Here is a 41,667-nt window from a genome sequence, read left to right as displayed (position 1 = left end):
GTTTAGTTCTGAGAATATTTTTAATTTTGAAATAACTAATAAATTTAAATTAACTAATTTAAAAATAGACTCTGACATAAATTTTAAAAAAGTTATTTATGACAATAATTTAATTCCAAATTATTTTTCAAATCAAAATAGTGAAATCTTATTAGATAATCATAAATTAAAACTAATTTATGAAAACAAAGCTCTTATAGCTAATGGTGTAGGAGAATTTAAGTTAGATAATAAAACAAATAAAATTGAATATACTTTTAAAAGAGATCAAAATGATATTGAATTTGAAACTAATTTAAATGTTAAAAAAGGAACATTAAAAAATCAAAAAATTATCCAAGAATATTTTCCACTTATTAAGGATCAAATTAATATTGAAAATCATAAAATAAATTTAAAGTATAAAAACAAAGATTTTACACTCAAAGGTGAAGGTAAAGTAAAACTTAATAAAGATTTTGATTATATTGAATATTTTTACAACAAAAATGATAAGGATTTTGAATTCATATCTGAGATTAATCTAAAAAGTGTTGATTTAAAAAATCAAGAATTCTTAAAACAATTTTTCCCATCTACTAAAAAATTTCTCAACCTTCAAAATCATAAACTCAATATTAAATATAAAAATGGTTCATTAACTCTTTCAGGTAACGGAAATATAAAAATTGATAAAAACTATGATGAAATAAATTATTTTGTTCTTAATGATAAAGAAAAAACCAATTTTGATTTAAAATTAGTTTTAAATCAAACAGATTTTGAAATTAAAAATTTAAATTATAAAAAAAATATAAATAAAAAAACAAATTTAGCAGTCGCTGGAATATTAAGAAATTCAAAAAATTTAAATTTTGAAAATATAAACATCACAGATAATGCAAATAAAATTAAGATTAATAATTTAATATTGGATAAAGATTATTTAATAGACAGGTTTGATAAAATTGATTTTGATTATATTGATACTGAAAATAAAGAAAATCAGTTTATTATTCAAAGACAAAATGAAAATCATTATAAATTAAATGGATTGTTCTTAAACGCTAATTCAATTGTAACAAATTTACTTGAGAGTAAAAAAGAAAAAGAAAATAAAATTTTTAAGAATAATTTTAAATTGAACTTAAATCTGAATAAAATTTATATAGATGAAATTAATTTTGTTAAAAATTTACAAGGGTCAATTTTGATTAAAGATAACAAAGTTGTTGATGCAAATTTATCTGCAAATTTTGAAAATAATAAAAATATAATTTTTTCTATTGAAACAAAGAATAACAGTGAAAAAATAACTAAACTTTATTCATCTAGAGCAAAACCATTGGTGAAAAGATATAAATTTATAAAAGGATTTGATGAAGGCAACTTGGATTTCATATCAACAAAAAAAAATGAAAAATCAGTATCAAATCTTAAAATTTATGACTTTAAGTTAAAAGAGGTACCAGCATTAACAAAAATTTTAACACTAGCTTCCCTACAAGGAATTGCTGATATTTTAACTGGAGAAGGAATAAGATTTGATGAGTTTGAGATGAAATTCAATAACCATAAAAATCTAATGACAATAGATGAACTTTATGCAATTGGCCCAGCTATTTCAATATTAATGAGTGGTTATGTAGAAGAAGAAAAATTGATAAGTCTAAGGGGGACTTTGGTACCAGCAACAACTATAAATAAAACAATAAGTAAAATTCCATTATTAGGTAAAATTTTAGTTGGTGATAAAACAGGAGAGGGTGTTTTTGGAGTAAGTTTTAAAATAAAAGGACCACCAAAAGATCTTGAAACATCAGTAAACCCAATAAAAACATTAACTCCAAGGTTTATAACTAGAACTCTTGAAAAAATTAAAAGAAACTAACTTAATTCAATTTTAATATGCCTTTTTTTACCTATAGAAAGCTTTAAATAATTCTCTGTGAATAGTTCCTGATTAATAATAAATTTTTCATCTGAAACTACAGCATCATTAATCTTAATAGCTTTACCTTTAATTAATCTTCTTATCTCACTTTTTGAATTTTCTGCTTTAGATAAAATTATTAAATCAATTATATTGACATTATTTTCTAATTGTTTTGTTTCAATTTTAACACTTGGTAAGTTAGAGCCCAAAGAATTTCCAGAAAATGCTTCTTTTGCAGCTTGTGCAGAATTTTGAGCAGCATCTTCTCCATGCAACATAGCTGTGGCTTTGTTTGCTAACAATATTTTTAACTCATTAATATTTTTTTCCTCTAAAGCATTGATTTCGCTTATATCAATATCAGTAAACATTTTTAAAAATTTAATTACATCCCGATCATCAACATTTCTCCAAAATTGCCAGTAGTCATAAGCTGATAAATATTTTTCGTCTAACCAAATAGCACCATTTTCAGTCTTTCCCATTTTTGCACCTGTGGCTAGAGTAATTAATGGTGTTGTTAATCCATATGTTTGGTTATTAGAATATCTCTTAATAAGTTCAACACCATTTACAATGTTTCCCCATTGATCAGAACCACCTATTTGTAGAACACAATTTTCTTTTTTATTTAATTCTAAAAAATCATAGGCTTGGAGTATCATATAATTAAATTCCATATAACTAAGTGATTGTTCTCTTTCTAATCTTAGCTTTACACTATCAAATGTAAGCATTCTATTAATGGTAAAATGTTTTCCTATATCTCTTAGAAAAGAAATATAATTTAAATCTTTAAGCCAGGTATAATTATTGACATAAATAGGTGAAGTTTTTGGATCGTCACTGTCTAGAAATTTTTTTAAGATATTTTGAATATTTTTAATATTTTTTTCAATTTCATTTTCATCTAAAATTTTTCTTGTTTTATCTTTTCCTGAGGGATCACCTATTCTTGTTGTTCCACCTCCTAACAATACTATTGGCCGGTGACCATTTTTTTGTAACAATCTCAAACACATGATTTGCAACAAACTACCAACATGCAAACTTTCAGCGGTACAATCAAATCCTATATAAGCTTTAATTTTTTCTTTATCTAATAAATTAGATAAGTCAGCTTCACTAGTACATTGATAGAAATATCTTCTATCTTTAAATTCTTTTAAAAATTTATTCATAAGACTATAGTTACTATATACAAATTTTTTTTAAAAATAATATCAATGAAAAAAAAATTATTTTCAGCTATGGGCTTAATGAGTGGCACATCTATGGATGGAGTCGATGTTTCAATAATTAAATCTGACGGATATGATGAGGTAGAACTAATTTTTGATCAATACTTTGAGTACGATATTGATCTCTATAGGCAATTATCAACTTTAAGAGACAAAATTAAAAGTAGTGAAGATTTGACAAAATATTCTAAGGAATTGAGTGATTTGGAGAGAGCTTTAACTATTTTTCATGCTGAAAAGATCAGCAAAATAGCATTTAAAAATGGAATAGAAATTGATCTTATAGGTTTCCATGGTCAAACGATTTTTCATAACCCTCAAATTAAAATTACTAAACAGCTAGGTGATGGCAATTTGTTATCTCAATTATTAAAAAAACAAGTAATTTACGATTTTAGACAAGCAGATATTGATAACAATGGCCAAGGAGCACCTCTAACACCAATTTACCACAGATTGTTAGTTAATAATTTTTTAAATAAAGAAAAAGATAATTCAGCTCAACCTATTTGCATTGTTAACATTGGAGGAATATCCAATGCTACAATAATAAATGATATTTCCAATAATATAGAAAATGATTTAATTGCTTATGATATTGGCCCAGGTAATTGTTTGATAGATGAATGGATCAGGAATAATTCAAATTTAACCTTTGATGAAGATGGTAAGATTGCAAAATCTGGAAAAATTGATCAATTAATTCTAAATCAAGTAATAGATAATTTCAAAATTGAGACTTATTCAAAATCACTTGATGTAAAAGAATTTGATATATCTTTTGCAAGAGGTTTATCTTTAGAAGACGGGTGTTCAACAATTACAGAATTCTCAGCATATTTGATTGCAGAAGGAATAAAATTTTTAAATAAAAATAATTCTAACAAATATTTATTTTGTGGTGGAGGTCGAAAGAACAAATTTTTGATTGAATCAATTATTAGAAATTCAAATTTAAATAAGAATAATTTTGATGTGATAGATAATTTTCAACTGAATGGAGATTATATCGAGTCCCAAGCATTTGCTTATTTAGCAATCAGATCTAAATTAAATTTACCAATTTCTTTTCCAAGTACGACAAGATGTAATGCCCCAGTCATTGGAGGTAAACTAGTAAATAATTATTAATATAAAGCTGTTTCTTTTTTTATATATTTATCCAAAGTTTTTGTTAAAGCGTCATCAGTTTTAGAAAAGAAATGATTTGCTTCTGTTATAGTTTGAAATTCAACCTTGATACCTTTTTGAGCGCTTAATCTTTTATCCAATTCAGTAATATATTCTACTGGCACCAACTCATCTTTTTTTCCATAAACAACCATCCCAGATGTTGGACATGGAGATAAAAAAGAAAAATCATAGACATTAGGTTGTGGAGATATGGCTATAAATCTATTTATTTCTGGTCTTCTCATAAGCAGCTGCATTGCAATCAAAGAACCAAAAGAAAATCCTGAAACCCAACATTGCGAATTATCAAAATTTTCTCTTTCCAACCAATCTAATGCTGCTGCAGCATCTGCCAGTTCACCTTGACCATTATCAAATTCTCCATCACTTTTTCCAACTCCTCTGAAGTTTACTCTGCAAACTGAAAAATCATTTTCCATGAATGTATGAAATGTATCTACAACTACTTTATTGTTCATGGTTCCCCCATACTGTGGATGAGGCTGTAGGACTAATGCAATAGGAGAAGTATTTTTTTTACTTTTATAATATTTAGCTTCTAATCTACCAGCAGGTCCAGGTATGAAAATTTCTAAAATTTTATTATCCATATATGCAATTGATTATTGTTCTCAAAAAAAATGTACGTTTATCACAACTGAGCGACAAAATGGTAGTCTTTTTTTACTTTATAAACTTGACCATTTTAGTCGGGTATGTATAAAAACCCATATTTTAAGGGTAAAAATGAAACTAACATCAAAAGGAAGATATGCCGTAATGGCATTAGTTGATCTAGCAAGGTTTGATAATATCAACCCTGTATCATTAAGAGACATTTCTTTAAGACAAGGAATTTCATTAGATTTTTTAGAACAAATATTTTCAAAACTTAAAAAAAATCAAATTGTGAAAAGTATTAGAGGTAATCAAGGAGGTTACATTTTATCAAAAGACCCTAGTGAAATAAAACTTACAAATATTTTCAATGCAGTAGATGAGAAAGTTAAGACTGTTCAGTGTAAAAAAGAATCTAAAAAAGGTTGTAACGGTAAAGCTACGAAATGTATTACACACAATCTATGGGATGAACTTGAGGTTCATATTAATACTTTTTTTGAAAATAAAAGCTTAAACGACTTATTAAAAAATAATAAAGAGAACAGAGTATAGTATGGATAGTAGGCAGAAAGAAATAGATAGTTTGAAAGATTACAAATATGGTTTTTCAACAGATATAGAAAATACAAAAGCACCCAAGGGTTTAAATGAGGATGTAATAAAATTTATCTCCAATATTAAAAAAGAACCTCAATGGATGTTAGATTTTAGATTAAAAGCTTTTGAAAGATTTAAACAATTAAAAGAGCCTGATTGGCAGAAACCGAAATATCCTAAAATAGATTATCAGGATCTTTACTACTACTCAGCTCCCAAAAGTATGAAAGATAAACCAAAAAGTTTAGATGATCTTGATCCTAAATTATTAGAGACATATAAAAAATTAGGAATTCCTCTTCAAGAGCAAGCAAGATTAAATGGTATTGCTGTGGATGCAGTTTTCGACTCTGTTTCTGTTGCAACAACTTTTAAAGAAGAACTTACCAAGCAAGGAATTATATTTTGCTCGATGTCTGAAGCTATTCAAAAACATCCTGAGTTAGTTAAAAAATATCTTGGATCAGTTATCCCTACAACTGATCATTTTTTTGCAACTCTTAATTCTGCAGTCTTTACTGATGGCTCATTTGTATACATTCCAGAAAATATTAAATGTCCTATGGAATTGTCTACTTACTTTAGGATCAATGCATCAGAAACAGGACAATTTGAAAGAACATTAATCATAGCTGATAAAGGAAGTTATGTAAGCTACCTAGAAGGATGTACAGCTCCAATGAGAGATGAAAATCAATTGCATGCAGCTAATGTTGAATTAATTGCTCTTGATGATGCAGAAATAAAATATTCAACAGTTCAAAATTGGTATCCAGGAGATAAGGATGGAAAAGGTGGAATATATAATTTTGTTACTAAAAGAGGATTATGCAAAGGTAAAAATTCTAAAATTTCTTGGACTCAAGTAGAAACTGGTTCGGCAATCACTTGGAAATATCCAAGTTGTATTTTGAAAGGTGATAATTCTGTAGGTGAGTTTTATTCTATAGCAATTACAAACAATCATCAAAAAGCTGACACTGGAACTAAAATGATACACTTAGGAAAAAACACAAAAAGTAAAATAATTTCAAAAGGAATTTCAGCAGGTAAATCAGATATGATGTACAGAGGATTAGTAGATATATCTTCAAAAGCTGATAATTCTAGAAACTTTACTCAATGTGACTCTTTATTAATGGGTAATAAATGTGGAGCTCACACAATTCCTTATATCAAGAACAAAAATCTTAAATCAAATATAGAACATGAAGCAACAACATCAAAAATTAGTGATGAACAACTATATTACTGTAATCAAAGAGGATTAAATCAAGAAGAAGCAGTTAGTTTAATTGTAAACGGTTTTTGCAAAGAAGTTCTGCAGCAGTTACCAATGGAATTTGCAGTAGAAGCACAAAAACTTGTTGGTATTAGTTTAGAGGGGAGCGTTGGATAGATGTTGTCAATAGAAAATCTCAAAGCAAAGATTGATGAAAAAGAAATATTAAAAGGATTAAATTTAGATATTAAACCTGGAGAAGTTCATGCAATTATGGGTCCAAACGGATCTGGAAAAAGCACATTATCAAATATTTTGTCAGGTAAAAAAGGTTACGAAATAAATGGTAAAGTTACATTTGATGGAGAAAACTTATTAGAATTAGAAACAGAAGAAAGAGCTCATAAAGGAATTTTTTTAGCCTTCCAATATCCAATGGAAATACCAGGTGTTAATACAAACACTTTTTTAAAAACATCAATAAATGCAATTAAAAAAGCTAGAGGCGAAAAAGAGCTAGATGCAATTGAATTTTTAAAATTAATAAAAGAAAAATCTGCAGAACTAAAATTTGATGAAAAAATTTTAAACCGACAACTTAATGTTGGATTTTCAGGTGGAGAAAAGAAAAAAAATGAAATTTTACAAATGTCTATCTTAAATCCAAAATTATCAATTCTAGATGAAACAGATTCAGGATTAGATATAGATGCTTTAAGGATAGTTTCAGAAGGAGTTAATTCACTAAGAAATAAAAATAATTCTTTTTTAATAATAACTCATTATCAAAGATTGTTAGATTATATCAAACCTGATTTTGTTCATGTTCTTAAAAATGGACAAATTATTAAATCAGGTGATTTTGAATTAGCAAAAGAATTAGAAAAAGTAGGTTATGAGGATTTCAATTAATGCAAAATGAATTTAAATTAAATTTTGATAAAATTATTAGTCTAAATAATTTTTCTGATAGTCAGAAAAAAATTAAACAAGAAAATTTTAATAATTATTTTGAAAAAGGCTTACCAAATAAAAGAAATGAGGATTGGAAATTTTCAGATATAAATCAAATTATTTCAAAAAATTTTGACAATTTAAACTTTATTGTTGATCAAAAAAAAATTTTTGAAAAAAAAGATTTTCCACTAGATTTTGAACATAATAAAATAACTTTTGTTGATGGAAAATTATATGATTTTGATTTTAAACACGAAGACAAAGATAAAATCTTAGTTGATGAGAATTTAGACTTAGATGATACTATTTATCAAAATACTCTTTTAAATTTGAATTCAGCCTTTCTTACAAGTGTTTCGAAAATTACTATTAAAAAAGGTTACAATGTTAAAAAACCATTGATTTTATTTAATTATTTGAGTGATGGTTTAAAGTCTTCTGCAATTAATTCTAGAGTAGATATTAATTTAGAAGATGACAGTTCATTGTGTGTAGTTAATTTTTTAAATGAAAATTCTGAAAAAAATTTCATTAATTTCAGACAAAAAATTAAGATTGGAGTGAATTCAATTTTAAAAAATTATAGTCTAGACTCAAATACTTCGGAAAATATAAAGTATTTCAACAAAGATATTAATCTATCTAAAAATAGTCATTTAGAATATTTTATCTTATCAGAAGGTTCTAAATTTATAAAACAAGATATCAATTGCAATCTAGATGATGAATATGGTTCTATTGCATTAAATGGAATTATTAATTTAGAAAATGAAAAACATCATGAAATAAAAACTGTAATTAATCATAAAAAAGAAAATTGTAAAAGTTATCAATTAATTAAAAGCGTATTGAATGATAAATCAAAAGGTATTTATCAAGGTAAAATTTTTGTAAGTCCAGAAGCACAAAAAACAGATGGATACCAATTAAGTAGAGCTTTATTGTTAAATGAAAGCGTTGAATTTAATGCGAAACCAGAATTAGAAATATATGCAGACGATGTTAAATGTTCACATGGATCTACATCAGGAAATATTGATGAAAATTCAATTTTTTATTTAATGTCTAGAGGTCTCAGTTATTCAGAGTCAAAAAAATTATTAACAAATGGTTTTCTTAACGAGGTAATTGAAAAAATTTCTAATGAAGATGTAAAAAAATTAGTTAAAAAATTATCAGGTATAAATGTATGAACATAGATCAAGTTAAAAAAGAATTTCCAATATTTGATGAGAAAATCCAAAATAATGATTTGGTTTATTTGGATAGTGCAAATTCATCACAAAAACCAAAAGTAGTGGTTGATAGAATTAATGAATTTTATACCAAACAATTTTCTAATGTTGGTAGAAGTGTTCACTACCTTGCAGTTGCTGCAACAAATTTATATGAAAATACTAGAACATCAGTTCAAAAATATATTAATGCTGAAGATAAAAATGAAATAGTATTTACTAAAGGTGCTACCGAAGCATTAAACCTTGTTGCAAATACATTAGGTCAAAATCATTTAAACGAAGGTGATGAAATATTAATTACCGAACTAGAACATCATTCGAATTATGTACCTTGGCATTTTTTAAGAAAATCTAAAAATATAAAAATTAATTTTGCAGAAATAAATGAAGAGGGAGAAATTACACTAGAAGAAATTGAAAAGAAAATTACTCCTAATACAAAAGTAATTTCAATTACTCATCTATCAAATGTGACTGGAGCAATATTACCAGTAAAAGAAATTACTGATTTAGCACATTCAAAAGGAATAATAGTTGTTGTAGATGGTTGCCAAGGAGCTCCTCATTTAAAATTAGATATGCAAGACTTAGATTGTGATTTTTATGCAATTTCTTGTCATAAAATGTACGGTCCCACAGGATTAGGGGTTCTTTATGGTAAGAAAAAGTGGTTGGATGAACTTCCTCCTTATCAAGGTGGTGGCGGAATGATTAGAGAGGTTAAAAAAGATAGAATTACCTATGGTGATTTACCTAATAAATATGAAGCTGGAACTATGGCTACAGCGCAAGTTATTGCTTTTGATCAATCAATTAAATTTCTGGAGAGCGTAGGTATTGAAAATGTTATGAAACATGAAGCAGAATTAGTTGAGTATGGCCAGGAATTATTAAAAAAAAATAATTCAGTAAAATTAATTGGAAATCCAAAAAATAAAGGTGGAGTTTTGTCTTTCACTTTAGAAGGTGTTCATCCTCATGACATCGCAACAATTTTAGATGAAGACGGAGTTGCAATAAGAGCTGGTCATCATTGCTGTCAAATTTTACATGACAAACTTAATATACCAGCAAGCGCACGAGCTTCTGTTGGAATATATAATACCAAAGAAGATTTAGATAAACTTAATGATGCAATAAATAACTGTAAGAAAATATTTAACTTAAAATGAATTTAAAAGAATTATATCAAGAAATAATTTTAGAGCATGGAAAAAATCCAAGAAATCTTCGTAAGACAGAAGATTTTAATAAAGATGCCAAAGGCAACAATCCACTGTGTGGTGATAACGTTCATGTCTATTTAAAATTAAATGGACAAAGAATTGTAGAAGATATTTCATTTGAAGGAAGTGGTTGTGCAATTTCTATGGCTTCTGCATCAATAATGACTGATTTAATTAAAGGCAAAAATGAAAATGAAGCAAAAGAGATTGTTGAAGATTTTTTGGGTATGATTAAAGAAAATCCTGAGCTTAAATCAGAAAATCTTGAAGAAGATGAAAAAACAAAACTAATGTGCTTATCTGGAGTAAAACAATATCCAATGAGAGTAAAGTGTGCCACACTATCTTGGCATACGCTAGTCTCAGCTTTTGATAATAAAACTGATGAGGTTAAAACAGAAAATTAATTATGTCGAAAAAAGATCAAATTATTGAAGAAATTAGAAAAATTTATGATCCTGAGTTACCAGTGAATATTTATGAACTAGGTTTGATTTATGATATTAAAGTTGAGGATGATAAATTTGCAAAAATTAAAATGACTTTGACTACTCCTAATTGTCCAGTTGCTGAAAGTTTACCTAAAGAAGTTAAAGATGGCGCAATGCAAGTTGAGGGTATTGAGGACGTTGATCTTGAATTAGTTTGGGACCCACCTTGGAATAAGGACATGATGTCAGAAGCTGCAAAATTGGAGTTAAATTTATAATGAATCCAATTATTAAATTAAGTGATAATGCTGCAGAAAGAATTAAAGAAATTATGTCTAATGCAGAAAAAGATTCTTTAGGTGTAAGAGTTTCAGTTAAATCAGGAGGATGTGCTGGTATGTCTTACGTCATGGAGTATACGAAAGAAGTAAATCCAAATGATGAAGTCATTGAAGAAAAAGGTGTAAAAGTATTTGTCGATTCTGCAGCTATTATGTATTTGCTAGGAACAGAAATGGATTACAAAAAAGAGGAGCTATCTTCCTCATTTGTATTCAATAATCCTAACGAAACTGAGAGATGTGGATGCGGAGAATCCTTTAAAATCTAGCAAAAGTTGATTATTCCCATTTAACGCATATCAGTATTGCACTATACGCATACCTAGTGTATATAAATAGGTATGAATAAATTTGAATTTAAAAATCTTGTTAAAAACCTAAAAGACACAATTAAAGAAAGAACTTTCTTTAAAGATTTACGTAAAGAAGTTGAGACCGGCGCAAACGGTACTCAAGATTACGTTGTTAAAAAAGGTATTAACAAAGATACAATTGCAACAACCAGACAGTAATTAAATACTAACTACTGTAATACATCTCAAACTCTACAGGGTGAGGTGCATGTTCAAATTTATGAATTTCCTCAAACTTAAGAGCTATATAAGCATCGATTTGGTCGTCAGTAAATACACCACCTTGAGTTAAAAACTCTCTATCTTTATCTAAACTTTCCATTGCTTCTCTTAAGGATCCACAAACAGTTGGTATAGCTTTTACTTCTTCTGGTGGTAATTCATATAAATCTTTATCAAAAGATTCACCTGGATGTATTTTATTTTTAATTCCATCGATACCAGCCATTAACATTGCTGCAAAGGTTAGGTAAGGATTACCTGCTGCATCTGGAAATCTAATTTCACATCTTGCACCTTTTTTACTTAAAGTAATTGGAATTCTACATGATGCTGATCTGTTTCTCGCAGAGTATGCTAATAATACTGGTGCTTCAAATCCAGGAATTAATCTTTTGTAACTGTTTGTAGTAGAGTTAGCAAAAGCATTAATCGCTTTAGCATGTTTTAAAATTCCACCAATATAATGTAATGCAGTTTCTGAAAGTCCTGCATATGCTTCACCTGAAAATACAGGAGTATCACCTTTCCAAATAGATTGGTGAATATGCATACCTGAACCATTATCACCTGCAACTGGTTTTGGCATGAAGGTTGCAGTTTTTCCAAATGAATGTGTTACCATTTGAACAACATACTTATAAAGCTGAACATTATCTGCTTGGTCAACTAAAGTTCCAAAATACATACCAAGTTCGTGTTGACTTGGAGCAACTTCATGGTGATGTTTTTCAACTTTAATACCAACTTCTTTTAAATTTTTTAAATATTCACCACGCATATCTTGCTCACTATCAACAGGTGGCACAGGGAAATAACCTCCTTTGATTTGAGGTCTATGACCCATATTTCCATTTTCATATTCTTTACCTGAATTATATGGACCTTCTTTACTATCTATTTTAAATCCACTTTCATTCATATCATTTTTAATTCTTACATCATCGAAAACAAAAAATTCTGGCTCAGGTCCAAAAAACGCTTTATCACCAATACCTGAAGCTTTTAAATATTCCTCTGCTTTTTTTGCAACTCCTCTTGGATCTCTTTCGTAAGGATCTTTTTTAATTGCATCTAAAATATCACAGAACAAAACTACAGTATTATGAGACGTGAAAGGATCCATGAACATTCTTGCAGCATCTGGTTTTAAAATCATGTCAGATTCGTTAATTGCTTTCCATCCAGCAATAGATGAGCCATCAAAAAACACTCCTTCATTGAGCATGTCAGCATCCACTATTGATGCATCCATAGTTAAATGTTGAAGTTTTCCTCTTGGATCAGTAAATCTTAGATCTACAAATTCTGCTTCTTTTTCTTTAATAAATTTTAAAACGTTTTCTGCACTCATTTTGTCTCCTATGTAATTTTGATGGAGCCTAATTAGCAAAAAAAAGTTAAAAAATAATGCTTATTTAATAAATAACACCTATGCATTTTTTACATAAGTAGTGTATCTACTCAATCAAATTAGGGAATTTTATAAATTCAATGGAATCAATACTAAATAAAGAACCGGTAAAAAGGGCAGAAAAAGCTCTTAAAACATTCGATCAAAATTTAAATGTTATCGTCTTAGAAAAAACAGCAAGAACAGCCAATGATGCTGCTACAGCTTTGGGTTGCAATGTTGGTGCCATTGTTAAAAGTTTACTTTTTAGGGCAGGTGACAATTATATATTAAGTTTAGTATCTGGAGACAAACGTTGCTCATTAAATAAATTAAAAAAAATTCTCAATGAAAAAGACGTGTCTATGGCATCTCCTGAAGCCGTTAAAGAAAATACTGGATATACAATTGGTGGAGTGTCTCCAGTAGGGCACTTGAAGCGATGTAGAATCTTTATTGATAAAAGTCTTGAGAGATTCCCTGATATATTTGGAGCAGCTGGACATCCAAATGCTGTTTTCAAAATAAATTATAATAAGTTAATTGAAATAACAAACGGAACACCAGAAGATATTATTGAATGAGAGAACCAAAACTAATTGATTATAGTTTATTAACGTTGCTAGCATTAATTTGGGCATCTGCTTTTTTTAATATTAAAATTGCAACCTATTCATTTGGACCTGTTACGATTGCATTTCTAAGAGTTTTTTTTGGTTCAATTCCAGTTCTACTACTTTGCTTTTACAAAAAAATTAAAATCGAGGCATTTTCAAAAGATTGGTATTGGTTTGCAATGATTGGATTTATAAATTTAGTAGCTCCATTTTTTTTAATAGCATATGGAGTTAAATCTGTTCAAAGTAACTTGGCAGCAATTTTAATGTCATCAACTTCACTTAGCTCAGTAGTATTAGGACATTTTTACACCAAAAATGAAAAATTTAATTTAATTAGAACAACAGGAGTTCTAATTGGATTTTCAGGAATAGTTTATTTATTTTCAGATAATTTATTAATTAATGAAAATAACTTTACTTCAGCATTATTAATTTTGTTGGGTGCTACCTGTTATGTAATTGGAGGTCTTTTAACATTAAAAATAAGTAAGAAAAAAAATGAAAATGTAACCAGTTCAATTTTGATTTGGGCTACTATTATATTATTACCTTTAGTATGTTTAATTGAACAACCTTGGAAAACTGTTCCAAGATTAGATTCTACTTTTTCAGTTATTTATCTTGGGTTGGTATCTACTGGAATTGCTTGGTTATTGAGATTTAGAATTTTAATTAACAATGGTTTAATTTTTCAATCTCAAGTATCTTATTTAATTCCAATATTTGGTACCATTTTAAGTTATATCTTTTTAAAAGAATTAATAACAACGAAAATTATAATTTCATTGGTAGCAGTTGCTACAGGTATCTATTTTGTAAGAAAAGGTACAAAATTTAAATAGTGTTTTTTTATTGCCTCTATATGTGATGGCCGAGTTTCACAACATCCTCCAAGAATTGTGGCACCATTTTCTCTAAATTTTTTTGCAAAAATTGATATTTTTTCAGGATCTAAATCTTTTCTTTGACCTAAAAAACTATTGGGGTTCGATCCATCATTTTCTTTATACTGAGAAGTATAACCACCTTTTGGTTTAGTTGTGATAAATCCGTTTAATTTGAAACCAAATGGAACTTTAAGTTTTTGAATTTCATCTAAATTATTCTCATAATTTTCAGGTGAAACACATGCTAGAATTACTCCTAGGCAATTTTCAGTAATTATTGAATTAATTGCAGAAATTTTTTCTCCACTTGGTAAAGAGTTTCCTTCAGAAATATGAGCCCCAACTAAGTATGGTTTATTAAATTTTTTAATAGCTTCTATTCCACATCTAATTTCTTTGATACTACTCCAAACATCAAAATAGAAAAAATCTACTGAAGGGTTTAGTATTTCTGCTAATTCCAAATGATCTTTTGTGATTTCTTTTTCACTTCTCTTGTCTTCTTCATATGTCAAATCTTGAGGTGGGAGTCCTCCTGCAATCTTAATGTGAGGATTATTTAATTTAGCTTTTTGTGCAATTTCACACGCTTTCTGATTTAAGGATTTAAATTGATCTTCTATTCCATTTTCTCTCAATCTTTTTCTTCTCGTTGTAAAAGTTGTAGTTACAATTACATCAGCTCCAGATTTAATAAAATCATTATGAATATTAAGTATTAAGTCGTGGTATTTTTCCTCAATTAAAGCATTTGCACTCCACAAAGTTCCTTTGGGTTCCATACCTCTAGCCAATAATTCTTGACCCATTCCACCATCTAAAATTTTTGTTGTTTTAAAAAAATCTTTATTCATTTTATCCTCACTTTTTTAGTGCTTAAGCTACATGCAGGTGCACAATATAGTTCAACTACCTTGCTAATTAGATCTATTGGGAATTTCCATTTTAGCAGTTTATGCCCGCAATAGGATCAAATCGGCAAATTGATTTATATAATATTATTTAAATTTGTAAATTATTTATTAAAAATTATTTTAGCATTGAAAGAAAATGATCTTCTTTCTTCCTCAATATTAAATGGGTAGGCTGTATGCATTAAGTAATTGGGAAATATTAAAAGATCACCTGTTTTTGGTATCAAATTAAAAATACTTTTTGAAAGAAAAGCTTTTTGTCCATTAATAAAATCAATTGTTCCATTGGTTTTTATTTTTTTATTTTTAACATTTTTATTTTTTGTCATACGTTTTGGAATTTTTAAATAACCAACACCTGACAAGTCTCCTTCATGATAATGTATAGGATTATACTCATTTTTGTATTGGCTAACGACCCACAGGTTTAAAATTTTAATTTCTTTAATTTTTTTAATATTTTCTTTAGCTAGAAAAATTTTAATATTTTTTATTAATTCTTTTTCTAAATTTATTTTTATAAAATTTTTAGAAATTTGAACTTCTTTTCTAATTTGACTTGCTAATTTTGGACTATAATCATTGGATTTTGAGAAGATTTTTGTATCAACTTCCTTGTTAAGTTTTTCTAAAAATTTTTTAGAAATTTTAGATTTTCCTATTGAAGGCCCAAATGGTTTAAAATTTTTCATGAGAGATTAAATATATCAAAAAATAATTAATTCAACTTATGCAATAAGTGTTATGCCCATTCTTATAGCAACAAAAATTACTAGACATGCAGTCATTAGAGCTAATATTTTATTAGACAGGAATTTTATATTTAAAAAACTTCCAATTTGGCCACCAATTAAGACAGCAATAAATAGTGGCCAGTAATTTAAAAATTCGTTAAAGACTATATCCTTTGTTAATTGTCCTCCTATGCCAAAAATTGAATTTACTAAAATAAATAAGGATGCAGTACTTGTTATATGTTTTGGAAGCCCTGCTTTCATCAAAAATAAAATAGGACTTAAAAATATCCCACCACCAATACCAACCAAACCAGACATTAAACCAATTATTGATCCTATTAATATTGATAAAACTAGGGGTGTTTTTTTAATTTCAATTTTTTGTTTGTTAAAGGATTTGCTTTCAATAAGTAAAAAAACTCCAGCTGATATTAAAATAAAGAAAAGTAAAATTTCAAATAAATTTTTTTCAATAGAGATCGATGCTCCTATAAAAGCAAGAGGTATAGAACCAATTAAATAAGGATAAAGTAAATTAAAATTAATATTCTTTGATTTTAAAAAATTTATAGAATTTCCAGAAACTACAATAATATTACAAATTAAAGCTAAAATTGGAAAAATATAGTAAGGGACATCCCAAATTAAAAGTAATGCAAGATAAGTAGAGCCACCACCAAATCCTATGCTTGAATATAATACTGCAGTTATAAAAAAAAATATTGTAAGTATAATCATTAAAAAAATTTATTTATGATTGTAAATATAGCTTTACTAACTGTAACAGATACAAGAACAATTGATAACGATAAATCTGGTGCGATCTTGGTTGAAAAAATTAAAGAGGCAAATCATCAATTAATTGACAGAAAAATTTGTAAAGATAATAAAGAAGATATAGTTAAAATTCTAAAAGACTGGACTAATCATAAAGATATTGATGTTATAATTACAACTGGTGGCACAGGTTTAACTGGAAGAGATATTACACCCGAAGCTGTTGATGAAATAGCAGATAAACATATTCCAGGATTTGGCGAAGTTTTTAGGACTATTAGTTTAAAAACAGTTGGTACGTCTTCAATTCAATCTAGAGCTTGTGCAGTTCTGTCAAATGGTAAATACATATTTGCCTTACCAGGATCCTCAGGTGGAGTAACAGATGCTTGGGACGGTATCCTTAAACATCAATTAGATATTAATCATAAACCTTGTAATTTTGTTGAATTGTTTCCTAGACTAAAAGAGAAATAAAAAAATATCTCATTATTTTTCCAAAACTCACAAGCAATAAAAAAATTAAAAATTTAATTCTCATCGTTCCAGCAATAAAAGTAATAGGGTCACCAATAATTGGTACCCACGCAAATAACAAAGACCATTTACCATACTTTATAAACCACCTGGATGATCTATCAATTTGTGTGTTAGTAAAAGGAAACCATTTTTTATCTTGAAATTTTAAGAAATAAATTCCTAGAAACCAATTGAAAATAGATCCTAAAATATTTCCAAAACTTGCAAAAAATATTAACAAAAATTTGTTATAAGTTTCTGATAACAGATAAGTTGCTAATATAGCCTCAGATGAAAAAGGAAGTATTGTTGCAGCTAAAAATGAAACAATAAATAGACTTAAATAGGCAAACATTAACTAGAATTGAATAGAAAGTTACTTCTGGTATTTTTCTTTCCATTCAGAGTAGGGCATTCCATAAATATGCTGCCTTGCATCAGGATCTGGTATTTCTACTCCTTTTTTTTCAGCTTCTTCTCTATACCATCTAGACAAACAATTTCTGCAAAATCCAGCTAAATTCATTAAATCAATGTTTTGAACATCTTTTCTTTCATCTAAATGTTTCATTAATCTTTCAAGTGTAGCTGATTGAATTTCTTTTTTTAGATTATCATCCATAATTTACGTTCCTATTTTTAATTTTAATTCTTAAAGCAAGTAAAACAAGTATTATTACCAAATATACTAGTGGTCTAAAAAAAATTGTTTTAGATAACCATATATAATGAAGAGCTCCAAATATCGCTATTACGTAAATTAATCTGTGTAATTTTTTCCAATTGTTTTTAAGCAACTTTATCATCATTTGAGAAGATGTAATTGCCAATGGAAGTAGTAATACCCATGCTGCAAATCCAATAAAGATGTATTTTTTTTTCAGAACATCATCAATTATTGGCTGTAAATTAAATCTATAATCTATACCTACGTAAGTAAGGAGATGAAGAGATGCATAAAAAAAAACAAACAATCCCAACATTCTTCTAAAACTTATCCAAATATTTAAATTAGTTAGCCTTTTAAGTGGCGTCATACTTAATGTTAGACAGATAAATATTAAAGTCCACTCTCCAGTAAAATGAGTAATTTCTTTTACAGGTTCTGGCCCAAGTTTATTGAAGTATATTTTGTAAAAAATTAATAAAAAAGGAATTGTACTTAAAATAAATACACCTGGTTTAAAATATTTTCTCATTAAAAATATTTTTTTAGATCCATCCCTGTATATAAATTTGCAACTTCATCTCCATAACCATTAAACATGAGCGTTTTTACTCTTGGCACCCAAATATCTTTACCAATTATTCTTTCTGTTGCTTGAGACCATCTAGGATGATCTACATTAGGATTAACATTAGAGTAAAATCCATATTCTCGTGGAGATGCCCACATCCATGATGAAGTCGGCATTTTTTCTACAAATTTTATCTTAACAATTGCTTTTGCACTTTTGAAACCATACTTCCAAGGGATAAATATTCTCAGAGGCGCCCCATTTTGATTTGGAAGCTTTTTACCATACAAACCTGTTACAACTGTAGTTAAAGGGTGCATTGCTTCATCTATTCTTAATCCTTCTTTATAAGGCCAGTTCAAAACTGGATATCTTTGACCTTTCATTTGTTCAGGATCATAAACACTTTCAAATTCAACATACTTTGCTTTGCTAGTTGGATTTACTTTTGACAATAATTTACTTAGCGAAAAACCCATCCATGGAATAACCATTGACCATCCTTCCACACATCTTAATCTGTATATTCTTTCTTCAGAGACAAATGTTTCGGTTATTTCTTCCATAGAAATTTTGATAGGTTTTTCAACTTCTCCTTCAATATTTAGTGTCCATGGTGATGTTTTAAAATTTTGTGAATTAACATAAGGATCACTCTTTGAAGTACCAAACTCATAATAATTATTATAAGTTGTTATATCTTTAAAACTTGTAAGTTCATTTCTATCATCAGCTTGAGATTGACTTGCAAAAGGAATTGTGGCTAAAGCTAAAGAACTTGCTCCATACCCAAGAGATTTAACAAAAGATCTTCTATTTTTATAAATTTTCTCTGGTGTTATTTCTGAATACTTAATTTTTTTCATGAATAATAGGATTTCCTTTTAACCAATCACTTTGATTATTTGTGTAATGTTCTTTTTTCCATATAGGAGACCTTTTTTTAATTTCTTCAATTATATATCTTGATAGTACATAAGCCTCATCTCTATGCTTGCACGCAACTGCTATAATAATACTAATTTCGCCTAAGTTTAAGTAACCTTTGGCATGTTCAATAAAAACACTCTTATTCTTTATGTTTAGTTTTTCTTCTGCCTCACTATAAATTTCTTCAAAACTTTTTATTACCAAAGCATCATGGCTATCATATGTAATACCTAAAACACTTTTATTATTATTTTGATTACGAACTGTGCCACTAAAAATTAATGAAGCTCCAAAATCATTGGATGCTATAAATTTTTCAGCATCAATTAATGATAATTTTTTAACTTTACTATCTACAATGTCAGTATGAAGCATTAACCTCCTCCAATTGGAGGTATGATACCAATTTTTTCATTATTTGTGATTTTATAATTGTCGCTAACAATATTATTTTTTTCCGAACAAAAAGCTGAAGAGTTAATGATTTTTATATAATTTTCATTTCCATTAAATTTCTGATCTACATATTGAATTATTTTATTCCTTATATCCTTGATTGTTGTTTTTTGACCTAGATCTAGTTCTAATAAATTTTGGTCATTAAAATCTCTTGTGGCTCCAAACAACTCAATTTTAACTTTCATAAATTTTAGAAAAAATCTTTTAAAAAATTCGGAAGTCCATCTGGATTTTTCCATAATCCAGTTTTTCCACCTTCTTTAATTAATAATTTTACATTATCTATTTTTAGATGAGGATTTACAATTTTGCTTAAATCGTAAATTGTAATCAGAGCTGCATTTACACCCATTATTGCTTCCATCTCCACACCTGTTTTGGCATAAGCGGAAACCACACAGTATACTTCTAGTGAACTATCTTCTTCATTCATTATGATTTTAGTAGCCGTATGATCTATTGGAAGAGGATGACACAAAGGTATTAATTCACTTGTTTTTTTAACACCTAATACTGCAGAAACTTCTGCTAAGGTAATTGGATCACCCTTAGGCATCTTTTTATTTTTAATAAGTTCGAATACCTCTTTACCAACATAAATTTTTCCTGATGCCAAAGCTCTACGGAATGTTTCTTTTTTTTCAGAAACATCAATCATTTTAAATGAATTTTTTTCAAAAATTTCCTTTGCCCAGTTTTTTAAATCGTTATTAGTTACAATCTTTAAATTTTTCATTTTATCCACCTGTTGTTGATAGATTTTTTGTTAATCCTGTATCTCCTATTTCAAGATAGTGAGATTCTTTTTTATAATTTAATTGTTTCAAAATTAAATCTTTCAGTTCTTCAGTTTGGTCATCTCTTTGCATCAAGTGTCTAATATTTATTCCAGTATTTCCAAATAAACACAATCTTAAATCACCTTTGGCAGTTATTCTTAGTCTGTTACAACTCTTGCAAAAATCTTTTGAGTAGGGTGCAATAACACCAAATTTTCCTTTGTATTCAGGATTTATATAATTCTTGGAAGGACCAGCATCTTTACCAAATGTTTGAATTACCCAATTATTATTATTTAAATAATCTGTAAATTTATTTGCAGACACATGATACTGATTAAAATAATCTAAATTATCTCCAGTTTGCATTAATTCTATATATCTAAAATCAATTTGATTATTTTTTATAAAATTAGCCCAACTTTTAAAATCTTCTTCTTTATCATTAACGCCTCTAAGAAGGACTGCATTAACTTTAATATTTTTAAAATTTAGTTTTTGTAATTTTTTAATTCCTTCTAAAATTTCATTTAATCTATCATGTCCAGTAATTTTTCTAAAAGTCTTTGGATCAAGACTATCAATACTTATATTTATACCATCAAGAACACTTTTATTTAAATCATCTGCAATTCTATTTAAGTGATATCCATTAGTAGTAATTACAGTTTTTTTAATACCTGAATTTTTTTTAATTATTTTAATTATATCCAAAAAATCTTTTCTAACTGTAGGTTCTCCTCCAGTTAATCTTATTTTAGATACACCTAATTCTGATAAAGCTTTTGCAAGTCTTCCAATTTCTTCTTTAGTGATAAAGGTTCTGTTATCACTTTTATCAATTTTATAACCATTAGGTAAACAGTAGCCGCATTTAAAATTACACACATCAGATATTGACAATCTTATGTATGGAAACCTCCGCCCAAAACTATCTTTGAGAATATTCATATGATATATTGAGTATTATTTCTTAAATAATCTATGAGTCAAATTTTAAATGATAATGAGATCAAACTATTTAAAAGAGATGGAGCGGTATTTTTAAGAAATAAATTTGATATAAAATGGATTGAGCTTTTAAGATCTGGAATAAATAAAGCAAAAAATAATCCAAGCCCTAGGTTTACTAATCATACCACAGATCCAAATTTACCTTGTTATTTAGAGGATTTCTGGACATGGAACTTACATAAAGAATTTGAGAATTTTGTTTTTAATTCACCTACAGCTAAAATTGCCTCTGAATTACTAGATGCTAAGCAGATTAATTTAGTAATGGATAATTGGTTTTTTAGAGAAGCTGGCTCTAAATCTAAGCCACCATTTCATCATGATATTTCTTACTTTGATTTTGAAGGTTCAATGTGTGTTTTGTGGATACCTCTTGAACGAGTAAGAAAAGAAGACTCTATTGCTTGGATAAAAGGCTCTCATTTGTGGGATAAATTATTTCTAAGAACTCGTTTTAAAGACGGTCATAAAGTTGATGGAGCAGAAGGAGTTGTTAATGGTATTAAGTATGAATTAACCCCAGATATAATTTCTAATAAAGAAAATTATGAATTTTTAGAATGGGATTTAGAAGTAGGAGATTGTGTATATTTTGATATTAGGACTTTGCATGGAGCTTTACACGAAACTACTCCAAAATCAGATGTAAATAGATTTACACTTAGAATGGCGAAAGAAAATTCAAAAATAATTTATAGAGGTGATTGGGCTAGAGAAGAAAGATCAATTATGGAAGCTAATGGATATAAAAACGGTGATGATTTAAGTGGTAAAATGTTTCCAACCCTTTATGAAATTAATTCAAATTAATTATAAAATCTATTTGTCTTAAATTTTTTTAAAATTTAACCTGGAGTATATGTCCTCTCAGACTCTGGATCTTTCGTTGAGTAAGGTAATTTTAAAACTTCATTCCAAAATTCTTCTGGTATATCTGTTTCAGCCCAAGAAATATTTTTTTCAATACTCTGAACACTAGTAACACCACAAATGGTAGATGTTATTCTTTTATCTTTCATTGAAAACTTTAAAGCTGCAGCACCCATTTCAACATTATATTTCTTACAAACTTTTTCTATTTCTCTAGCAGGTGCAAGTTTTTCTTCAGTAGCATCCTGGTAAGTTATTTTTTTAAAATTACTTGGACCTTTTGCCAAAACACCACCCGCGTAAGGGGCAGCGTTGAAAATAGATATATTTTTACTATGAGCATAGCTGTACATTTCATCTGCTTCTCTATTTAACAAAGTATATCTGTTGTGATTTATTATGACATCAAAGTCCCACTTTCTTAAGATTGGGAACATAATATCTATTCTTCCCATAGCTAAACCAACTGCTTTTGCCAAACCTTCTTCTTTAATTTTAAACAATTCATCCAATGCCCCATCTTTTTTAGTTACGTCATTTATATCTTTTACGTATTCTGGGTCATGAAGAAATAAAACGTCTACAGAATCAACGTTTAAAGCTTTTAAACTTTCTTCAACAGACTCCCTTGTTCTTTTTTTATCAAGAACTAATGTATCCATATTTCTATCGATTTTAGTTGATAAAACAAAGTTTTCTGGCCATCCACCATTTTCTTTTATTGCTATACCAATTCTTTTTTCACTTTCTCCCATTGCATAATTTCTTGAAGTATCAAGCAAATTTACTGGACCTTGAAAAAATCTTTTTAGCGTTTCCTGAGCTCTTTGTTCAGGTACTTCATAACCGTAAGTATCTGGCATACTACCTAAAGAGGAGGTTCCAAAACTCAATTCAGTGACTTCAACACCAGTATTTTTGATTTTATTTTTTTTCATAAATTATATTTTAAGTTTATAAAACTTTTTTGCATTATTATAAAAGATGTTTTGTTTTTCATCTATACTTAAATCTTTAAGTAAATTTGTTGCTGCATTATACCATCCTGAATAATTTGTTCTTAAGTTACAGACAGGCCAATCAGATCCCCACAAAATTTTTTTATCAGTAAATAGATTTAATATCTCATCTACATATGGTTTTAGATCTTGCTCAGTCCAATTTTCGCAGGCTTCTGTGACCATTCCAGAAAATTTACAATATACATTTTCTAGCTTAGATAATTTGTTCATACCTTTTTGCCAATGAATAAATTCTTCTTGTTTATTATTACAGATTTTTGGTTTCATTAAATGATCTATGATAAATCTTAGATAAGGATATTTTGTAGCAATTTTGTAAAAATTTTCTAAGTGCACTGGAAATCCTAGTGCATCAAAGCTTAAATCTAAATTAATTATATTTTTAAAAAAAGTATCAAAATTTTTATTTAAAACCCAATTTTCATCTGGAATATCTTGTATCATAGGTCTTACTCCAAGAAATTTAGGATGTTTTGAGAAAATTTTTAATTGTTCTAATTGATTTTGGTCTTCAAAATTCACCCAACCAATAACTCCACAAACTAAATCAGAACCTTCAGCAATATTTAACATATATTCAGTTTCTGCATTAGTTGCTGCAGCTTGAACTAAAACAGTTTTGTGTAAATCTATTGAGTCAGAAACTTGAATTAAATCTTTAACTTCATATTTTTGATTTAATATTGGATTGTCTTTTGGCATCCAATGATAATCACCCCTTGAAGGATCCCAAAAATGTTGATGTGAATCAATAACTTTCATAAGTTATTATAAATTAGGTTCACTCTCCCAAAATGCTTTCATCTAAAATCTTAGTGTCATATGCTGAATAAGAATGCCATCCTGCAACTGTTTGATCAAAATCAACAATACTTCCAGTCATAATACCTGACTCATCTGAGCACAAGAAAGCTAAGATCTTAGCAACATCCAAAGGTTTGTTTAATCTTTTAAATGGAACTTTGGCTTCAGCTTTTTTTAGCCAGTCATCATCTGCATTATGAAATTTTTTTTGAATTACGGTTTCTGCTGGCGTATCTGTCCAACCTAAATTTACACCATTCACTCTTATTTGGTGCCCAGATACTGAATTTGCAACATTTTTAATCATTATAGCTAATGCTGCTTTAGAAGAGCTGTAAGCAGTTAAGAAAGGCATACCACTATATCCAGCCATTGATAAAATATGAGCAATAGTTCCTTTTTTTTTATCTCTAATCATTATTTTTATAACATCTTGCATCATAAAAAGAGGAGCTTTTACATTTACATTAAAATTTTTGTCATAATTTTCCTCTGTAGTGCTTAAGATCGTTCCTCTTTCTGTAAAAGCAGCAACATTAATAAAACTATCTACAGTGTTGAATTTTTTATCAGTCTCAGAAACTATTTTTTTACAATCTTCAAGTTTTTCTAAATCAGCTTGAACGTATAAGCATTCCACGTCCATACTTTCTATTTCAGCTTTTACCTTGTTTCCTTTCTCTTTATTCCTTCCACAGATAGTTATTCCTTTAGCACCTCTGCTTGCAAGCAATTTTGCTGTCTCAGCTCCACTACCTTGAGTACTTCCTGTTACAATTATTATTTTATTTTTAAACTGGTTAGCTTGATCAGATATATATTTATTAGTCATAAAATTTTAAGTTATACAGATAACTAAGCCCAATATAAAAATTGGGCTTAGAAACTTTTAAGAAGAATAATGATTTTATCCCGCAATACAAGATCCAATGTTTGGCTTCATACAAACATCAAGACCTGTATAGATTGCTTTTAGTGATGGATTGTCAAATTTTAATGCTTTACCATCTACTATGTCTTTAAGAACATACATAGCTTTGTAGCCCATCATATAAGGTTGTTGACCTACTTGACCATGTGTTCTTCCAGCATCTAAATCTTCCATTTGCATTGGAAGAGTATCTGCAATTACAACAGCAGTTTTCATAGAACCAATTCTATCTGCATGCTTTTCAGCAACTCTTCTGAAAGCTTTAGATACAAATTGAGGAAAACCTCCAGTTGGTACAAATGCTGTTAGATTTGGATGTTTTGCAAAGATATCTTCCATTTGTTGTACAGAAAGAGGGAAATCATCGTTCGTGTACAGAGGACATCCGCTAGCTTCAGTCCATCCATTTTCACCTTTAAGAGCCGCACTAGGATAAGTTCCTGAATCTGCTCTTCCAGCAATAGTGTCTCTTATTCCTGACATTCTTTCATTGTGGTTTGCAGCTGCAGCACCACCAGATTGTATACAAATTTCACCACCGTTAGGTTTTAACATCATAACGATTTGCGCAAGGTATACACCAATGTCATAGTTTTTTGTTCCAACATAAGCTGCTCTTAAACCAGCATCTTTAGTTAAAAGATCTGAGTCCCAAGTAATAATTGGAATATCTGTTCCTTTAACAGCTTTTGCCATTGCAGCTGCATTAGAAGATGCAACAGCAATTCCATCAACACCTTTAGCAATTAAATCTTGAACAATTTGAACTTGTTCTTGTTCAGTATGCTCTCCAGGTCCAATGTATAAACACTCTATTCCACCAATTTCTTTCTCAGCAACTTTACAACCATCTCTTGCTAAATCAAAAAATGGGTTGTTCATAGCTTTTGGAACTAATGCAAAAACTTTATCAGCTGCATATGAAATTCCAGAAATTGATATAAAAATAAATGCTAACATTGCAATTATTGTTTTTCTCATATTTCTCTCTCTATTAGTTAGTTAATGTATTAAACAAATACTATTTAGAATGAGACTTCGTTTCAAGTAAAATGATGTAATACAACTAAAAAGTGATACATCAAATGATTGATTTTACATCATTAAGTGATATCATGTTTTCATGAAAAATCATTGGAAAAATGTCTCTATAAAGAAAATTTCTGATGAATCAGGGTTTGGTACAGCGACTGTAGATAGAGTTTTAAATAATAGGAAAGGGGTGAGTAAAAAAACTAAAGATAAAATCTTTAAAATTTTAAATAACCTTCAAAACGGAAATAATACAAATCAAACTAAAAATATTTTAATTTGTTGTCAATCAGGACCTTCATATAACAAGACTCTTGAGCAGAGTTTAGATAAAATTAATAATGAAATTTATAAGTTTAATTTGATAAAACATTTTATCCCTGCAAAAGAATTTAAACCTAGTCAATTTGTTAAAATTTTAAAAGAAACTTCAAAGTTTGATGCAGTGATTATAGTTTCACAGGAAGATCAAAATATAAATAACGAGCTAAGTAAAATTACAAGTGAAGGAAAACCTGTAATTACATTAACCACTGATTTTCCAAATTCAAGCAGATCAGCTTATATAGGTAATAATCAATCTAATGCTGGATCTACTGCTGCAAATATAATTGGAAAAAATGTTGGGAAAAGATCAGGTTCAATTTTGATGGTCATGAGCATGCCATACAGGTGCCAACAGGAAAGAGAGCTAGGTTTTAGAAAAGTATTGAGATCAGAATTTCCAAATCTTAAAATCAAAGAAAGTGTTTTTAATTTAGATACATCGGAACAAAGTTACAAATATGTTAAAAAATATATTAAAGAAAATGGACCACCGTTAGGAATTTATAATATTGCTGGAGGAAATTTAGGTGTCGCAAAAGCAATTAGTGAAATGGATGTAAAAGACCATATTGTATTTGTAGGTCATGAATTAAATAAAAATTCTAGAGATCTTTTAGAAAATAATAAAATGGATTTTGTTATAAGCCATGATGTTGAATTAGAAATTAAAGTTGCATTTGATAAAATTTTAGATTTTGAGAAAAATTCAGATAATCAAAATTCTTTTTTTTCAGATATATTAATTTTCAACAAATATAATTGTATGGATAAGAAAGTTTATTAATTAATTTTTCTTATTTTTAACTTTTTCCAACCAAACCGCACCTACGATAAATATACCTAAAAATGTTCCTTGCCAGTAAGGGTCAATTCCAGCCATTAGAAGACTGTTTCTAATTGTTTCCATTAATGCAGCACCAATAAATGCTCCAAAAGTACCACCAACACCACCCATTAAGTTAGCACCACCAATAACTGTTGCTGCAATAACTCTTAATTCATAAGTGTAGCCTAAAGCATTGGTTACTGAGCCCATCCATCCAACTATCATAACAGCTGAAATTGCTGCAAATAGTCCACTGATCATGTACACCGACATTTCAATCCATCTTGTATTAATTCCAGATAATTCCGCAGCCTTTTTATTACTGCCAACTGCAAAAACATGTTTGCCATATGAGGTATATTTCAATACTAAACCCATAACTATTGTAAGAAATATTAATAACCAAGTTGCGTTAGCAAGCCCCAGCATTGATCCTCCTCCAATTTCATAAAACATTTCATCTTTAGGTCCAAATTCATAAAACATTTTATTGTTTGAGACTACTAAAGCTAAACTTCTTGCAGCAGCCATCATTCCTAAAGTGACTACAAATGGAGAAAGTTTAACATAAGCAATTAGATATCCATTTACTGCACCAATTAATGTACCAGCAAGTAAAGCTAAAATTATTGACACCCAAACATAAACTCCTTCAAAATATGAAGCTTTGGAATACCATTCAGGTAAAAATTGAGCATCCAAAAATAAACCACATATAACTCCTGTGACACCCATTATTGACCCAACAGATAAATCTATCCCAGCAGTAATAATCACAAATGTCATTCCAATTGCCATTATTCCGATGAAAGAAAAGTTTCGTGTAATATTAAAAAGATTATCTTTGCTAGAAAAAGCATCTTCTACAAAAAACATAATAAAACAAATCCCAAATAAAGCTATTGTTACCCAAAAAGATTGTTCAGAAACAAGTTTTTGAAATAAATTCTTTTCTGTCTTAGAGATTATTTCCTGATTAAATTTTACTGAACTCATACTCTATCTATTGCCCCTGTAATTAAGCCTGTAGCTTCTTCTGTAGAAGAATCTTTTATATTTTTTTCACAAACCTTTTCACCTCGTCTTAATACTACTAGCTTGTCACATACTTCAAATATATCTGGCATTCTGTGACTAATTAACATTACAGCTATTCCTTGATCTTTTAATCTTTTTATAAGATCTAATACTTCAGCAACCTGTCTAACACTAATTGCTGCTGTTGGTTCATCCATTAAAACTAATTTAGGATTTGTAAGTCTAGTTCTTGCAATAGCCACAGCCTGTCTTTGTCCCCCAGACATTTGCATAACTAAATCTTTTGGTCGAGTTTCAGATTTAAGTTCCTCAAATAATTCAGAAGATTTTTTAAACATTGCTGGATAATCCAAATATTTAAATGGCCAAATACCTTTTTGTATCTCTCTACCTAGAAAAACATTAGATGCTGCAGTCAAATGATTACAAAGAGCTAAGTCTTGATAGACTACCTCAATACCAGACTTTCTTGCATCTACTGGTTTTGAAAATGACACAGTGTTATTTTCAAACTTTATTTCACCACTTGAAGGTTTAAAATTACCAGCAATAATTTTTAATAGTGTAGATTTACCCGCTCCATTATCACCCATTAATCCTACGGTTTCGGCTTCTTTAATATCAAAACTAACCCCTGTTAAAGCCTGTATGGCTCCAAAATTTTTTTCTATATTATTTAAAGAAAGAATACTCATTTTAGAATTTTACATCTATAACTTTGCCGTTTTCAAACGATTCATATGCTGCATTAGCTATTATTAAAGCGTTTCTCCCATCTTCAAATCCTACTAATGGTTTTGTCTTATCTTCAACACATTTTACAAACTCGTTAAATTGATCTCTGTAAGCTTGCTCATATCTTTCAATAAAAAAGAAATGTATGGGCTCTTTTTCATTTGTAGATGTACTTGTGTATCTTTCCAAAGAAGTTGGGGTTTGATTGTTTGAAATTACCATACCTTTACTTCCAAATACCTCTACTCTTTGGTCATATCCATAAACTGCTCTTCGAGAGTTATTAATATGGATTAAAACCCCTTTTTTTGATTTTAGAATAAACATTGCTGTATCTAGATCTTTTTCTTGCTGTGAATTTTTATCAAACAAAGCACCTCCGAATGCAGATATTTGAGCTACAGGATCATCCCCTAAAATAAATCTAGTTAAATCGAAATCATGTATAGTGGTATCTCTAAAAAATCCTCCTGCAGCTTTTAGATAGTCAATCCCTGGAGGCTCAGGATCTCTACTTGTAATAACAACCATTTCTAATTCACCAATTTCTTTTTTTACTCTTGCTTGTTGAGCTTTTGCATGACTTGCATCAAATCTTCTATTAAAGCCGATTTGAATAGGAACGTTTGTTCCCTTTATATTTTCCATGCATTCATTTACTTTATTGATATCTAAATCAATTGGCTTTTCACAGAAAATTGCCTTTCCTGCTTTTGCTGCCATTGTAATAAATTGAGTGTGTGTTGGTGTAGCTGAAGCGATAAGAACCGCATCTACATCATCTGAATTTATTGCTTCCTCAGGTGAAGATGCAATTGAACACCCTGTTGATTTTGATACCTCTTTAGCGAATTCTGAGTTAACATCATATATATATTTTAATTTTGCATTCGGATGTGCTGCAATAAATTTAGCATGCATTTTTCCAATTCGTCCTGCTCCCATTAAAGAAAAGTTAAGCATAAGAATATAGAACAGAATTAAAAAATAAAATCAAGAAACATTTTTAAATGATGAATTAAACATCAAATTAAATTATAATTTTCTTGATGCACAAAACATCATAATTTAAAAATAAATTTAACTTTTTAAATAATTAATATGTCAGTAAAATTAGGAATAGCACCAATTGCCTGGAGTAATGATGATATGCCTGAATTGGGTGGTGATACTCCTTTAGAACAATGTTTGTCTGAAGCTAGTCAGGCAGGATTTATTGGAATTGAATCTGGTGGTAAATTTCCAAAAAAATCAGAAGAATTAATTCCAAAACTTACTGAATTTAAATTAAATCTTTGCTCAGGTTGGTATGGAGCTAATTTAAGAACAAATAGTATCGATGAAGAAAAAAATCTAATTCAAGATCAGTTAAAGCTTTTTAAAGATTGTAATTCACCATGTATGGTTTTTGCTGAAGTTTCTGGCTCAATTCAAGGAGATCCAAATCGAAAATTATCTACAAGACCCCAAATGGATCTGGAAGAGTCTAAAAAATATTATGAAAAAATTTCAGAAATGGGAAAATATCTTGAAGACGAAGGTATGCCACTTGCTTACCATCATCATATGGGAACAGTAATAGAGACTGAACAAGATACAGTAAGATTGCTTGAGAACACTCATGATAGTGTAAAACTAACATTAGATACTGGCCATATGTTGTTTGCTCAGGGAGATTCGTTAAAAATATTAAACGACTTTAGCGAAAGATTAATTCACATGCATTGTAAGGACATTAGAAAAAATGTTTTAGAAAAATCTTTAAAAGAAGACTTAAGTTTTAGAGGAGCATTTTTAGAAGGTGCATTTACAGTTCCAGGTGATGGATGTATTGATTACAAGCCTTTATTTGATGTGCTGAAAGAAAAAAATTATTCTGGATGGTTAGTAGTAGAGGCAGAACAAGATCCTGCAAAAGCAAATCCATTCGAATATGCAAAAATAGGTTACAAGTATTTAACTGAAACTTTAAATCTTAGTGGTATTGAGATTTATAAAAGTTAATTTTCAATAAATAATAAATCTAAATTTTTAGATTATCTTTTACTACAGTCTTACAATTTTTGATTTTTCCAATGTATCATCGAAATAATCAATTATATTTTGAATTGTTTCTACACCCATTCTTGTCATACATTCATCAGTAAACGCTGCTGTATGTGGACTTAAGTACACTTTTTCATTTTTTAAAAGAGGATTATCATTTTCTGGTGGCTCTTGTTTGAATACATCAATTCCTGCTCCAAATATTAAATTTTCATTTAAAGCCTTATCAAGATCTTCCTCATGAATAATTCCACCTCTTGCAGCATTAATGATGATGCAGTTTTTCTTCATCATTTTAAGTAAATCATAATTAATAAGATTTTCTGTTTTTTCTGTTAAAGGCATATGTAAAGATATTACATCCATAGTTTTTACTGCCTCTTCAAGATTATCAACTTTTTTTCCACCAAGCTTCTCTATTGTGTCTTTATCTACAAATGGATCGTAGACAAAAACATTCATTTCAAATCCCAAACATCTTTTAATAAGTGCTTTACCTATTCTACCAAATCCCATTATTAGGAAATTTTTTTTCCATACTTCAATAGTTTTAGGTAATTTATTTCTATCTTTAAAATTACCTTCTTTAACCGTTGTATGATAAAGCTCTCTTCTTTTTGCAATATTTAGCAAGACAAACATAACATGCTCTGCAACTGTAACTGCATTTGCATTGGCTGTAATAGCAATTTTGATATCTCTTTCTTTAGCTGTTTTTAAATCAATATTATCGTAGCCGACCCCATGTCTTGAAATTATTTTAAGATTTTTTGCTTCGTTAATTACCTCACTTGATAGTTTTGCTATTCTTATTGAAGCGCCATCACAATCTTTTATTTTAGCCTTTAAATTTTCTACCGAAACATCGTCAGTTACATCTACATCAAAATCAGGATGGTTATTAATTAATTCCATGCCTTTATCATGAACTTTTTGTATAACTAGAATCTTCTTTTTATTACTCATAATTTTATTTAAGCTTTTCTGTTGAAGGCTTTTCTAATACGAAAAATATCAAACAATGTAAAATAGTTTTTTAAAAAGTTGTAATTATTTTCTTATTAAAATAAATTTAGATGTGAATTTAACTATAAAAACTCTACTTTATATTTTTAACTTTCTTGAAAAGATAAATACTTTTTTTCTAAGAATTGGAAGACAATTTGCATGGATTGCAATTTTTTTAATGGTTGTCGTGATTATGATCCAAGTTTTTTTTAGATATGTTCTCAACAACGCATTACCTTGGCCTGATGAAGTTGCAAGATTTTTAATGTTATGGATGACAGGGTTAATTGCTCCTTCAGCTTATAGATGGGGTGGTTTTGTCTCAATTGATATGCTGGAAAGATTTTTACCTAAAATTATATCAACTTTTTTAACCTTATTTTTATTGATCATATCTTTATTTGTTTTGATCATTGGACTTGAATTAGGTTTGAAACACATTAATGCTGGATGGATATTTAATTCAGCTTCAATCAAAATTCCATTTAATCTAATCGGTGGCAAAGCAGAGCCAATAAAATTAGCCTGGATGTATATGTCGTTACCTGTTGGAATTGTTTTTTTGATTTCAGTAAACATAGAGTTAATTTTAAGAAATTTTTTAAGTAATTTTACAAAATTAGAATTACCTGAAGATTTAGATAAACAAAAATTGGAGACACAATAATGTTAATTTGGTTTCTCCCTTTATTTTTATTATTTTTGTTAATTGGATTACCAGTATTTTTTGGATTGTTGGCTGCTCCTGGAATTTTACTTTGGCTGAATGATCAATCTAGAGATGGAGCAATGCTTTATAGAAATATTTACAATGGTATTGATAGCTTTCCTTTAATGGCAATTCCATTTTTTATGTTAGCTGGTGAGCTAATGAATAGGGGAGGCATTACTCAAAGATTAGTAGAATTTAGCCAAGCGATGATGGGGCATTTAAAAGGTGGTTTGGCACATGTTAACGTTTTAACTTCAATGCTTTTTGCTGGCCTATCTGGATCTGCAGTTGCAGATACTTCTGCAATTGGTTCAATGTTAATTCCAGCAATGGAGAAACAGGGATATACTAAAAAATTTTCAGCAGCAATTACCGCAGCGAGTTCAGTAATTGGTCCAATTATTCCACCTTCAGGAATAATGATTATTTATGCATACGTTATGGGAGAGAGTGTAGCTGCCTTGTTCCTAGCAGGTATTATTCCTGGAATTTTAGTTGGTGTTAGTTTGATGGTTACAATCAAGTTTATGGCTAAAAGATATAATTTTCCTGCCGTAACAAAAAAGACAACATGGAGACAAAGAGGAAAAGCTTCTTTGAAAGCTTTTTTCCCATTAATGACTCCTGTTATAATTCTAGGAGGTATACTTGGAGGAATTTTTACTCCAACTGAAGCATCTGCAGTTGCAGCTGCTTATGCAATGTTTATTGGTTTGTTTGTTTTAAAATCTTTAGAGTGGAAAGACGTACCAAAGGTTATGACAAAAGCTGCAATGGTTTCATCTGTAGTATTACTTTTGGTTGGTGCTGCAATGGCTTTTAAAACAGTTGTTAGCTTATCTCATGCACCAGAATATCTTGCTGAGTTTGTTTTGGGATTAACTGATAATCCTTATATTTTATTATTTCTTATTAATATTTTACTATTTGTTGTTGGAATGTTTTTAGATGCAGGTCCTGCGATAATTATTTTAGGACCAATACTAGGACCAGTGTTTGTAGAATTAGGTGTACATCCAGTTCATTTTGCAATTATTATGTCAGTTAACTTAACTGTTGGTTTAGCAACACCACCAATGGGTTTAGTTTTATTTGTTGCATCCTCAGTTTCTGGTGAAAGAGTTGAAACTATATCAAAAGCTATATTGCCATTTTTAGCAGTAGAAGCAATTGTGATATTTTTAATTACTTACTTTCCATCAATCTCAATGACCATACCTTTACTTACAGGTTTTGCAAAATAATTTTAATTTTTAGATAATAGACACAGAGGTTCAATTTATGTATAGTTTCTATACTTAAATATATATTTAATGAGAGGGAAATAATTATGAGTAAATTAATTAAATCATTTTTTTCATTATTATTCTTAATTAGTTTTACAGCTTCTGTTTCAGCTGCTGATTACAATTTAAGAATGACAATGAACTCTAATGATCAAGATGAAGACTATGATGGTGCAGTAGTATTTAAAAACTACGTTGAAGCAGCATCAAATGGAAAAATATCTGTAGAACTTTTTGTAGGTACACAGTTATGTTCTAAAGGAGCAGAATGTTTACAAGGTGTTTCTGATGGAAGCATCGACGTTTACATTTCTACTTCTGGAGGAGCAGCTGGTGTATTCCCATATGTTCAAGTTTTAGATTTACCATATCTAATGGCAGACGACAGAATTGCCGAAGATGTTATGCAAGGTGATTTTGTGAGAACTATGAGACAAATGGCTCTTAAAGATTCAGGGGATACAATAAGATTAATGACTATCGGAAACACTGGTGGATGGAGAAATTTTGCTAACACTAAAAGAAGAGTTGCAGAACCATCAGACATGAAAGGTCTAAAAATCAGAACTGTTGTAGCTGACTTACCTCAAGAGCTTGTAAGAGCTTTAGGTGCTTCACCAACTCCTATTCCATGGCCAGAATTATTTACATCTTTTCAAACAGGTGTAGTTGAAGGTTCTAAAAATGGAATAACTGACATTATGAATATGAAGTTTCCAGATGCAGGTCTAAAATATGTTACTTTAGACGGTCATGCATACATGGGAGCACTTTGGTGGATGAACAATGCAAAATATCAATCTATGCCAAAAGAACTTAAGAAAGTTATTACGGATGGATTTTATGCATTGCAACAAGCTACATTTGCATCTCCAAAAAGAAAATCAATCAAAGCGTATGAAGACTTTGTAGCAGGCGGTGGAGATTTATATGTTCCAACTCCAGCACAAAAAGCTAGTTTCAAAAAAGCTGCTAGTCCAGTTTATGATTGGTTTAAGTCAAATGTTAAGGGTGGAGGACAAATCTTTGACGCTTTAACAAGTGCAGTTGCTGATGCTGAGAAAAAAGCATCAAGTGCATACGACAAAGACTTATAATCTTAATTTAATGATGGGGCGGATTTAATTATTCGCCTCATTACCTAAACGGATAAATCCAAGCTTTGTAATCTTTAATAAGTATATGCGCTTTTTCAATTTGTTCAGGAGTCATTTTTTTAACAACTTCTTCTTGAGAAATCGCAGCATCAGGATCGCCTCCAATAGCAGACAAACCATACCACATGTAAGCTCTAACAAGATCAGGGGCAGGAAGTCCTCTACCGATTTCATAATACCACCCAACACCCGATTGAGCACCAGGATGACCTTTCATCGAAGATCTAAGATACCATTCAAAAGCTCTAACATCGTCTTGCTCAACTCCAAGACCCATTGCATACATTATTCCAATAAGCTCTTCAGCATCAGCGTTTCCAGATCTGGCAGCTGGCATCAGTTCTTCCATAGCTTCTTGAAATTTTCCAGCTTCCATCAAGTCTCTAGCATTTTCAATTTCTGCAAAAACTATAGATGGAATAAAAAAAATTATAAAAAAGTATCTCAACATTTAAAAATATTAATATTTATAATTCCATTTTTAATTTCAGCAAACAAAACATATTCAATTGAATTACCAAAACCTTTAACAAGTAATGATTTTCATAAAGTTGATATGGAAAAGGTTAAAATAGGAAGACTTTTATTTCATGATAAAATTTTATCTGCCAATCGTAATATTGCTTGTGCAACTTGTCATAGCCATGATCTAGGAGGGTCTGATGGACTTTCATTAGGTATTGGTGAAGGAGGACATGGTATTGGATTAGAAAGAACAGCTGGATCAGGGGATGATAAAATTAAAAAACGTATTCCAAGAAATGCTTTAGCATTATGGAATTTAGGATTTAAAGATATTTCAACACTACTTCACGATGGTAGAGTGACTAAATCTGACATATTTGGAAATGGTTTTAATACCCCAGCACAAGAACTGCTTCCAAAAGGTCTTGATAATATAGTAGCGGTACAAGCTTTATTTCCAATGACAAGACAATTCGAAATGGCTGGCAATCCAGGTGAAAATGAAATTATAGGATTGGTTTCAAAAGTTGGTAAAGACAGCATGAGAATTGATAGAGTTTGGCCTGTGATTACTCATAGAATAAGAGGAGTTCCTGAATATGTTGAGATGTTTAAACATGCTTTTGATGATGTGGATAATGCTTTAGACATAAATATTACACATATAGTAAACTCAATTGCAGCTTTTGAAATTCATGAATGGACATCTTTTGACTCTCCATTTGATGAATATTTAAACGGAAATAAATCAGCTTTAAATTCAAATCAGATTGCAGGTATGAATTTATTCTATGGCAAAGCTAATTGTAGTTCATGTCATTCAGGGTCTTTATTGTCTGATCAAAAATTTCATTCAATAGGTATTCCACAATTTGGACCGGGCAGAACCAGACCTTTCGATCCTTATGCACGTGATGTTGGAAGAATGGTTGAAACAGATGATGTGGATGACATGTATAAATTTAAAACACCTGCGCTAAGAAATGTTTCTTTAACGGCACCCTATGGTCATAATGGTGCTTATCCAACACTTAAGGGTATAATTAAACATCATTTAAATCCAGTAGCTATGAATAAAAATTGGAAACCTCAATATGCAAATTTACCAAGTGCCCCATGGTTAGAACAAATAGATTTTGTAACTTTTTCTGACAAAAGAGAACAGGATAGAATTATTTCAAGTATAGATATCAAGCCAATAGATTTAAGTGAAAAAGAAATTGATCAATTAGTCTCTTTTTTACAATCTCTAACTGGAAAAAGTGGAAATCAAAGACCACTCGGTAAACCAGAAAAAGTACCAAGTGGATTAACAATTGATTAAATTTATTTAATTAAACTGATAGATAATAAATATGGAAAAAATTAAATATGGAATAATTGGAGCTGGCACGATGGCTCGAGAACATATTTTAAATTTATCTTTGATAGATGAGGCCGAGGTAGTTGCTCTTTCAGATCCTCACGAAGAGTCTTTGAAACAGTGCCAAGAATTACTTAAATCAGAAGTTGTTTGCTTTAAAAATCATCAAGATTTGATTAAAGAAAATTTAGTCGATGTATATATAATCTCATCTCCTAATTTTACTCATATTCAAATTTTAAAAGATGTAATTCAAACTAAGAAACACATATTGGTTGAAAAACCTTTGTGTACTAAGACAAAAGATTGTTTAGAAATAGAAAAACTTACTAAAGATTACCCATCAGTATTTTGGACTGCAATGGAATACAGGTACATGCCTCCTGTTTCAAAATTTATTAAAGAAATTCACAACAAAACAATTGGTGACCTAAAAACATTAACAATAAGAGAACACAGGTTTCCTTTTTTAAAAAAAGTAAATGATTGGAACAGATTTGAAAAAAATACTGGAGGAACTTTAGTTGAAAAGTGCTGTCATTTTTTTGATTTGATGCGTTTTATTGTTAAGAGTGAGCCCGTAAGTGTTTATGCGAGTGGGGGACAAGATGTAAATCATTTAGATGAGGAATATGATGGGAAAAAACCAGATATTATTGATAATGCTTACGTAATTGTTAATTTTGAGAACGGCTCAAGAAGTATGCTTGAGCTTTGTATGTTTGCTGAAAATTCTGAAATGCAAGAAGAGTTAACCGCAACAGGAAATATCGGTAAAATTGAAACTTCAGTTCCTTCAAACGAGTCTGGAAAAACTACTTCTGATGTAAGAATTGGTATGAGAGATGGAAAAATTAAACAAGAAAGTATTAGTGTAGATCCAAAAATACTTGAAGCAGGACATCATCATGGTTCAACTTATTATGAACATTTAGCCTTTATAAATGCAGTAAAAAATAAATTAAAGCCAGAGGTATCTTTGAAAGATGGATTAATTGCAGTTGCTGTTGGAGAAGCTGCTGAGACATCAATTAAACTTGGAAGAGTAGTAAAGCTAAACGAGATAATTACTTAAAAAAATCTATCGCCTTTTTAACTATAAAATTACTAACTCTTATATTTGACTCTGTTGTCACACCTGAAATATGAGGAGTTAAAATACAATTCATTTCAGATGTTATTCTTTCGTATAAATCTTTTTTAATAGGTTCATTTTCAAATACATCTAATGCAAATCCTGAAATTATATTTTGATTAAAAGCATCTATAAGATCGTTCTCATTCACAACACTACCTCTAGAAGTATTAATTATTATTGGCTGTTTTTGCATTTTAGAGAATGAAGACTTGTTTATTAAATTTTTAGTCTCTTCTGTTAATGGTAAGTGTAAAGAAATAATATCTGCATTTTTAAATACATCTTCTAATGAAGATAATTTATAATTTTTTTCATTATCATCTAATTTTTTAATATAAGGGTCGTAAGCCAAAACATTTAGACCATTTTTCAAACTATAGTCCGCAACCTTTCTGCCGATGGTACCAAAACCTACTATTCCAATACACTTTTCATTTATTTCAGCAGATTTAATTGTTGTTCTAGGCCAATCACCTTTGACTGTTCCATGATGAAACATAGGAATTTTTTTTATTAAAGACATAGAAGATGAAATCACATATTCAGCTACAGAGTCTGCATTCATACCAGTTGCAGGTTGGACATGGATATTTTTGGTTTTACAAAATTCAGTATCAATGTTGTCTAAACCAACACCCAATCTTCCTATAAATTTTAAATTATTAGCGTTAGATAAAATATCTTTATTTACTTGAGTTTTATTTCTGACAATTAAACCATCATAATCTTTAATAATTTCTTTAAGCTCATCCTTTTTTTCCCAAAGCTTTTCATCAAACTTGATTTCAAAACTACTGTTTAGATCGTTCAAACTGCCTTGGTTAATAAACTCTGTTATTAATATTTTAGCCATACTTACTTATATATATTTTTAACTTAAATTGAATAACTTACTTTTTAATTGAAATAGTTGTTGGCCTTATTGAATTTGAAACAATATTTCTAGAAAGTTTTATCTCTCTTAAAACGATATAAATTCCAGCACCAATTATAAAAACATTTCCTAAATAAATATTCCAAGTAGGGATTTCATTAAAAATATAAAAACCGATCAATGCACCAATTAATAATTGAACATATTGTGTGTTCGCAAATATTGAAGCAGGAAGATGTCGAGCAGAATTTATAATAAAAATCATTCCCATTCCTCTTAATAAACCTGCGTTAAAATTTAAGAAAAAATCTGTTTTAGTCATTGGTATATAAAGCTCAAATGTAATCACACCTGAAATAACAATTAAGATTAACTTTCCAATTATTAAAAATGAATACACACTCTCTGATTGACCATATTTTTTAACCAACAAATGACCCACAGACCCAAAAATTGGTATTAATAATGCCAATAATACATAGTTATTAATTTCTTTTCCAAAAGGATCGATTGCAATTATTGTTCCAATAAAACCTACTAATATTGCCGTATATCTTCTCCAACTTACTTTTTCTTTTAGAAAAATTACAGAACCAATTGTTAATACAAAGGGTGTAAAGAAGATTATGCTATACATGGTTGTCAGTGGAAGTTTATTTATACAAAGAAAAAATAATCCCATTGAAATTATTAAAGTTATTGCTCTAACCAAATGTACAAAAAAGTTTTTAGTCTTAATTTTTTTCCAAGAATTTCTAACTTGCGTGTAAAGTAAAATTGGCAGTAATGCCGATAAAGAATTAATAAATATTATTTGTGTTACATGATAATAATTTGTCAATTCTTTTGCTATAGAGTCCATGATAACAAATAAGGAATAACCAAGAATTGCTAAAAAAAAGTCTACCGAGTAGACACGGGTAGTTACTGAATTCATTTGTTAATTTTTATAATAATTTTGAAAGATCTTTTTTACTATTCTTAAACGTCGGCAAAGGATATTTAAAGGCATATTTGCGTGGAATACATTTTTCTTTTGCTTTTTCCCAAAGAGCTAACCATTGTTTAAAATTCTGAATTTTAAGATTTTTTTTATTTTTGCTTCTTACATAGAAATTTGGAAGTGGATCTCTCCCAGAAGGTTGACCAGCTACATTGTATCTAAGGTCTGCACTTATTCTAAAATCATTTGATCTATTAGGTAAGGAGCAGTGAATTGAATGTTTATGCAAAAGAATTACATCTCCAACGTCTGCCTCTAAGTGAATATGCTGCATTTTATCCAGTAATTTACTATCTTTAATTTCTACTTGGCCTCTATAACCAGCAATATGATTTAATAATCCCATTTTATTAATTTTCTTAACAGTAATCATGCACCCATTTTTTTTTGTAGTTTTTGTAAAAGGTATCCATACAGTAACCATGTCAGTCAATTTTTGCCCTTTAGGACTGAGAACTGCAGCATCCTGATGCCAAGGTGTTCTTCCACTTAAACCGTCTAAAATTGAACCTTTTGGTAATTTTTTTTCAGGTTGTTTAATTCTAGTATTTTGTACTGGATTAGACATGATTTCTTTTCCCAAAATTTTTTCAACAACATCTAAAATATTTTTATTAGTAATTAAATTCCATAAAGATTGAGTAGCAAAGTAATCACTATCTTTCTTAACGTGATCTCTTGGCAATCTAGTATTAAAATATTGATCTAAATCATCAATTTTTAATTTTGATATATAAGAATATTTTTTTTTAAAATCTAAATTAAGAACTTTTTTTACATCCTTTTTTTTTGCAAGTTTTTGGATCAAACAATCCATTACAAATTCCATGTCATTTAGGATTGGCTTTAAATCTCTTTGATAGTTAAGAACATTTTTTACTTTTAAATATCCTTGTTCAAATAATTTCTTTTGTAGATTATTTGGCATTAATAGAACCTAGTAGAAATTTTTAACAATATCAATTCTTAGGATCAGTTGTTAAATAATTTGCATCATGAAAAGAAGTTAACATTTTTTTCTTCGTACTGATGATGTGTGGATAGTAAGCTGTTCCTTTATAATTCCAAATAACTGGCTTATTGAGTGCGTAACTTCCATAAATAAAAAATCTTTTTGGACAGTTTTTTTCTATAAAACGTTTAACTCCATGATAAGAATTTGGTGTAGATTGAAAAAATACCACAGTTCCTTTCTTTGGAGTAAATGCTTTTACTATTTCTAATTCACT

At 29.2% G+C, this 41,667-nt stretch carries 49 protein-coding genes and 1 riboswitch (1 of these 50 cut by a window edge); of the genes, 22 read left to right on the top strand and 27 right to left on the bottom strand.

The genetic code is table 11. The features are described 5' to 3' along the window. Positions 1-1,870, top strand: a 1,870-nt coding sequence (locus tag ACTTA5_RS03010) for a hypothetical protein (protein WP_440647797.1), incomplete at its 5' end; no start/stop codon positions are given. On the opposite strand, the gene tyrS is transcribed toward ACTTA5_RS03010, so the two are convergent. Beyond that, complete coding sequence (tyrS, locus tag ACTTA5_RS03005) at positions 1,867-3,096, bottom strand: tyrosine--tRNA ligase (RefSeq protein WP_440647795.1); 1,230 nt, start codon at positions 3,094-3,096, stop codon at positions 1,867-1,869. The genes ACTTA5_RS03010 and tyrS overlap by 4 nt on opposite strands. Before the next feature lie 45 nt (positions 3,097-3,141). Here tyrS and ACTTA5_RS03000 point away from each other — a divergent pair, with 45 nt between their 5' ends. Further along, positions 3,142-4,287: an anhydro-N-acetylmuramic acid kinase gene (locus ACTTA5_RS03000; RefSeq protein ID WP_440647793.1), complete on the top strand. Its 1,146-nt coding sequence runs from the start codon at positions 3,142-3,144 to the stop codon at positions 4,285-4,287. Here ACTTA5_RS03000 and ACTTA5_RS02995 read toward each other — a convergent pair. Then, complete coding sequence (locus tag ACTTA5_RS02995; protein WP_440619478.1) at positions 4,284-4,928, bottom strand: alpha/beta hydrolase; 645 nt, start codon at positions 4,926-4,928, stop codon at positions 4,284-4,286. The two genes, ACTTA5_RS03000 and ACTTA5_RS02995, sit on opposite strands and share 4 nt — an antisense overlap. A gap of 148 nt (positions 4,929-5,076) precedes the next feature. Between ACTTA5_RS02995 and ACTTA5_RS02990 the strand changes: the two genes are divergently transcribed. The 9 genes from ACTTA5_RS02990 (at position 5,077) to ACTTA5_RS02950 (ending at position 11,474) form a co-directional block, all read left to right on the top strand. Next, positions 5,077-5,502, top strand: a complete 426-nt coding sequence (locus tag ACTTA5_RS02990) for an Rrf2 family transcriptional regulator (protein ID WP_440614619.1) — start codon at positions 5,077-5,079, stop codon at positions 5,500-5,502. A gap of 1 nt (position 5,503) precedes the next feature. Continuing rightward, entirely contained in the window at positions 5,504-6,946 is a 1,443-nt protein-coding gene (sufB, locus tag ACTTA5_RS02985; RefSeq protein ID WP_440614618.1) for a Fe-S cluster assembly protein SufB, read from the top strand. After that, a complete protein-coding gene (gene sufC, locus ACTTA5_RS02980; protein ID WP_440618646.1) occupies positions 6,947-7,681 on the top strand; it encodes a Fe-S cluster assembly ATPase SufC in 735 nt (244 codons plus the stop codon). Continuing rightward, entirely contained in the window at positions 7,681-8,919 is a 1,239-nt protein-coding gene (gene sufD, locus ACTTA5_RS02975) for a Fe-S cluster assembly protein SufD (RefSeq protein ID WP_440647791.1), read from the top strand. The genes sufC and sufD overlap by 1 nt, the downstream gene beginning before the upstream one ends. Then, positions 8,916-10,136 (top strand): aminotransferase class V-fold PLP-dependent enzyme, encoded by a 1,221-nt coding sequence (locus ACTTA5_RS02970; protein WP_440647789.1) that lies wholly within the window; start codon positions 8,916-8,918, stop codon positions 10,134-10,136. Before sufD ends, ACTTA5_RS02970 begins: the two co-directional genes overlap by 4 nt. Beyond that, positions 10,133-10,597 (top strand): Fe-S cluster assembly sulfur transfer protein SufU, encoded by a 465-nt coding sequence (sufU, locus tag ACTTA5_RS02965; RefSeq protein ID WP_440647787.1) that lies wholly within the window; start codon positions 10,133-10,135, stop codon positions 10,595-10,597. Before ACTTA5_RS02970 ends, sufU begins: the two co-directional genes overlap by 4 nt. A 2-nt stretch (positions 10,598-10,599) precedes the next feature. After that, positions 10,600-10,899 (top strand): SUF system Fe-S cluster assembly protein, encoded by a 300-nt coding sequence (locus tag ACTTA5_RS02960; protein ID WP_075506523.1) that lies wholly within the window; start codon positions 10,600-10,602, stop codon positions 10,897-10,899. After that, on the top strand, positions 10,899-11,231 hold the full coding sequence (locus tag ACTTA5_RS02955; RefSeq protein ID WP_075506524.1) for a HesB/IscA family protein: 333 nt from the start codon (positions 10,899-10,901) through the stop codon (positions 11,229-11,231). Before ACTTA5_RS02960 ends, ACTTA5_RS02955 begins: the two co-directional genes overlap by 1 nt. 72 nt (positions 11,232-11,303) lie before the next feature. Beyond that, positions 11,304-11,474, top strand: coding sequence for a hypothetical protein (locus ACTTA5_RS02950; protein WP_428080472.1), 171 nt, complete (start codon positions 11,304-11,306; stop codon positions 11,472-11,474). A gap of 7 nt (positions 11,475-11,481) precedes the next feature. Here the strand turns inward: ACTTA5_RS02950 and glnA are convergent, their stop codons facing one another. Then, on the bottom strand, positions 11,482-12,888 hold the full coding sequence (gene glnA / locus ACTTA5_RS02945; RefSeq protein ID WP_440647785.1) for a type I glutamate--ammonia ligase: 1,407 nt from the start codon (positions 12,886-12,888) through the stop codon (positions 11,482-11,484). A gap of 140 nt (positions 12,889-13,028) precedes the next feature. Here glnA and ACTTA5_RS02940 point away from each other — a divergent pair, with 140 nt between their 5' ends. Then, on the top strand, positions 13,029-13,511 hold the full coding sequence (locus ACTTA5_RS02940) for a YbaK/EbsC family protein (RefSeq protein ID WP_440647783.1): 483 nt from the start codon (positions 13,029-13,031) through the stop codon (positions 13,509-13,511). Beyond that, positions 13,508-14,389: a DMT family transporter gene (locus tag ACTTA5_RS02935; protein ID WP_440647781.1), complete on the top strand. Its 882-nt coding sequence runs from the start codon at positions 13,508-13,510 to the stop codon at positions 14,387-14,389. The genes ACTTA5_RS02940 and ACTTA5_RS02935 overlap by 4 nt, the downstream gene beginning before the upstream one ends. Here ACTTA5_RS02935 and ACTTA5_RS02930 read toward each other — a convergent pair. From ACTTA5_RS02930 to ACTTA5_RS02920, 3 genes are all read right to left on the bottom strand, one after another. After that, positions 14,356-15,288, bottom strand: a complete 933-nt coding sequence (locus ACTTA5_RS02930) for a homocysteine S-methyltransferase family protein (RefSeq protein WP_440647779.1) — start codon at positions 15,286-15,288, stop codon at positions 14,356-14,358. The genes ACTTA5_RS02935 and ACTTA5_RS02930 overlap by 34 nt on opposite strands. A gap of 7 nt (positions 15,289-15,295) precedes the next feature. Beyond that, positions 15,296-15,358: riboswitch (SAM riboswitch) on the bottom strand. A gap of 91 nt (positions 15,359-15,449) precedes the next feature. Continuing rightward, entirely contained in the window at positions 15,450-16,040 is a 591-nt protein-coding gene (locus tag ACTTA5_RS02925) for a putative 2OG-Fe(II) oxygenase (protein WP_440647777.1), read from the bottom strand. Positions 16,041-16,076: 36 nt separating this feature from the next. Then, the gene (locus tag ACTTA5_RS02920) at positions 16,077-16,823 is read right to left on the bottom strand and encodes a sulfite exporter TauE/SafE family protein (protein ID WP_440647775.1); all 747 of its coding nucleotides are present in this window, start codon (positions 16,821-16,823) and stop codon (positions 16,077-16,079) included. Between the two features lie 15 nt (positions 16,824-16,838). Between ACTTA5_RS02920 and ACTTA5_RS02915 the strand changes: the two genes are divergently transcribed. After that, positions 16,839-17,339 (top strand): molybdenum cofactor synthesis domain-containing protein, encoded by a 501-nt coding sequence (locus tag ACTTA5_RS02915; RefSeq protein WP_440614609.1) that lies wholly within the window; start codon positions 16,839-16,841, stop codon positions 17,337-17,339. Here ACTTA5_RS02915 and ACTTA5_RS02910 read toward each other — a convergent pair. Genes ACTTA5_RS02910 through moaA form a run of 8 tightly spaced genes read right to left on the bottom strand, consistent with a single transcriptional unit; the run spans position 17,320 to position 21,738 of the window. Then, positions 17,320-17,736 (bottom strand): YqaA family protein, encoded by a 417-nt coding sequence (locus ACTTA5_RS02910; RefSeq protein WP_440647773.1) that lies wholly within the window; start codon positions 17,734-17,736, stop codon positions 17,320-17,322. The genes ACTTA5_RS02915 and ACTTA5_RS02910 overlap by 20 nt on opposite strands. A gap of 21 nt (positions 17,737-17,757) precedes the next feature. Continuing rightward, positions 17,758-18,003, bottom strand: coding sequence for a DUF1244 domain-containing protein (locus tag ACTTA5_RS02905; RefSeq protein ID WP_440647771.1), 246 nt, complete (start codon positions 18,001-18,003; stop codon positions 17,758-17,760). Continuing rightward, entirely contained in the window at positions 17,996-18,580 is a 585-nt protein-coding gene (locus ACTTA5_RS02900) for a sulfite oxidase heme-binding subunit YedZ (RefSeq protein WP_440647769.1), read from the bottom strand. Before ACTTA5_RS02900 ends, ACTTA5_RS02905 begins: the two co-directional genes overlap by 8 nt. Then, positions 18,580-19,485 (bottom strand): protein-methionine-sulfoxide reductase catalytic subunit MsrP, encoded by a 906-nt coding sequence (msrP, locus tag ACTTA5_RS02895; protein ID WP_440647767.1) that lies wholly within the window; start codon positions 19,483-19,485, stop codon positions 18,580-18,582. Before msrP ends, ACTTA5_RS02900 begins: the two co-directional genes overlap by 1 nt. Beyond that, a complete protein-coding gene (locus tag ACTTA5_RS02890; RefSeq protein ID WP_440618633.1) occupies positions 19,472-19,924 on the bottom strand; it encodes a molybdopterin synthase catalytic subunit in 453 nt (150 codons plus the stop codon). Before ACTTA5_RS02890 ends, msrP begins: the two co-directional genes overlap by 14 nt. Then, a complete protein-coding gene (locus tag ACTTA5_RS02885; protein ID WP_440647765.1) occupies positions 19,924-20,193 on the bottom strand; it encodes a molybdopterin biosynthesis protein MoeD in 270 nt (89 codons plus the stop codon). The genes ACTTA5_RS02890 and ACTTA5_RS02885 overlap by 1 nt, the downstream gene beginning before the upstream one ends. Before the next feature lie 5 nt (positions 20,194-20,198). Continuing rightward, entirely contained in the window at positions 20,199-20,744 is a 546-nt protein-coding gene (gene moaC, locus ACTTA5_RS02880) for a cyclic pyranopterin monophosphate synthase MoaC (protein ID WP_075506541.1), read from the bottom strand. 1 nt (position 20,745) lies between these two features. Continuing rightward, positions 20,746-21,738, bottom strand: coding sequence for a GTP 3',8-cyclase MoaA (moaA, locus tag ACTTA5_RS02875; protein ID WP_440647763.1), 993 nt, complete (start codon positions 21,736-21,738; stop codon positions 20,746-20,748). Positions 21,739-21,771: 33 nt separating this feature from the next. On the opposite strand from moaA, the gene ACTTA5_RS02870 reads away from it, so the two are divergent. Then, positions 21,772-22,611 carry a phytanoyl-CoA dioxygenase family protein gene (locus ACTTA5_RS02870; RefSeq protein WP_440647761.1) on the top strand — a complete coding sequence of 280 codons (840 nt, stop codon included), beginning with the start codon at positions 21,772-21,774 and terminating at the stop codon, positions 22,609-22,611. A 35-nt stretch (positions 22,612-22,646) separates the two neighbouring features. Here the strand turns inward: ACTTA5_RS02870 and ACTTA5_RS02865 are convergent, their stop codons facing one another. The 4 genes from ACTTA5_RS02865 to ACTTA5_RS02850 form a co-directional block, all read right to left on the bottom strand. Beyond that, positions 22,647-23,609 (bottom strand): aldo/keto reductase, encoded by a 963-nt coding sequence (locus ACTTA5_RS02865; protein WP_440647759.1) that lies wholly within the window; start codon positions 23,607-23,609, stop codon positions 22,647-22,649. Positions 23,610-23,612: 3 nt separating this feature from the next. Further along, positions 23,613-24,455: an amidohydrolase family protein gene (locus ACTTA5_RS02860; RefSeq protein WP_440647757.1), complete on the bottom strand. Its 843-nt coding sequence runs from the start codon at positions 24,453-24,455 to the stop codon at positions 23,613-23,615. A 19-nt stretch (positions 24,456-24,474) separates the two neighbouring features. Next, complete coding sequence (locus ACTTA5_RS02855; RefSeq protein WP_440647755.1) at positions 24,475-25,329, bottom strand: SDR family oxidoreductase; 855 nt, start codon at positions 25,327-25,329, stop codon at positions 24,475-24,477. A 75-nt stretch (positions 25,330-25,404) separates the two neighbouring features. Further along, complete coding sequence (locus ACTTA5_RS02850; protein WP_440647753.1) at positions 25,405-26,409, bottom strand: substrate-binding domain-containing protein; 1,005 nt, start codon at positions 26,407-26,409, stop codon at positions 25,405-25,407. A gap of 142 nt (positions 26,410-26,551) precedes the next feature. Between ACTTA5_RS02850 and ACTTA5_RS02845 the strand changes: the two genes are divergently transcribed. Next, positions 26,552-27,571 carry a LacI family DNA-binding transcriptional regulator gene (locus tag ACTTA5_RS02845; protein WP_440647751.1) on the top strand — a complete coding sequence of 340 codons (1,020 nt, stop codon included), beginning with the start codon at positions 26,552-26,554 and terminating at the stop codon, positions 27,569-27,571. Here ACTTA5_RS02845 and ACTTA5_RS02840 read toward each other — a convergent pair whose 3' ends face one another. Genes ACTTA5_RS02840 through iolG form a run of 3 tightly spaced genes read right to left on the bottom strand, consistent with a single transcriptional unit; the run spans position 27,572 to position 30,349 of the window. Continuing rightward, complete coding sequence (locus tag ACTTA5_RS02840) at positions 27,572-28,609, bottom strand: ABC transporter permease (protein WP_440647749.1); 1,038 nt, start codon at positions 28,607-28,609, stop codon at positions 27,572-27,574. It abuts the gene before it with no gap. Beyond that, on the bottom strand, positions 28,606-29,346 hold the full coding sequence (locus ACTTA5_RS02835) for an ATP-binding cassette domain-containing protein (protein WP_440647747.1): 741 nt from the start codon (positions 29,344-29,346) through the stop codon (positions 28,606-28,608). The genes ACTTA5_RS02840 and ACTTA5_RS02835 overlap by 4 nt, the downstream gene beginning before the upstream one ends. Before the next feature lies 1 nt (position 29,347). Then, positions 29,348-30,349 carry an inositol 2-dehydrogenase gene (gene iolG, locus ACTTA5_RS02830; protein WP_440647745.1) on the bottom strand — a complete coding sequence of 334 codons (1,002 nt, stop codon included), beginning with the start codon at positions 30,347-30,349 and terminating at the stop codon, positions 29,348-29,350. A 138-nt stretch (positions 30,350-30,487) separates the two neighbouring features. On the opposite strand from iolG, the gene iolE reads away from it, so the two are divergent. Further along, positions 30,488-31,390: a myo-inosose-2 dehydratase gene (gene iolE, locus ACTTA5_RS02825; RefSeq protein ID WP_440647743.1), complete on the top strand. Its 903-nt coding sequence runs from the start codon at positions 30,488-30,490 to the stop codon at positions 31,388-31,390. A gap of 42 nt (positions 31,391-31,432) precedes the next feature. Here the strand turns inward: iolE and ACTTA5_RS02820 are convergent, their stop codons facing one another. Continuing rightward, the gene (locus tag ACTTA5_RS02820; protein WP_440647741.1) at positions 31,433-32,398 is read right to left on the bottom strand and encodes a hydroxyacid dehydrogenase; all 966 of its coding nucleotides are present in this window, start codon (positions 32,396-32,398) and stop codon (positions 31,433-31,435) included. A 112-nt stretch (positions 32,399-32,510) separates the two neighbouring features. Between ACTTA5_RS02820 and ACTTA5_RS02815 the strand changes: the two genes are divergently transcribed. The 3 genes from ACTTA5_RS02815 (at position 32,511) to ACTTA5_RS02805 (ending at position 35,535) form a co-directional block, all read left to right on the top strand. Then, entirely contained in the window at positions 32,511-33,107 is a 597-nt protein-coding gene (locus ACTTA5_RS02815) for a TRAP transporter small permease (RefSeq protein ID WP_440614590.1), read from the top strand. Then, positions 33,107-34,396, top strand: a complete 1,290-nt coding sequence (locus ACTTA5_RS02810) for a TRAP transporter large permease (protein ID WP_440614589.1) — start codon at positions 33,107-33,109, stop codon at positions 34,394-34,396. The genes ACTTA5_RS02815 and ACTTA5_RS02810 overlap by 1 nt, the downstream gene beginning before the upstream one ends. Before the next feature lie 86 nt (positions 34,397-34,482). Next, positions 34,483-35,535, top strand: coding sequence for a TRAP transporter substrate-binding protein (locus ACTTA5_RS02805; protein WP_440635021.1), 1,053 nt, complete (start codon positions 34,483-34,485; stop codon positions 35,533-35,535). 40 nt (positions 35,536-35,575) lie between these two features. Here the strand turns inward: ACTTA5_RS02805 and ACTTA5_RS02800 are convergent, their stop codons facing one another. Then, on the bottom strand, positions 35,576-36,046 hold the full coding sequence (locus tag ACTTA5_RS02800) for a tetratricopeptide repeat protein (RefSeq protein ID WP_262589483.1): 471 nt from the start codon (positions 36,044-36,046) through the stop codon (positions 35,576-35,578). A gap of 105 nt (positions 36,047-36,151) precedes the next feature. Here ACTTA5_RS02800 and ACTTA5_RS02795 point away from each other — a divergent pair, with 105 nt between their 5' ends. Further along, positions 36,152-37,384, top strand: a complete 1,233-nt coding sequence (locus tag ACTTA5_RS02795; RefSeq protein WP_440647739.1) for a cytochrome-c peroxidase — start codon at positions 36,152-36,154, stop codon at positions 37,382-37,384. Between the two features lie 31 nt (positions 37,385-37,415). Further along, positions 37,416-38,498 carry a Gfo/Idh/MocA family protein gene (locus tag ACTTA5_RS02790; RefSeq protein WP_440647737.1) on the top strand — a complete coding sequence of 361 codons (1,083 nt, stop codon included), beginning with the start codon at positions 37,416-37,418 and terminating at the stop codon, positions 38,496-38,498. Here the strand turns inward: ACTTA5_RS02790 and ACTTA5_RS02785 are convergent. The 4 genes in view from ACTTA5_RS02785 to ACTTA5_RS02770 are tightly spaced (at most 37 nt apart) and all read right to left on the bottom strand, a layout consistent with a single transcriptional unit that may run on beyond the window. Beyond that, on the bottom strand, positions 38,491-39,414 hold the full coding sequence (locus tag ACTTA5_RS02785; RefSeq protein ID WP_440647735.1) for an NAD(P)-dependent oxidoreductase: 924 nt from the start codon (positions 39,412-39,414) through the stop codon (positions 38,491-38,493). The genes ACTTA5_RS02790 and ACTTA5_RS02785 overlap by 8 nt on opposite strands. A gap of 37 nt (positions 39,415-39,451) precedes the next feature. After that, positions 39,452-40,372, bottom strand: coding sequence for a DMT family transporter (locus ACTTA5_RS02780; protein ID WP_440618618.1), 921 nt, complete (start codon positions 40,370-40,372; stop codon positions 39,452-39,454). Between the two features lie 10 nt (positions 40,373-40,382). Beyond that, entirely contained in the window at positions 40,383-41,366 is a 984-nt protein-coding gene (locus tag ACTTA5_RS02775; protein ID WP_440647733.1) for a phytanoyl-CoA dioxygenase family protein, read from the bottom strand. Between the two features lie 31 nt (positions 41,367-41,397). Then, positions 41,398-41,667 carry the final stretch of a 2OG-Fe(II) oxygenase gene (locus ACTTA5_RS02770; RefSeq protein ID WP_440647731.1) on the bottom strand. 600 nt of this gene lie beyond the right edge of the window, so only the last 270 of its 870 coding nucleotides appear in the window; its start codon lies beyond the right edge, outside the window; the stop codon is at positions 41,398-41,400.

This window comes from Candidatus Pelagibacter sp. HIMB1521 (assembly GCF_052047875.1).
GTDB lineage: Bacteria > Pseudomonadota > Alphaproteobacteria > Pelagibacterales > Pelagibacteraceae > Pelagibacter.
This window is presented reverse-complemented; position numbering and strand designations above follow the sequence as displayed.

Bases quoted from the DNA above. Each gene is read 5' to 3' on its own strand.
- ACTTA5_RS02775 (WP_440647733.1), bottom strand. From the start codon at position 41,366: ATGCCAAATAATCTACAAAAGAAATTATTTGAACAAGGATATTTAAAA.
- ACTTA5_RS02970 (WP_440647789.1), top strand. From the start codon at position 8,916: ATGAACATAGATCAAGTTAAAAAAGAATTTCCAATATTTGATGAGAAA.
- ACTTA5_RS02845 (WP_440647751.1), top strand. From the start codon at position 26,552: ATGAAAAATCATTGGAAAAATGTCTCTATAAAGAAAATTTCTGATGAA.
- sufU (WP_440647787.1), top strand. From the start codon at position 10,133: ATGAATTTAAAAGAATTATATCAAGAAATAATTTTAGAGCATGGAAAA.
- ACTTA5_RS02940 (WP_440647783.1), top strand. From the start codon at position 13,029: ATGGAATCAATACTAAATAAAGAACCGGTAAAAAGGGCAGAAAAAGCT.
- ACTTA5_RS02850 (WP_440647753.1), bottom strand. From the start codon at position 26,409: ATGAGAAAAACAATAATTGCAATGTTAGCATTTATTTTTATATCAATT.
- ACTTA5_RS02810 (WP_440614589.1), top strand. From the start codon at position 33,107: ATGTTAATTTGGTTTCTCCCTTTATTTTTATTATTTTTGTTAATTGGA.
- ACTTA5_RS02785 (WP_440647735.1), bottom strand. From the start codon at position 39,414: ATGGCTAAAATATTAATAACAGAGTTTATTAACCAAGGCAGTTTGAAC.
- sufD (WP_440647791.1), top strand. From the start codon at position 7,681: ATGCAAAATGAATTTAAATTAAATTTTGATAAAATTATTAGTCTAAAT.
- ACTTA5_RS02930 (WP_440647779.1), bottom strand. From the start codon at position 15,288: ATGAATAAAGATTTTTTTAAAACAACAAAAATTTTAGATGGTGGAATG.
- sufC (WP_440618646.1), top strand. From the start codon at position 6,947: ATGTTGTCAATAGAAAATCTCAAAGCAAAGATTGATGAAAAAGAAATA.
- ACTTA5_RS02935 (WP_440647781.1), top strand. From the start codon at position 13,508: ATGAGAGAACCAAAACTAATTGATTATAGTTTATTAACGTTGCTAGCA.
- ACTTA5_RS02905 (WP_440647771.1), bottom strand. From the start codon at position 18,003: ATGGATGATAATCTAAAAAAAGAAATTCAATCAGCTACACTTGAAAGA.
- ACTTA5_RS02925 (WP_440647777.1), bottom strand. From the start codon at position 16,040: ATGAAAAATTTTAAACCATTTGGGCCTTCAATAGGAAAATCTAAAATT.
- moaA (WP_440647763.1), bottom strand. From the start codon at position 21,738: ATGAATATTCTCAAAGATAGTTTTGGGCGGAGGTTTCCATACATAAGA.
- sufB (WP_440614618.1), top strand. From the start codon at position 5,504: ATGGATAGTAGGCAGAAAGAAATAGATAGTTTGAAAGATTACAAATAT.
- ACTTA5_RS02780 (WP_440618618.1), bottom strand. From the start codon at position 40,372: ATGAATTCAGTAACTACCCGTGTCTACTCGGTAGACTTTTTTTTAGCA.
- ACTTA5_RS02840 (WP_440647749.1), bottom strand. From the start codon at position 28,609: ATGAGTTCAGTAAAATTTAATCAGGAAATAATCTCTAAGACAGAAAAG.
- ACTTA5_RS02820 (WP_440647741.1), bottom strand. From the start codon at position 32,398: ATGAGTAATAAAAAGAAGATTCTAGTTATACAAAAAGTTCATGATAAA.
- ACTTA5_RS02795 (WP_440647739.1), top strand. From the start codon at position 36,152: ATGGAAAAGGTTAAAATAGGAAGACTTTTATTTCATGATAAAATTTTA.
- ACTTA5_RS02805 (WP_440635021.1), top strand. From the start codon at position 34,483: ATGAGTAAATTAATTAAATCATTTTTTTCATTATTATTCTTAATTAGT.
- msrP (WP_440647767.1), bottom strand. From the start codon at position 19,485: ATGAAAAAAATTAAGTATTCAGAAATAACACCAGAGAAAATTTATAAA.
- iolE (WP_440647743.1), top strand. From the start codon at position 30,488: ATGTCAGTAAAATTAGGAATAGCACCAATTGCCTGGAGTAATGATGAT.
- ACTTA5_RS02860 (WP_440647757.1), bottom strand. From the start codon at position 24,455: ATGAAAGTTATTGATTCACATCAACATTTTTGGGATCCTTCAAGGGGT.
- glnA (WP_440647785.1), bottom strand. From the start codon at position 12,888: ATGAGTGCAGAAAACGTTTTAAAATTTATTAAAGAAAAAGAAGCAGAA.
- ACTTA5_RS02855 (WP_440647755.1), bottom strand. From the start codon at position 25,329: ATGACTAATAAATATATATCTGATCAAGCTAACCAGTTTAAAAATAAA.
- ACTTA5_RS02955 (WP_075506524.1), top strand. From the start codon at position 10,899: ATGAATCCAATTATTAAATTAAGTGATAATGCTGCAGAAAGAATTAAA.
- iolG (WP_440647745.1), bottom strand. From the start codon at position 30,349: ATGCTTAACTTTTCTTTAATGGGAGCAGGACGAATTGGAAAAATGCAT.
- ACTTA5_RS02870 (WP_440647761.1), top strand. From the start codon at position 21,772: ATGAGTCAAATTTTAAATGATAATGAGATCAAACTATTTAAAAGAGAT.
- ACTTA5_RS02960 (WP_075506523.1), top strand. From the start codon at position 10,600: ATGTCGAAAAAAGATCAAATTATTGAAGAAATTAGAAAAATTTATGAT.
- ACTTA5_RS02920 (WP_440647775.1), bottom strand. From the start codon at position 16,823: ATGATTATACTTACAATATTTTTTTTTATAACTGCAGTATTATATTCA.
- ACTTA5_RS02790 (WP_440647737.1), top strand. From the start codon at position 37,416: ATGGAAAAAATTAAATATGGAATAATTGGAGCTGGCACGATGGCTCGA.
- ACTTA5_RS02835 (WP_440647747.1), bottom strand. From the start codon at position 29,346: ATGAGTATTCTTTCTTTAAATAATATAGAAAAAAATTTTGGAGCCATA.
- ACTTA5_RS02900 (WP_440647769.1), bottom strand. From the start codon at position 18,580: ATGAGAAAATATTTTAAACCAGGTGTATTTATTTTAAGTACAATTCCT.
- moaC (WP_075506541.1), bottom strand. From the start codon at position 20,744: ATGAAAAATTTAAAGATTGTAACTAATAACGATTTAAAAAACTGGGCA.
- ACTTA5_RS02800 (WP_262589483.1), bottom strand. From the start codon at position 36,046: ATGTTGAGATACTTTTTTATAATTTTTTTTATTCCATCTATAGTTTTT.
- ACTTA5_RS03000 (WP_440647793.1), top strand. From the start codon at position 3,142: ATGAAAAAAAAATTATTTTCAGCTATGGGCTTAATGAGTGGCACATCT.
- ACTTA5_RS02910 (WP_440647773.1), bottom strand. From the start codon at position 17,736: ATGTTTGCCTATTTAAGTCTATTTATTGTTTCATTTTTAGCTGCAACA.
- ACTTA5_RS02865 (WP_440647759.1), bottom strand. From the start codon at position 23,609: ATGAAAAAAAATAAAATCAAAAATACTGGTGTTGAAGTCACTGAATTG.
- tyrS (WP_440647795.1), bottom strand. From the start codon at position 3,096: ATGAATAAATTTTTAAAAGAATTTAAAGATAGAAGATATTTCTATCAA.
- ACTTA5_RS02890 (WP_440618633.1), bottom strand. From the start codon at position 19,924: ATGCTTCATACTGACATTGTAGATAGTAAAGTTAAAAAATTATCATTA.
- ACTTA5_RS02990 (WP_440614619.1), top strand. From the start codon at position 5,077: ATGAAACTAACATCAAAAGGAAGATATGCCGTAATGGCATTAGTTGAT.
- ACTTA5_RS02885 (WP_440647765.1), bottom strand. From the start codon at position 20,193: ATGAAAGTTAAAATTGAGTTGTTTGGAGCCACAAGAGATTTTAATGAC.
- ACTTA5_RS02950 (WP_428080472.1), top strand. From the start codon at position 11,304: ATGAATAAATTTGAATTTAAAAATCTTGTTAAAAACCTAAAAGACACA.
- ACTTA5_RS02915 (WP_440614609.1), top strand. From the start codon at position 16,839: ATGATTGTAAATATAGCTTTACTAACTGTAACAGATACAAGAACAATT.